Annotated in this window: 34 protein-coding genes, 8 tRNA genes, 1 other RNA gene and 2 pseudogenes; 26 read left to right on the top strand and 19 right to left on the bottom strand. The window is 69.6% G+C overall.

What is annotated here, in order from left to right; genetic code table 11:
• The first annotated feature begins 496 nt into the window (after window positions 1–496).
• Window positions 497–1,891 carry a hypothetical protein gene (locus ACWDA7_RS17590; protein WP_450605184.1) on the top strand — a complete coding sequence of 465 codons (1,395 nt, stop codon included), beginning with the start codon at window positions 497–499 and terminating at the stop codon, window positions 1,889–1,891.
• A 619-nt stretch (window positions 1,892–2,510) separates the two neighbouring features.
• Window positions 2,511–3,339, top strand: a pseudogene (locus ACWDA7_RS17585) (tyrosine-type recombinase/integrase); the annotation flags it as partial.
• Window positions 3,340–3,431: 92 nt separating this feature from the next.
• Here the strand turns inward: ACWDA7_RS17585 and ACWDA7_RS17580 are convergent.
• Window positions 3,432–3,516: transfer RNA gene (locus ACWDA7_RS17580), tRNA-Ser, on the bottom strand.
• A gap of 73 nt (window positions 3,517–3,589) precedes the next feature.
• On the opposite strand from ACWDA7_RS17580, the gene ffs reads away from it, so the two are divergent.
• The 6 genes from ffs to ACWDA7_RS17550 all read left to right on the top strand — a co-directional run bounded on the left by ffs (window position 3,590) and on the right by ACWDA7_RS17550 (window position 12,999).
• An RNA gene (gene ffs, locus ACWDA7_RS17575) (signal recognition particle sRNA small type) lies at window positions 3,590–3,686 on the top strand.
• A 97-nt stretch (window positions 3,687–3,783) separates the two neighbouring features.
• Window positions 3,784–6,039 (top strand): DNA polymerase III subunit gamma and tau, encoded by a 2,256-nt coding sequence (locus ACWDA7_RS17570; RefSeq protein ID WP_450605183.1) that lies wholly within the window; start codon window positions 3,784–3,786, stop codon window positions 6,037–6,039.
• 135 nt (window positions 6,040–6,174) lie between these two features.
• Window positions 6,175–7,431: a phosphoribosylamine--glycine ligase gene (gene purD / locus ACWDA7_RS17565; RefSeq protein WP_450605182.1), complete on the top strand. Its 1,257-nt coding sequence runs from the start codon at window positions 6,175–6,177 to the stop codon at window positions 7,429–7,431.
• A 431-nt stretch (window positions 7,432–7,862) separates the two neighbouring features.
• Complete coding sequence (locus ACWDA7_RS17560; protein ID WP_450605181.1) at window positions 7,863–10,046, top strand: hypothetical protein; 2,184 nt, start codon at window positions 7,863–7,865, stop codon at window positions 10,044–10,046.
• A 467-nt stretch (window positions 10,047–10,513) separates the two neighbouring features.
• Window positions 10,514–12,013: a N,N-dimethylformamidase beta subunit family domain-containing protein gene (locus tag ACWDA7_RS17555; RefSeq protein ID WP_450605180.1), complete on the top strand. Its 1,500-nt coding sequence runs from the start codon at window positions 10,514–10,516 to the stop codon at window positions 12,011–12,013.
• Window positions 12,014–12,099: 86 nt separating this feature from the next.
• Window positions 12,100–12,999, top strand: a complete 900-nt coding sequence (locus tag ACWDA7_RS17550) for a phosphoribosylaminoimidazolesuccinocarboxamide synthase (protein WP_450605179.1) — start codon at window positions 12,100–12,102, stop codon at window positions 12,997–12,999.
• A gap of 122 nt (window positions 13,000–13,121) precedes the next feature.
• On the opposite strand, the gene ACWDA7_RS17545 is transcribed toward ACWDA7_RS17550, so the two are convergent.
• From ACWDA7_RS17545 to ACWDA7_RS17525, 5 genes and pseudogenes are all read right to left on the bottom strand, one after another.
• Window positions 13,122–13,197 (bottom strand) — tRNA-Gly (locus ACWDA7_RS17545).
• A gap of 23 nt (window positions 13,198–13,220) precedes the next feature.
• Window positions 13,221–13,816: pseudogene (locus ACWDA7_RS17540) on the bottom strand (response regulator transcription factor).
• Between the two features lie 572 nt (window positions 13,817–14,388).
• A tRNA-Gly gene (locus ACWDA7_RS17535) sits at window positions 14,389–14,464 on the bottom strand.
• 80 nt (window positions 14,465–14,544) lie between these two features.
• Window positions 14,545–14,616: transfer RNA gene (locus tag ACWDA7_RS17530), tRNA-Gly, on the bottom strand.
• 218 nt (window positions 14,617–14,834) lie between these two features.
• Window positions 14,835–15,152 carry a histone-like nucleoid-structuring protein Lsr2 gene (locus ACWDA7_RS17525; protein ID WP_359397457.1) on the bottom strand — a complete coding sequence of 106 codons (318 nt, stop codon included), beginning with the start codon at window positions 15,150–15,152 and terminating at the stop codon, window positions 14,835–14,837.
• A 361-nt stretch (window positions 15,153–15,513) separates the two neighbouring features.
• Here ACWDA7_RS17525 and purS point away from each other — a divergent pair, with 361 nt between their 5' ends.
• The 8 genes from purS (at window position 15,514) to purM (ending at window position 23,888) form a co-directional block, all read left to right on the top strand.
• Window positions 15,514–15,777, top strand: coding sequence for a phosphoribosylformylglycinamidine synthase subunit PurS (purS, locus tag ACWDA7_RS17520; RefSeq protein WP_019982969.1), 264 nt, complete (start codon window positions 15,514–15,516; stop codon window positions 15,775–15,777).
• Window positions 15,774–16,454, top strand: coding sequence for a phosphoribosylformylglycinamidine synthase subunit PurQ (purQ, locus tag ACWDA7_RS17515; protein ID WP_361825631.1), 681 nt, complete (start codon window positions 15,774–15,776; stop codon window positions 16,452–16,454). Before purS ends, purQ begins: the two co-directional genes overlap by 4 nt.
• Window positions 16,451–18,709: a phosphoribosylformylglycinamidine synthase subunit PurL gene (gene purL, locus ACWDA7_RS17510; protein WP_450605178.1), complete on the top strand. Its 2,259-nt coding sequence runs from the start codon at window positions 16,451–16,453 to the stop codon at window positions 18,707–18,709. Before purQ ends, purL begins: the two co-directional genes overlap by 4 nt.
• A 537-nt stretch (window positions 18,710–19,246) precedes the next feature.
• Window positions 19,247–19,441: a hypothetical protein gene (locus tag ACWDA7_RS17505; RefSeq protein ID WP_450605177.1), complete on the top strand. Its 195-nt coding sequence runs from the start codon at window positions 19,247–19,249 to the stop codon at window positions 19,439–19,441.
• A 33-nt stretch (window positions 19,442–19,474) separates the two neighbouring features.
• Window positions 19,475–20,272, top strand: coding sequence for a sterol carrier family protein (locus ACWDA7_RS17500; protein WP_450605176.1), 798 nt, complete (start codon window positions 19,475–19,477; stop codon window positions 20,270–20,272).
• 26 nt (window positions 20,273–20,298) lie between these two features.
• Window positions 20,299–21,144, top strand: a complete 846-nt coding sequence (locus ACWDA7_RS17495) for an META domain-containing protein (RefSeq protein WP_450605175.1) — start codon at window positions 20,299–20,301, stop codon at window positions 21,142–21,144.
• An 85-nt stretch (window positions 21,145–21,229) separates the two neighbouring features.
• Window positions 21,230–22,756: an amidophosphoribosyltransferase gene (gene purF, locus ACWDA7_RS17490; protein ID WP_450605174.1), complete on the top strand. Its 1,527-nt coding sequence runs from the start codon at window positions 21,230–21,232 to the stop codon at window positions 22,754–22,756.
• Between the two features lie 31 nt (window positions 22,757–22,787).
• Complete coding sequence (purM, locus tag ACWDA7_RS17485; RefSeq protein WP_450605173.1) at window positions 22,788–23,888, top strand: phosphoribosylformylglycinamidine cyclo-ligase; 1,101 nt, start codon at window positions 22,788–22,790, stop codon at window positions 23,886–23,888.
• A gap of 68 nt (window positions 23,889–23,956) precedes the next feature.
• Here purM and ACWDA7_RS17480 read toward each other — a convergent pair whose 3' ends face one another.
• Together ACWDA7_RS17480 and ACWDA7_RS17475 are read right to left on the bottom strand one after the other, a co-directional pair.
• Window positions 23,957–24,205, bottom strand: a complete 249-nt coding sequence (locus tag ACWDA7_RS17480; RefSeq protein ID WP_450605172.1) for a DUF3073 domain-containing protein — start codon at window positions 24,203–24,205, stop codon at window positions 23,957–23,959.
• Window positions 24,206–24,479: 274 nt separating this feature from the next.
• Window positions 24,480–25,589, bottom strand: a complete 1,110-nt coding sequence (locus ACWDA7_RS17475; RefSeq protein ID WP_432929805.1) for a Glu/Leu/Phe/Val dehydrogenase dimerization domain-containing protein — start codon at window positions 25,587–25,589, stop codon at window positions 24,480–24,482.
• Window positions 25,590–25,821: 232 nt separating this feature from the next.
• On the opposite strand from ACWDA7_RS17475, the gene ACWDA7_RS17470 reads away from it, so the two are divergent.
• Window positions 25,822–26,664, top strand: a complete 843-nt coding sequence (locus ACWDA7_RS17470; RefSeq protein WP_450605171.1) for a hypothetical protein — start codon at window positions 25,822–25,824, stop codon at window positions 26,662–26,664.
• Window positions 26,665–27,218: 554 nt separating this feature from the next.
• Window positions 27,219–27,425 carry a developmental transcriptional regulator BldC gene (gene bldC, locus ACWDA7_RS17465; protein ID WP_003949541.1) on the top strand — a complete coding sequence of 69 codons (207 nt, stop codon included), beginning with the start codon at window positions 27,219–27,221 and terminating at the stop codon, window positions 27,423–27,425.
• A gap of 522 nt (window positions 27,426–27,947) precedes the next feature.
• Here bldC and ACWDA7_RS17460 read toward each other — a convergent pair.
• The 5 genes from ACWDA7_RS17460 to ACWDA7_RS17440 all read right to left on the bottom strand — a co-directional run bounded on the left by ACWDA7_RS17460 (window position 27,948) and on the right by ACWDA7_RS17440 (window position 33,707).
• Window positions 27,948–28,139, bottom strand: coding sequence for a DUF6274 family protein (locus ACWDA7_RS17460; RefSeq protein ID WP_359397490.1), 192 nt, complete (start codon window positions 28,137–28,139; stop codon window positions 27,948–27,950).
• 330 nt (window positions 28,140–28,469) lie between these two features.
• Window positions 28,470–28,544, bottom strand: a tRNA-Asp gene (locus tag ACWDA7_RS17455).
• A 94-nt stretch (window positions 28,545–28,638) separates the two neighbouring features.
• Window positions 28,639–32,637, bottom strand: a complete 3,999-nt coding sequence (gene hrpA / locus ACWDA7_RS17450) for an ATP-dependent RNA helicase HrpA (protein WP_450605170.1) — start codon at window positions 32,635–32,637, stop codon at window positions 28,639–28,641.
• Window positions 32,638–32,775: 138 nt separating this feature from the next.
• Complete coding sequence (locus ACWDA7_RS17445) at window positions 32,776–33,117, bottom strand: hypothetical protein (RefSeq protein WP_450605169.1); 342 nt, start codon at window positions 33,115–33,117, stop codon at window positions 32,776–32,778.
• 287 nt (window positions 33,118–33,404) lie between these two features.
• Window positions 33,405–33,707 carry a hypothetical protein gene (locus ACWDA7_RS17440; protein WP_450605168.1) on the bottom strand — a complete coding sequence of 101 codons (303 nt, stop codon included), beginning with the start codon at window positions 33,705–33,707 and terminating at the stop codon, window positions 33,405–33,407.
• Window positions 33,708–34,007: 300 nt separating this feature from the next.
• On the opposite strand from ACWDA7_RS17440, the gene ACWDA7_RS17435 reads away from it, so the two are divergent.
• The 4 genes from ACWDA7_RS17435 to ACWDA7_RS17420 all read left to right on the top strand — a co-directional run bounded on the left by ACWDA7_RS17435 (window position 34,008) and on the right by ACWDA7_RS17420 (window position 37,982).
• A complete protein-coding gene (locus tag ACWDA7_RS17435) occupies window positions 34,008–34,661 on the top strand; it encodes a TOPRIM nucleotidyl transferase/hydrolase domain-containing protein (RefSeq protein WP_450605167.1) in 654 nt (217 codons plus the stop codon).
• A 249-nt stretch (window positions 34,662–34,910) separates the two neighbouring features.
• Window positions 34,911–35,897: an asparaginase gene (locus ACWDA7_RS17430; protein WP_450605166.1), complete on the top strand. Its 987-nt coding sequence runs from the start codon at window positions 34,911–34,913 to the stop codon at window positions 35,895–35,897.
• Window positions 35,898–36,044: 147 nt separating this feature from the next.
• Complete coding sequence (locus tag ACWDA7_RS17425) at window positions 36,045–37,040, top strand: hypothetical protein (protein ID WP_450605165.1); 996 nt, start codon at window positions 36,045–36,047, stop codon at window positions 37,038–37,040.
• A gap of 282 nt (window positions 37,041–37,322) precedes the next feature.
• The gene (locus tag ACWDA7_RS17420) at window positions 37,323–37,982 is read left to right on the top strand and encodes an NADPH-dependent FMN reductase (RefSeq protein ID WP_450605164.1); all 660 of its coding nucleotides are present in this window, start codon (window positions 37,323–37,325) and stop codon (window positions 37,980–37,982) included.
• A gap of 178 nt (window positions 37,983–38,160) precedes the next feature.
• Here ACWDA7_RS17420 and ACWDA7_RS17415 read toward each other — a convergent pair whose 3' ends face one another.
• Window positions 38,161–39,123, bottom strand: coding sequence for a GAF domain-containing protein (locus tag ACWDA7_RS17415; RefSeq protein ID WP_450605163.1), 963 nt, complete (start codon window positions 39,121–39,123; stop codon window positions 38,161–38,163).
• A 516-nt stretch (window positions 39,124–39,639) separates the two neighbouring features.
• A complete protein-coding gene (locus tag ACWDA7_RS17410; RefSeq protein ID WP_450605162.1) occupies window positions 39,640–39,822 on the bottom strand; it encodes a hypothetical protein in 183 nt (60 codons plus the stop codon).
• A 65-nt stretch (window positions 39,823–39,887) separates the two neighbouring features.
• Between ACWDA7_RS17410 and ACWDA7_RS17405 the strand changes: the two genes are divergently transcribed.
• Window positions 39,888–40,109, top strand: coding sequence for a hypothetical protein (locus ACWDA7_RS17405; RefSeq protein WP_450605161.1), 222 nt, complete (start codon window positions 39,888–39,890; stop codon window positions 40,107–40,109).
• Window positions 40,110–40,550: 441 nt separating this feature from the next.
• Here ACWDA7_RS17405 and ACWDA7_RS17400 read toward each other — a convergent pair.
• From ACWDA7_RS17400 to ACWDA7_RS17385, 4 genes are all read right to left on the bottom strand, one after another.
• Window positions 40,551–40,624 (bottom strand) — tRNA-Phe (locus tag ACWDA7_RS17400).
• A 24-nt stretch (window positions 40,625–40,648) separates the two neighbouring features.
• Window positions 40,649–40,723: transfer RNA gene (locus ACWDA7_RS17395), tRNA-Asp, on the bottom strand.
• A gap of 36 nt (window positions 40,724–40,759) precedes the next feature.
• Window positions 40,760–40,832, bottom strand: a tRNA-Glu gene (locus tag ACWDA7_RS17390).
• An 80-nt stretch (window positions 40,833–40,912) separates the two neighbouring features.
• On the bottom strand, window positions 40,913–42,529 hold the full coding sequence (locus ACWDA7_RS17385) for a metallophosphoesterase family protein (protein ID WP_450605160.1): 1,617 nt from the start codon (window positions 42,527–42,529) through the stop codon (window positions 40,913–40,915).
• 85 nt (window positions 42,530–42,614) lie between these two features.
• Here ACWDA7_RS17385 and ACWDA7_RS17380 point away from each other — a divergent pair, with 85 nt between their 5' ends.
• The 3 genes from ACWDA7_RS17380 to ACWDA7_RS17370 all read left to right on the top strand — a co-directional run.
• Window positions 42,615–42,965: a metallopeptidase family protein gene (locus tag ACWDA7_RS17380; protein WP_359397560.1), complete on the top strand. Its 351-nt coding sequence runs from the start codon at window positions 42,615–42,617 to the stop codon at window positions 42,963–42,965.
• A 139-nt stretch (window positions 42,966–43,104) separates the two neighbouring features.
• Complete coding sequence (locus ACWDA7_RS17375; RefSeq protein ID WP_450605159.1) at window positions 43,105–43,638, top strand: hypothetical protein; 534 nt, start codon at window positions 43,105–43,107, stop codon at window positions 43,636–43,638.
• Between the two features lie 250 nt (window positions 43,639–43,888).
• Window positions 43,889–45,767: DEAD/DEAH box helicase (locus ACWDA7_RS17370; protein WP_450605158.1), on the top strand; the 1,879-nt coding region annotated here is incomplete at its 3' end.

Genomic DNA, 45,767 nt, shown 5'->3' with positions numbered 1-45,767 from the left:
ACCTGGTGCTGCGGCGTCGCAAGGCCTCCCGGGGCTGACATCAGCAGGGCATGACGGTGCCCCCGTGCTCGTCCGGGCGACGCGTACGGGGGCACACGGTTGCCGGCCTCGGTTGGCGTCTTCTTACCCTTGGTCTGGCGGGCCCGTTCTTCGTCCCTGGTCGGAGGACCGCGCACCTCAACTGACGTGCGGCCGGAGGTTCGTTGTTGGTCGTCGTCTGTCGTCGTTGGTACTGCTCGGAGGGCCCAGAGAGGGCCCGGCCAATGGCCCCCGTTTGGTCCCCGGCGGCCGGTAGTTCGCTGGTCCGGAGGGGGTGCGCGAGTTCAGCCGTCCTCGCCGAGGACAAGCAGGCGTAACACCGCCGCGTACCGGGAGCTCGAGGCTACGAACTCAACCCATGCGCAGCCCGGTTGGAACACGCTCTATGATCCGCTTCGCGCCCGTAAACCCGTGCTCATCAGGCACCGTACTCGGGCATCTTTCGGGAGGGATTCACTTGAGCAAGCCCTTGGGGGCACGATTGAGTGCTGCCCTTGCTTCTCTAGGAGTTTTTGCTCTGGCGCTGGTCGCCGCATCGCCCGCCGTCGCGGCGAGCGGGACGCCCACGACGCCCACCGAGCTATTCAACGAGTACCAGAGCTGCTCGACCGACGCGAGCAAGCCCACATATCTCTGGGCCAGCAGCGGCTTGGACGTCGAGGGCATACCTGGGGACACCGACGCCGCTGACAACGCCTTCGTCACCGAGGAGTTCCGGGTCTGGCCGGTCAGCGACCCGACCCAGACAACAGTGGTCTCCCGCAACTACGCCACCCTCGGATTCGAGGCGACGGCCACCCTGCCGGCCGCTGCCTTCGCCGACGGGCAGACCTACGCCTGGCAGGCCCAGACGGCGGCTGGAGGCACGGCCTCGGACTGGTCGGCTCCGTGCTACGTCACCGTCGACAACACCCGTCCGTCGAACACGCCGACCGTCTCCTCGCCGAACTACCCGCAGGGCGAGTTCAACCAGGGTGGAGCGCCGGTTCAGTTCACCTTCGGTGCCAACGGTGTCAGCGACGTCGCTGGCTTCGAGTACTCCTGGCAGCCAGACCTCCCCGTCGCCGGCATCGCGAACATCGGCAGTTACGGGATTCCGCAGTTCGTGGACCCGTACTCAGACCCGAAACACTTCGCGCGAGCCGACACCCTCGGCGGTTCCGCCACGGTGAGCCTGGTCCCACCGACCGGCTCGGGCCCGATGACCCTGTGGGTGGCGACCCTGGACCGGGCCTACAACAGGTCCGCGGTGACAAGCTACACGTTCTTCGTCAAGTCGACGGCGCCCACGGTCACCTCGCTCGTCCCATCGCCGCAATTCGACAAACCGACGCCGTTCAAGCTCAAGCCCAACCCCGGCGTGCAAGCGGTGAGCCCCGTCGTCAGCTACTCCGTGGAGACCTTCGGTGACCAGGGCCAGCAGACCACCGAGGTCAAGGCGTCGTCGAACGGCACCGCTGAGGTGACGCTCCCGTTGAACAACCCGTATGGAACGTTCTTCCTCGTGTCCAGTAAGAGCGCGGATGGCTGGTCCAGCGACGCGTACTGGTGGAGCACCGGGTACGTCGACACCACGCCCACCGTGAGCTCGAACGTCTACGCCGAGAACGGGACGAGTGGTGGTGTGGGCGTCCCCGGCACCTTCACCCTCACGCCGAAGGTGAAGGGCGTCGCGAGCTACACCTACTCCTTCAACTGGGGCCCGAGCGCCACGGTCAAGGCCGGCGGCCAGGGCGCGGCCCAGATCGACTGGACGCCGCGCGAGAGTGGCTTCTGCGACCTGGAGGTCTACGCAACCACCAAGGACGGGATCCAACTAGCGCCCTACGACTACTACTTCTTCGTCGATTGACGACTAGGTCAAACGAGATGGCCTCTGATCAATGCACCTGGTCAGGGGCCTTCATCTGCGGTCGGCGTGGGATTTGAACCCACGGTGGCTCGCTCCAGGACGGTTTTCAAGAGCTCGTGGCCATCGGAATCGATTCAGCCTATGACCTGCGTCAACGCCTGGCAGAAGACAGATTGTCCTTGTCCTGGCCCACACATGGCCCACACCACGTCGCCAGGGCGATGGCTGGACCGCAGCGACCGTCCAATTTTCAGGCCGTGTCCTGGCGGCGAGCGGGCCGATCACACGGGTCGCGCGACAGCGGGGTTGGCCATGGATGTGCGCTGCTGTTGGCGCACGAGTTGGCGTACGCCAACGGCTCACGAGACGGTAAGGCAGCCAGCCCTTGTCGCACCCCGACTCGCGGCCTTTATCGTGCGGATGACCTCACCGTCGGCCCAGGTTACGACCCTCTGATCCGTAGGCGCACGCAGCACCATCACAAACCGCTCGCTGCTCGGATCTGTCGGCTCGTCCACCGATTACGGGCGAGCCACCGTGCGCGGTTGTACGCCTCTGTTGATGTCACCTACTGATGTCACGCAACCGGTCCTGAAAATACGGCTTCGCTCATGAAGCCAAGATGCAGCGCGAGGGCAGCAAGGCCGGGACGGCCCATCATGCGCACCGCACCGTGCGTGTGGCGCTCGCCGAAGCCAGGCGGCGCGGGCATGTCTCCCGGAACGTCGCCGAGATCGCCCGGGCTCCTCGACTCGAGGAGGAAGAGCTGCACTCCATCGAGGAGGTGCAGAGCCTGCTCCTGGAGGCATCCAAGCTCCGTAACAGCGCGCGGTGGGTTGTGGCCCTCGCACTCGAGCTCCGTCAGAGGGAAGCACTTGCGCTCCAGTGCGAGGACGTGGACCTGGACGCCGGGTACCTCCGCATCCGGGGAATCGGCTCCGGCCCAGGTACCAGCACGGTTGTGGCGACGAGTCGTGCGGCAGGAAACCTGGCTACTGCCCGAAGCGCGAGCAGATCCGGCGCGAGCACAAGAGCACGAAGTCACGCTCCGGCCGCCGCACGATCGGCCTGCCTGAACCCGCTGATCAAGCTGCTCCGCAAGCATCAGAGAGCAGGACCAACAGCGAGCGGAGGCCGGAGCCGACTGGGAGAACAAGGGCTATGTCTTCGCCTTACCCACCGGCGGACCTCTGAGCCCGAACACCGACTACCACGTGTGGAAGCGGCTGCTTCACGACGCGGGCGTGGGGGACGGGCGCCTTCATGACGCTCGCCACACGGCGGCCACCGTGCTCCTCCTGCTCGGTGTCCCGGATGTGATCGTGGACGCGATCATGGGCTGGGAGCCGGGCGGCGCCGCGCGGATGCGGGCTCGCTGTACGCACGTGACCGGTCCCATGCTCCGGAAGGTCGCGGACCAGGTTGCCGAGAAGCTGTGGGGCTCGCCCGGGTCGAATGTGAGACCAAAAATGAGACCACGACATGACGAAGGCCCCGACCGGTCAGGTCGGGGCCTTTCGTTCGCCCTGGTGGGCGGCTGCGGAGGATACGAGATTCGAACTCGTGAGGGGTTGCCCCCAACACGCTTTCCAAGCGTGCGCCCTAGGCCTCTAGGCGAATCCTCCGCCGGAAACATTACATGACGCCGGGGAGTGCTAGCGAACTCGTTCGGGCCCCCTGCGATCAGGTAGGCTTGGGCTCAGCCCCTCACGCGGCGCTATCTGACTGAACTCCCCCAGGGCCGGAAGGCAGCAAGGGTAGGTTGGCTCTGGCGGGTGCGTGGGGGGTCCTCTGCGTCATGGGGAAGTACGCCGGCGCGGGCCCCCGGCGGAGCGGTCGGAGGAGCGGCGCGGGCAGCCGCTTTGTCACTGGGCGCCTATAACCTCGTATGCGTGTCGTCTCTCGCGCTGTACCGCCGCTATCGCCCGGAGTCCTTCGCCGAGGTCATCGGGCAGGAGCATGTCACCGACCCGTTGCAGCAGGCGCTTCGGAACAACCGGGTCAATCACGCGTACCTGTTCAGCGGGCCGCGAGGCTGCGGGAAGACGACCAGCGCCCGGATCCTGGCCCGATGCCTGAACTGCGAGAAGGGTCCGACCCCGACGCCGTGCGGCGAGTGCCAGTCCTGCCGCGACCTGGCAAGGAACGGTCCGGGGTCGATCGACGTCATCGAGATCGACGCCGCGTCGCACGGTGGTGTGGACGACGCCCGTGACCTTCGCGAGAAGGCCTTCTTCGGGCCTGCGAGCAGTCGTTACAAGATCTACATCATCGACGAGGCCCACATGGTCACGTCGGCCGGCTTCAACGCGCTCCTCAAGGTCGTCGAGGAGCCGCCCGAGCACCTCAAGTTCATCTTCGCGACCACCGAACCCGAGAAGGTCATCGGGACCATCCGGTCGCGCACCCATCACTATCCCTTCCGGCTCGTTCCGCCGGGGACGCTGCGGGACTACCTCGCCGAGGTGTGCCGGAAGGAGGACATCCCCGTCGAGGACGGGGTCCTGCCGCTCGTCGTGCGCGCGGGTGCCGGGTCCGTGCGTGACTCCATGTCCGTCATGGACCAGCTGCTGGCAGGTGCGGGCGCCGACGGTGTGACGTATGCCATGGCCACCTCGCTGCTCGGATACACCGAGGGGTCGCTCCTCGACTCCGTCGTGGAGGCCTTCGCGTCCGGGGACGGGGCCGCCGCCTTCGAGGTCGTGGACCGGGTCATCGAGGGGGGCAACGACCCACGGCGGTTCGTCGCCGATCTGCTGGAGCGGCTGCGGGACCTGGTGATCCTGGCCGCCGTGCCCGACGCCACCGAGAAGGGGCTCATCGACGCCCCGGCCGACGTACTGGAGCGCATGCAGGCCCAGGCGGGCGTCTTCGGCCCGGCGGAGCTCAGCCGCGCCGCCGACCTCGTCAATGAGGGACTGACCGAGATGCGCGGGGCTACCTCGCCCCGGCTGCAGCTCGAGTTGATCTGCGCCCGGGTACTGCTGCCCGCCGCGTACGGCGACGATCGGTCCGTCATGGCGCGACTGGACCGTCTGGAGCGGGGCGTCAACTTCTCCGGCTTTGGCGGGGCGCCCGCCATGGGATACGTGCCTGGGCCCGAGGTGCACGGTGGGATGGCCGGGGGGCCGGTGCCGCAGGGTGCGGCACCCGCTACGCCCGGCGGCCCGGCGGCCGCCCGTGCCGCGGTACGAGCCGGTGGGACCGGGCCTGCCCCGACTCCAGGTGTACAGAACGCCGGAGGGCCGGGCTCTCAGGACGGCGGCGCGATGCCGGTGTCCGGACCGCCGCCCGCGCCCCAGGAGACCGCGTCCTCCGCGCCACCCGCCCCCGTGGCCGCTCAGCCGCAGCCTTCCGCCCCTTCCGCCCCCTCTGCACCCAACGCTCCCGGTGCGTGGCCGACCGCCGCGCCCGCAGGTGGCGGGCGACGACCCGGCGGCTGGCCCACGGCGGCCTCCGCGGGCGGGGGGCAGCCCGCCGCCGCGTCCGCGCTGCCGGCCGCCTCCGCCGCAGGTGCTCCGGCAGCCGCCGCGGCGTCGGCTGCCGCACCGGCGTCCGGCGGGCTCGACCCGCGCATGCTCTGGCCGAACGTTCTGGAGGCGGTGAAGAACCGCCGACGCTTCACCTGGATCCTGCTGAGCCAGAACGCCCAGGTGGCCGGCTTCGACGGGACGACACTGCAACTCGGCTTCGTGAACGCGGGCGCCCGGGACAACTTCCTCAGCAGCGGCAGCGAGGACGTTCTGAGGCAGTGTCTGGCCGAGCAGTTCAACGTGCAGTGGAAGATCGAGGCGATCGTCGACCCCTCGGGCGGTTCGGCACCGCCGGCCGTCGCGAGCGGCGGCGGTTTCCAGGCCGGGGGAGGCGGTGGCTACGGCGGTGGCGCCCCCGCCGCAGTGCGTCCCGCGCCTCACCAGTCCGCTCCGGCGGCGCGTCCGGCGGCACCGGCTACCCCCGCCGCGCCTCCCTCGCCGGCCCCCGCCCCGGCTCCGTCCGCGCCGGCCGCCCCCGAGCGGCGCGTGGTGGCCCCCGAGGACGACATGCCGGAGGACGACGACCCCGACCTCGAGGAGTCGGCCCTCTCGGGCCACGAACTGATCGTCCGGGAACTGGGGGCCACGGTGATGGAGGAGTTCTCGAACGAGTAATGCCCGGAACGGGTATGTGGTGACGGATGGACCCGTCGGGCCGCGTGACGCCTTGGAGGAAACGACAACCCCGTGCCCCGTCCTCCTTCGGCGGCCCCCACAAAGCCACCCGTCCCCGCCGGTTAGGCTGACCCCGTGAAGGTCCTCGTCATCGGTAGCGGCGCCCGCGAACACGCCCTGTGCCGTTCCCTCTCCCTCGACCCCGACGTCACCGGGCTGCACTGCGCCCCGGGCAACGCCGGCATCGCCGAGGTGGCCCAGTTGCACCAGGTCGATGCCCTCGACGGAGGCGCCGTGGTGGCGCTGGCCGCCGAGCTCGGCGTCGGGCTGGTCGTCATCGGTCCGGAGGCGCCGCTCGTGGCGGGTGTCGCCGACGCGGTGCGCGAGGCGGGCATCCCCGTCTTCGGCCCCTCCAAGGAGGCGGCGCAGCTGGAGGGCTCCAAGGCCTTCGCCAAGGACGTGATGGCGGCCGCAGGCGTACCCACCGCGCGGTCCTACGTCTGTACGGACGCCGACGAGGTCGAGGAGGCGCTCGACGCCTTCGGTGCCCCGTACGTCGTGAAGGACGACGGCCTCGCGGCCGGTAAGGGCGTCGTCGTCACCGCCGACCTGGACGCCGCGAAGGAGCACGCGGCCCACTGCGAGCGGGTCGTCATCGAGGAGTTCCTCGACGGCCCCGAGGTGTCCCTGTTCGCCGTCACCGACGGTGAGACGGTCGTCCCGCTCCAGCCCGCCCAGGACTTCAAGCGCGCCCTGGACAACGACGAGGGACCCAACACCGGCGGCATGGGCGCGTACTCGCCGCTCCCCTGGGCCGACCCGAAGCTGGTCGAAGAGGTCGTGCAGACCGTTCTGCAGCCGACCGTCGACGAGATGCGCCACCGCGGCACTCCCTTCTCCGGCCTGCTGTACGCGGGTCTTGCGATCACCTCGCGCGGAGTGCGGGTCATCGAGTTCAACGCCCGTTTCGGCGACCCGGAGACTCAGGTCGTGCTCGCCCGGCTGAAGACACCGCTCGCGGGCGTGCTGCTGGCCGCGGCGAACGGCAGGCTCGCCGACATCGAGCCCCTGCGCTGGAGCGAGGACGCGGCTGTCACCGTGGTCGTGGCCTCTCAGAACTACCCGGCCACCCCGCGCACCGGCGACCCGATCACCGGGCTCGCGGAGGTCGCGGCCCAGGACGCCCCGCACGCGTACGTCCTGCACGCCGGCACCAGGCTCGAGGAGGACGCGGTGGTGAGCGCGGGCGGCCGCGTGCTGTCGGTCACGGCGACCGGCGCCGACCTCGCCGAGGCGCGCCGCCGGGCCTACACGGCGGTGGACCGTATTGGACTCGAGGGCTCCCAGCACCGCACGGACATCGCGGCGAAGGCAGCGGAGCAGCAGAGCTGACGCCGGGCCCTGATTCGGCCCGGCGATGAACCCTGAGGGCCCCGAATCCGTCTGAGGATGCGGGGCCCTCGGCGTGCAGGGGAAGGGATCCGGACCTGTGTCGGGCCCGATGCCCAGTGCTGCGCGACGGTGTGCAATTCGGGGCCTGGTCCTTGCCCTGCGTCATCCAGCTTTCCCCAAAGCCATTCCATCGAGTGAGCGGTGACCCATCCGGCTGACGAGGGACGGAGCCCCAACTAGGGTGCGGCGCAAGCGTTCCGGCACTTGGCCCACCGGCATTGCGATGTCAGTGACGGGTGCCACAGTGGGGGAGTGAGCAACGCACGGGCATCCGGCGACGGTCTCTGTGACGGGGACCCTCGCGGCGCATGGCGCGTGGATCAGAGGCGGGACGCGGCACAGAGGTGGGACAGAGGGGGTGACGTCCGGTCGTGACCGGGATGGGTGTGGAGGTGGGCGCGCAGGCTGCGCGCTCTCGGGCCCTTGCCGTGCTGCGGATCCGCAGCAGGGCGCTGGCCGTCGCTCTGCTGCCCGCCGCCGTGGCCGTCGTGCTCCTGGCCGGTCGCTCCACCGGCCACATCACCGGTGCGCACTGGGGGATCGTGCGCTGGATCGTCATCGGCATCGCCGTGGCGACCCTACTCGCTGCCGCGGGTATCGCCCTGGTCGTCGCCCGCGCCCGCCCGGCCGTGAGCCCGACGGTCCCGATCACGGAGGCCGCGGCCCCCGACCTGTACCGGATGGTTCGCGACCTGGCCGACCGCCTCGACGTCCCCGCCCCGTCCGCGATAGCGCTCACTCCGGACTGCGACAGCTGGCTCGAGGACCGCACCCACCCCGCCCATGGCCCTCCGGCGCGGCCGGGGGACGACATATCCGGCGTCCGAGGCATACGTGGTCTGGCGGCCCCTCGACACCAGCGGGTCCCGACCGCGCCCGTGCTCGTCATCGGCTCACCGTTCCTGTGGTGGATGCGGGTCGGCGAACTGCGCGCGGTGCTCGCCCCGGTCGTCGCCGGTACGGGGCCGTCGGCGCACCCGGACATAGCTGCGGCGCGACGCTTCGTCCGAGGGCTGGACGCCGCCGTGGCCGTGACCTCCACCCCGGAGCGCGGCCGGCTCGTCCGCGTGGTGCTCGGCGGGGTCGGCTGGGTGGCCCGGCTGTTGCTGCGGAGCTGCCGGGGACATGCGGAGGAGATGGAGCGGGGGGTGGCGGCGGCCGCGGCAGAGCGTGCACAGGCCGTGGACTACGGTCTGCGGATCGTCGCCCAGGAGCAGGTGGGTCTCGCCTACGCCGGCTGGGACCGGCTGCTGACCCGGGTCGCGCTGCCGGCCTGGCGGATGGGCCGCTGGCCGTCCCGTCTGGACGCGGGGGTGGTGGCGGCGCTCACGGAGCTCTCACGCCGGGACCGGCTGGCCGAGGGGTTCGCCTCCCGGCTGGGCGAGAGGCCGGCCTGCGACCTGCTGGAGGAGCCCGGAGCGGTGGACGAGGCCGCGTCGCTGCTGGCGGCCCGCCTCTTCCACGGAGGCCCGGCGGCGCCGGGCCCTGGCTGGGCCCCCGTGGGCTGGCAGGAGTACCCGGACGAGGTCGTGGACCGCAAGTGGCGCACGGACGCGGCCCGCCTTCACCGCGTTCTCGACGCCCTGGGCGTCCGCCACACCGTGCACCCGGCCGCGCCCCGCGCGGACGGCCCCACGCTGGAGCGGGTGCTGGAGTACCTGACGGTCCAGGACGGCGCATGTCGTGCAGCCGCGGCGACGGACGAGAGCGGAAGCGCCGAGAGCGAAAGCGCTGTCATGGACGCCGCGCCCACCGGCGGTGCCCCCGCCGGAGAGTCCCTCCGGGACGGCGGGGAGCCACCCGCCGACGAGGGCGGCGGCACGCGTCGGGAGGCCGCCATCGGCTCCGGTGCGCCCCGTGTCGAGGGTGCCCCGGCCGAAGAGATCCTCCGGGACGGCGACGAGCAGGTTGCCGACGGCGGCAGGGGTCCGCGCCGGGCGGCGGCCTCCGCCGACTCCGCTGTCCACGCGCCCCGCGTTGAGAGCGCCACCGGCGAGAATGTCCTCGACGACGGCGAAGGGCCGGTTCCGCACGATCAGAGCGGGCCGAGCGCAGAGGCCACTGCCGACTGTGTCGCGGAAGCCTCAGTCAACGCACCCCTCACCGGCACACCCGTCACCGACGAGGAGGACGGTGTGGTCGGCAGCGTGCGGACCGCCGCCCTCGTCGCCGGGCTCAGCGCCGCGATGGCACGGGAGGAGGCGGTCCCCGAGGCGGCACCGGGCGGTGGTGGCACTGGGCAGCCCACAGGGCCGGACCGTACGTTGTGGGACGACGCGTTGCTCCCGCTGTTCCCGCTCCAGCCACCCCGCACCGGTCGCGAACTCCTTGTCGACCACGTCACCGCGATGGTCTGCTGCGCCGCGATGGACACCGCCGGCGCGGCACCGGGGCTCGACTGGCTGGACGGCCCGTCCCTGCTGGTCAGGGGTGAGCGGGCGGCCGATCTGACCCCCCGGGTCCTCACTCTCGTCCGGGAGGGCGACCCGGTTCCTCTCCGTGCCTGGCTCCTTCACCTGGGCATACGCCCCGAGAAGCCGGTCCGGTTGGTCTGAGGGCCCGGACGGCCCGGACCCCGCGATACCCGACGGGGGGCAGCACCGGGGCCCACAGCCCGCCACTCGCCACCCGCCACCCCAGGCCTCGTACGACCGCTCGTCCTGTGGCGCTCAACCCGCCACCACCACGTCGCGGCAAGCGCCGGCGCAGCGACCATTCCCCCGCAATCAGCCCTCCCTCCCCCTTCCCTCAGCCCCTGCAAACCCCGCCGTCCCATGCCCCACGAGGCCGCTCCCCACCTTCGTCCCACCTACCGCCGCCCGTCCCTCACCCCTTCCCACCTGCGGAGACACCTCCCGTCACGTACCGGCAACCCCGACCCATGGCCGGAGAATCCCATTCCGTTCACGTCAATTCGCGACGAACGGTGACGGAGTGCGTGCGTAATGTGATGTGCTGGGACCGATCGGGTACTACGCAAGGGCTTACGACGGCTCACGGGGGACGAGGGAGGGGACATCGCATGGGGTCGGAGCACATCCGCCGCTGGGAGTCGGGCGCTCTCGCACATGCCGTGACGGATCCTTTCGGCCAGGGCCCCGTCCCCTGGCTCCGGGGAAGTGAGACGTACTTCGACGACACGGGCCACGTGGTCCCCTGGTACGTGGAAGCGGCCCCCGCCCAGGTCCCGTCCCAGGGCCACAAAGGGGCGCGGATTCCGGCGCCCCGCACCGGCGGCCCGCGCTCCGCCGACGACGTACACCGCCAGATCAAGGGCTTCACCTCCAGCGGCGCGGTGGCGCCGGGCGAAGCCATCGACTTCCACATCACGGTGGACCCACCCCAGGAGTTCGCCGTCGACGTGTACCGGATCGGGCACTACGGCGGTGACGGGGCGTCCAAGATCACCACCAGCCCCAGGCTCTCCGGCATCGTCCAGCCGCCCCCGCTGACCGCCGACCGCACGGTCTCCTGCCACCACTGGTGGCTGTCCTGGCGGATGCAGATCCCGTCCTACTGGAGCATCGGCGCGTACGTCGCCGTCCTCACCACCGTCGACGGCTACCGCTCCCACGTGCCCTTCACCGTGCGCGACAGCCGCCCGGCGGACCTTCTCCTGCTGCTCCCGGACATCACCTGGCAGGCGTACAACCTCTACCCGGAGGACGGCCGCACCGGTGCCAGCCTCTACCACGCCTGGGACGAGAACGGCCGGTTGCTGGGCGAGGCCGAAGCCGCCACCACGGTCTCCTTCGACCGCCCCTACGCGGGCGCGGGTCTCCCGCTGCACGTGGGTCACGCGTACGACTTCATCCGCTGGGCCGAGCGCTACCACTACGACCTCTCCTACGCCGACGCGCGCGATCTGCACGCCGGACGCATCGACCCCACCCGTTACCGCGGCCTCGTCTTCCCCGGCCATGACGAGTACTGGTCGCCGCAGATGCGCCGCACCGTGGAACTCGCCCGGGAGACCGGCACCTCGGTCGTTTTCCTCTCCGCCAACACCATGTACTGGCAAGTGGAGTTGGGTCCGTCCCCGTCCGGCGTCGCCGACCGCCTGCTCACCTGCCGCAAGCGCCGAGGTCCCGGAAAGCCCGCTCTGTGGCGGGAGATCGACCGCCCCGAGCAGGAGATGATCGGCATCCAGTACGCGGGCCGGGTGCCCGAGCCGCACCCCCTCGTCGTGCGCAACGCCGACCACTGGCTGTGGGAGGCGACCGGCGCGGAGGAGGGGGCCGAACTGTCGGGGATGGTGGCCGGGGAGGCCGACCGCTACTTCCCGCGCGCGCCGCTGCCCGACCACCAGGGCCGCATCCTGCTCGCCCACTCCCCCTACCCGGACAGCGACGGTGCGCTGCGCCACCAGGAGACCTCTCTGTACCGCGCCCCCTCCGGCTCCCTGGTCTTCGCGTCCGGAACGTTCGCCTGGTCCCCGGCGCTGGACCGCCCCGGCCACGTGGACGCCCGCATCCAGCAGGCGACGGCGAACCTCCTCGACCGCATCTGCAAACGGGACTGACTGCACCCCATACCGGCCCCCGGCACCGGTTCGCCATCCGCATACGGGAGAATCGAGCCAATTGGAGAGAACCACGGGGAGGAACCGTGTCCGGATTCGTCGAAAAGCCCGAGCCCGTCCAGGTGCCGGGTCTGGTGCATCTGCACACCGGCAAGGTGCGCGATCTGTACCAGAACGAGGCGGGCGACCTCGTGATGGTCGCCAGTGACCGTACGTCCGCATACGACTGGGTGCTGCCGACCGTGATCCCGGACAAGGGCAGGATCCTCACCCAGCTCTCGCTCTGGTGGTTCGACAAACTCGCCGATCTGGCCCCGAGCCATGTCCTGAGCACCGAACTGCCGCACGGCGCTCCCGCCGACTGGGCCGGCCGCACCCTCGTCTGCAAGTCCCTGCAGATGATCCCGGTGGAGTGCGTGGCCCGGGGCTACCTCACCGGTTCGGGCCTCGCCGAGTACAACGAGTCCCGTACCGTCTGCGGCCTCGCCCTCCCGGAGGGCCTCGTCGACGGCTCGGAGCTGCCCGCGCCGATCTTCACGCCCGCGACCAAGGCAGCGGTCGGCGACCACGACGAGAACGTCTCCTACGAGGAGGTCGCCCGCCAGGTCGGTGCCGAGACCGCCGCCAACCTGCGGCAGACGACCCTCGCCGTCTATGGCCGCGCCCGCGGCATCGCCCGTGACCGCGGGATCATCCTCGCGGACACCAAGTTCGAGTTCGGTTATGACGGGGACACGCTCGTCCTGGCCGACGAGGTCCTCACTCCGGACTCCTCGCGCTTCTGGCCGGCCGACCGGTGGGAGCCGGGCCGGTCCCAGCTCTCCTTCGACAAGCAGTTCGTACGGGACTGGCTCACGTCCCCCGCCTCCGGCTGGGACCGCACGAGCGAGGAGCCTCCGCCGCCGCTGCCGCAGGAGATCGTGGAGGCGACCCGGGCGAAGTACACGGAGGCGTACGAGCGCCTGACGGGCGTCGCCTGGTCCTGACCGAGCGGGGCCCGGCGACCCGCCGGGCCCCCGGAGCACGTCTGTTCCCGGCCCCGGAGCGCCTGTCTCCCGGATCCGGACGCCCACGAAAAAGCCCCCGGCCTGGGCCGGGGGCTTTTTTCTGGAGCGGACGACGAGGCTCGAACTCGCGACCTCAACCTTGGCAAGGTTGCGCTCTACCAACTGAGCTACGTCCGCACTGCGCGCTTGCGCGAGAGCAACTATACCCAACCTCGTTCGCCTGCGAGACGCACCGCCGCATGACGGTTCTCGACGCCGAGCTTCGAGACGGCCGACGACAGATGGTTCCGCACGTCCCCGGCCGCAGGGCGGCCCGTTCCACGATCTCTGCCACCGACGTGCTGTCGGCGGCGAATTCGAGCACCTCGGACTCCCACGCGGACAGCGGCGAGCCCCGGACCGAGATCGCGTCGGCGGCCAACTCGGGGTCCACGCAGCGGTTTCCCGCGTGCACCGTACGGATGATCTCCGCGAGCCGCTGGGCGCGAACGGTCTTCGGGACGAGTCCGCGCACACCCGCCCGCAGCGCCCGTTTCAGCTGCCCGGGCCGTCCGTGGCCGTGGACGATCAGTGCCTGGCCCCCGGGACCTCGGCCCGCAGCGATGTGGCGACCCTCACACCGTCCGTCCCGGGCATCCGAAGATCCAGGACGGCCACGTGGGGGCAGTGTGCCCGTGCTGTCGCGCGCCTCGGGCCTGGGCGCGGCTTGTGCGACGACCACGAGATCGTCCTCCAGGGCGAGCGGCGTGCTGCCCGTACGAGGCGTTCGCCGCCGGACCGCTCGTGGGGATGTCATGAAGTGACCTCACTCACAGTGCGGCAAGCGGACGACGACGAGGGAGCCGAAGGCAGGCGCACCTCGGTGGTGGGCCGGAGCATGCTCCGCACCCTGGGTCCGCCCACAGCCGTCAGCGCGCCCCGGGCCCCCGCGAGTTCGGCGTTCGAGGTCGGCCTCGCGGTAGCCGCGCACCGCTCAGCCTCTCGCTGCGACTCGTGGGCGAACCGCTGCACCTCACCAATTCCAGGTGTACCGGCGGCTTTCGGTCGGCGACCGCCGGCTCGGAGGAGAAGTCGTCCTCCTCGAGCAGCACGCCGGTCCCGGGGCGGACGGCCGCCTCTCCTCGTATGGATCGCGTCCCAGAATCCGCACCGCGCGGCCGGTGTGGGGTGCGAGGCCCTCCAGCAGTTCGGCCGTGGATGGCTGGATGTCTTGCCCGTGCCGTCGGCCCCGAGGAATGCGAAGAGCTCGGCGCCGGCCACCGAGAAGGTGATCCCGCTCATCACTCCGCACGACGCATGTCAGAGGCCGACGGACCCGGCGGGCGCATACGAGAAAGGCCCCGGTCGATCGACCGGAGCCTTTCTTTTTGGAGCGGACGACGAGGCTCGAACTCGCGACCTCAACCTTGGCAAGGTTGCGCTCTACCAACTGAGCTACGTCCGCATTGCTCCCGACCGGCTTTCACCGATCGGTGCGAGCACCAGCCTACCTGATCCACAAGGATGCTCGGACCGATGCCGTAGAGCGGGTGACAGGGATTGCACACTGCGCCTCCCCCTTGGAAAGGGGGTGTTCTGCTACTGAACTACACCCGCATGGCTCCTCGGGGCCCTGCTTTCCGGCCTTGCCCCTCGGCGTGTCCCAGACTCTAGCTGATCACCAGGGGTGAAACGCAAGTCGATTGGACGCCGGGTCCGATGGGGCCTTCGCACGGTGGGTGCGGGAGGCAGGCGCGTGCGGGACGCAGGGGTGAGCGGCTCCGGCGAACGCGCGGGGCCGCTCCGGCCCGTGCCCGGCCGGAGCGGCGAGTGCGTCAGTGCGCCTCTGCGAACGCCTCGTAGACCTTCTTCGGGATGCGGCCGCGCGGCGGGACCTCCATCTTGTTGGAGCGCGCCCAGGCGCGGACGGCGGCCGGGTCCGGCGTCAACGCCGTGTGCGTGTAGGCCTTCCCGGACTTCGCCTTCTTGCGACCGGCCTCGACGTAGGGTGCCAGCACCTTACGCAGTTTCTTGGCATTGGCTTGATTGAGGTCGATCTCGTACGACTTGCCGTCCAGTCCGAAGACGATCGTTTCCGCCGCTTCTGAGCCGTCGATGTCGTCAAAGAGAGTGACCACGACACGCTGCGCCACGAATATCGGTCCCTTCGTGCGGCACCTCCGCGATCACAGACCATGACGTGCACAGACGTCCGGCAGATGTCGGGGAGATGTCGACTGTCCGGCAGTAATTGGGCAAAGTATCGGCTATTGCCAATTCCTTTGTACAGTGCCCGGCATTGCATTGTGAAGACCGACTGAATACCTCCGCGTGTCCGCGTGCAATGTCTGTCACCGCTCTTCTGCGGGTTTTCCGAGGATTTTCCGTGCAGGGGCCCCATGCCGATGCGGGATCGTGATGAGGGTCACGTAGGATGCTACGAATCTACGCGAGTAGAAATTTTGTGCAGGTAGTCTGAAGGAACCTGCTCAGCACCACACACCGGGAGTGCCAGTGGCACGCGTCGTAGTCGACGTCATGCTCAAGCCGGAGATCCTCGACCCCCAGGGCCAGGCGGTGCAGCGCGCACTGCCGCGGCTCGGTTTCGAAGGCATCTCCGACGTACGTCAGGGAAAGCGATTCGAACTCGAAGTGGACGGTCCGGTCGACGACGCCGCGCTGGCCCGCATCCATGATCTTGCGGAATCCTTCCTCGCCAACACCGTGATCGAGGACTTCACCGTCAAGGTGGAGGAAGTCGCGGAGGCTGCGAAGTGACCGCTCGTATTGGCGTCGTCACTTTCCCGGGCAGCCTGGACGACCGGGACACGCAACGCGCGATCCGTCTCGCGGGCGCGGAACCCGTCGCCCTCTGGCACAAGGACAAGGACCTCAAGCAGGTCGACGCGGTGGTCCTTCCGGGCGGTTTCTCGTACGGCGACTATCTGCGCGCCGGTGCCATCTCCCGCTTCTCCCCGGTGATGGAGACCGTCATCGAGCAGGCGAAGGACGGGCTCCCGGTCCTCGGCATCTGCAACGGTTTCCAGATCCTCACTGAAGCCCATCTCCTTCCGGGCGCGATGCTCGGCAACGACCACCTCCACTTCATCTGCCGCGACCAGAAGATGCGGGTGGAGAACGCGGAGACCTCCTGGACGAGTGACTTCGCGTCCGGCCAGGAGATCCACATCCCGCTGAAGAACATGGACGGCCGGTACGTCGCCGACGAGTACACGCTGGACAAGCTGGAGGCCGAGGGCCGGGTCGTCTTCCGGTACCTCGACTTCAACCCCAACGGCTCCCTGCGGGACATCGCCGGCATCACCAACGAGGCCGGAAACGTCGTCGGCCTCATGCCGCACCCGGAGCACGCCGTCGAGTCCTTGATCGGTACTGGTCGTACCGACGGGCTCCCGTTCTTCACCTCGATCCTCAAGAAGCTGGTGGGCGCATGAGCCGGACGCCTCTGGACACGGTCGAGCATGCGACCGAGACCCCCGACGTCGAGCTGCCCTGGGCCGAACTCGGCCTGAAGAAGGACGAGTACGAGCGGATCGTCGAGATCCTGGGCCGTCGCCCCACCGGCGCCGAGCTCGCCATGTACTCGGTCATGTGGTCCGAGCACTGCTCGTACAAGTCCTCGAAGGTCCACCTCCGCCAGTTCGGCGAGAAGGCCCCCGAGTCCGACGCCCTGCTCGTCGGCATCGGCGAGAACGCCGGCGTCGTGGACGTCGGCCAGGGCTACGCGGTCACCTTCAAGGTCGAGTCGCACAACCACCCCTCGTACGTCGAGCCCTACCAGGGCGCGGCCACGGGTGTCGGCGGCATCGTGCGCGACATCATCGCGATGGGCGCGCGGCCGGTGGCCGTCGTCGACCCGCTGCGCTTCGGTGCGGCAGACCATCCGGACACCAAGCGTGTGCTGCCGGGTGTCGTCGCCGGCATCGGCGGCTACGGCAACTGCCTGGGCCTGCCCAACATCGGCGGCGAGGTCGTCTTCGACTCCTGCTACCAGGGCAACCCGCTGGTCAACGCCGGTGCCATCGGCGTGATGCGGCACGAGGACATCCACCTCGCGAAGGCGTCCGGCACGGGCAACAAGGTCGTCCTGTACGGCGCCCGCACGGGCGGAGACGGCATCGGCGGCGCCTCGATCCTCGCCTCGGAGACCTTCGACGACGCCAAGCCCTCCAAGCGCCCCGCCGTGCAGGTCGGCGACCCCTTCCAGGAGAAGCTGCTCATCGAGTGCACCCTGGAGGCCTTCAAGGAGAAGCTGGTCGTCGGCATCCAGGACCTGGGTGCGGCAGGCCTGTCCTGCGCCACCTCCGAGCTGGCCTCGAACGGCTCCGGCGGCATGCACGTCACCCTGGACGACGTACCGCTGCGCGACTCGACGCTCTCGCCGGAGGAGATCCTCATGAGCGAGTCGCAGGAACGCATGTGCGCGGTCGTCGAGCCCGGGAAGGTCGACCGCTTCCTGGAGATCTGCGCCAAGTGGGACGTCATCGCCACCGTCATCGGTGAGGTGACCGACGGGGACCGCCTCGAGATCTACTGGCACGGCGAGAAGATCGTCGACGTGGACCCGCGGACGGTGGCGCACGAGGGCCCGGTGTACGAGCGCCCCTACGCCCGTCCGGAGTGGCAGGACGCCCTCCAGGCCGACGACGCGAACAAGCTGCCGCGGCCGGAGACCTCCGAGGAGCTGAAGGACCAGGTCCTGAGGCTGGTGTCGTCGCCCAACCAGGCCTCCAAGAAGTGGATCACCTCGCAGTACGACCACTTCGTGCAGGGCAACACGGTCCTCGCCCAGCCCGAGGACTCCGGCATGATCCGCGTCGACGAGGCGTCCGGGCTCGGCGTCGCCATCGCCACCGACGGAAACGGCCGGTACGCGAAGCTCGACCCGTACGCGGGCGCGCAACTCGCGCTCGCGGAGGCGTACCGCAATGTGGCGACCACCGGGGCCAAGCCGCTGGCCGTCTCCGACTGCCTGAACTTCGGCTCGCCCGAGGACCCGGCCGTGATGTGGCAGTTCGCGGAGGCCGTGCGCGGGCTCGCGGACGCCTGTCAGCAGCTGGGCACCCCGGTGACCGGCGGCAATGTCTCCCTGTACAACCAGACCGGCGAGGTGGCCATCCACCCGACGCCGGTGGTGGCCGTGCTGGGTGTCATCGACGACGTCGCACGCCGTACGCCCGTCGCCTTCCAGGAGGAGGGGCAGCTGCTCTACCTCCTCGGCGACACCCGTGAGGAGTTCGGCGGTTCGGCCTGGTCGCAGGTCGTCCACGACCACCTCGGTGGTCTGCCCCCGCAGGTCGACCTGGAGCGCGAGCGGCTGCTCGGCGAGATCCTCATCTCGGCCTCCCGCGACGGCATGATCGACTCCGCGCACGACCTGTCCGACGGCGGCCTCGTTCAGGCCGTGGTCGAGTCGGCGCTGCTCGGCGGCAAGGGTGCGCGGCTGATCGTGCCGGACGGACTCGACGCGTTCACCTTCCTCTTCTCCGAGTCGGCCGGCCGTGCGATCGTCGCGGTGCCGCGCTCCGAGGAGGTCCGCTTCAACGACATGTGCGGCGCGCGCGGCCTGCCCGCGACCCGTGTCGGTGTCGTGGACGGGGACACGGTCGAGCTCCAGGGCGAGTTCGAGCTGTCCCTGGCGGAGCTGCGCGAGGCGCACGAGGGAACCATCCCGGCACTCCTCAAGTAGCCCCCGTTCGTACGACGGTGAAGGCCCCGCCCGGCCGCCGGGCGGGGCCTTCGGCCTACCGCGGCCGGCTCGGCCTCCCGGACGGGGACCGGATCGCCGTCGGGGCGGGGGCCTTCGGGAGCCGTCGGGGCGGGGGCCTTCGGGAGCCGTAGGGGCGGCGGGGTGACGAGGTCCAGCAACCGGGCACCGCGCCAGAAGGCGGCCTGCGTCGCGTCGGCGGAAGAGAGGCACGTATCCCGTCGGCATGGGCCGCTGCCGTCGGCCGCGCCGGTGCGCCGATGGCGTCCCCGGGCCTGTGCCCAGCGTGCAGCCAGACAACGGCGGTGCCGGGACCTGGTCTTCTCTCCTTTGACGGAGCATGTCGGCGACACGGCCCGCGCTGTGCGCGAGCGCGAGCCGGGGAGGCCGCGGTGGACGGACGTCCGCCGGCAGTTCCTGGGAATGGCCGAAGCCGGCGACCCGCCGGTCGGCTGCACGGTGAGCCGTTCGCCCGTCCGGTGCGCGGAATCGTCATCGAGACACCGGTCCTGAGGGAGCGTGCGTTCCTCGCGCTCGGAAGGGGCAACCGAGACCTCGCTGCCCACTCTGGCCGCCGCCGACATGCCGAGCGCCATCCGCAACGCGCTGGTCGAGGAGCACCACAGCCGTATCGTCGTCGGGGACGGCCCAGCCGAGTCGCCGATGCCGTCGGCCGCCACCCGTCAGCCCGTCGACCTGGTCGAAAGGGCCTGATGGGCTACGCGGTGAAGGCATAGGCTCGCCCCTATGCCCCCGGCCAAGAAGCGCACCCGGACGTACGACCCCGCCAAGACCCGCACCGCCGTCCTCGCCCAGTTCGGGAACGTACGACAGGCCGTCGGGGCGTTGACGTCCGAGCAGTTGGCGCTTCCCACCCGGCTAGGGGACTGGACCGTGCGGGAACTGGTCGCGCACATCGGAACGGCACTGGCCCGGGTCGGCGGGCTCCTCGACGGGCCCGAGCCGGTGCGGCAGGACGCCACGGCACTGGACTGGCCGTTCGCGACCGCGGCGAACTCGGCCGCCATCGCCGCGGATGCCCGTCGGCTCGCCGAGCAGCGCCCCGACCTGGACGCCTTCCTTGCCGACGTGGAGCAGCACTTCACCGCCGGCCTCGACGCCTACCCCGGCACCCGGCTGCTGGCCACCAGCGCGGGCGCCATGCCGCTGGCCGACTGCGTCGTCACCCGTACCGTCGAACTCGTCGTCCACACCGACGACCTGAACGCAGCGGTCCCGGGTCTCGACATCCCGTACGACCGTCAGGCCCTCGCCGCCGCGACCCGACTGCTCGCCGACGCGCTCGCCGTCAAGGCGCCCGGCGCCTCGACCGAGGTGCGCGTTCCGCCGTACGCCGTCGTGCAGTGCATCGAAGGACCGCGCCACACTCGCGGCACCCCGCCCAACGTCGTCGAGACCGACCCGCTGACCTGGGTCAGGCTGGCGACCGGCCGCACGGACTGGGCCGCCGCCCGCGCCGACGCGCGGGTCGCGGCCAGCGGTGAACGGGCCGACCTCAGCGACCTGCTGCCCCTCATGGCGTGAGGGGACGTCCTGGGAGGGGGTCGGCCGTGGAACCGCCCCTGCACCCCGGCCGTCCCATCGCCATGGACAAGCACCGGCTGACCCTCACCGTCCTGACCCTGCTCCCGCTCGCGGTGGCCTGCGGTACCGACACCGGTTCGGGCAGCGGCAGCGGCTCCGTGGCGCCGGACGGCAAACCGCCCGTCACCGGCATCCACTGGCGCGTCGACAGCCTCACCACGGGCGACGCCACCCAGAAGGCCCCGGTCGGCGCGTACCTGCAGATCGACGACTCCGGACAGGCGCACGGGAACTACGGGTGCAACAGCTTCGGCGCCTCCGCCACCGTCCGGGGCGACCGCGTCGACTTCGGCTCGGCCCGGTCCACCGACATGGCCTGTGACAAGGCCCCGATGGCCTTCGAGGCGGCCTTCTCCCACACGCTCGCGGGCGGTGCGCTGACCGCCGCGGTAGACGAGGGACGGCTGACGCTCACCGCCGAGAACGGCGACCGCGTGCGCCTCACCAAGGAGAGCGACGCGTCCCTGTCCGGCACCAGGTGGCAGGTCACGTCCCTGGTGGACGGCGACACCGCCTCCTCGCTGCCCGCGGCGGCGACGGGCAAGGCCTGGTTCACCCTCGACGAGAAGGCCGGCACGGCGTCGGGCAGCCTCGGCTGCAACCGGTTCACGGCGAAGGCGACCGTACGCGACGGTCACCTCACGCTGGGCGTCCCCAGGACCACCCGCAGGATGTGCGACGCCTCACTCATGGACACCGAGAGCACGCTGACCAAGATCTTCGACCGACCGCTCACCTATCGAATCGATCACCGCAGCATCACGCTGACCAGCGAAAACGGCAAGGGGGTCAGCGCGCTCGCCCAGTCGTGAGGCGGCCCCTCCGACCGGGCCCGTGACGGAGAGGCACGGATGCCTGGATTCGGACCAGTGCACGATCTCGCCTACACTCGGACCCGTGCCACGTGGTGACGGTCGACTCAATCACGATCTGCTCCCCGGTGAGAAGGGCCCCCAGGACGCGTGTGGCGTCTTCGGTGTCTGGGCTCCGGGTGAAGAGGTCGCAAAACTGACGTACTTCGGGCTCTACGCCCTCCAGCACCGAGGTCAGGAATCCGCGGGTATCGCGGTCAGCAACGGCTCCCAAATTCTCGTCTTCAAGGACATGGGCCTGGTCTCCCAGGTCTTCGACGAGACCTCCCTCGGATCGCTCCAGGGCCACATCGCGGTCGGACACGCCCGGTACTCGACCACCGGTGCCTCCGTCTGGGAGAACGCCCAGCCGACGTTCCGGGCCACGGCGAACGGTTCGATCGCCCTCGGCCACAACGGCAACCTCGTCAACACGGCGCAGCTGGCCAAGATGGTGGCGGCCCTCCCCAAGGAGAACGGCCGCGCCACCCAGGTCGCCGCCACGAACGACACCGACCTCGTCACGGCCCTGCTGGCCGGCCAGGTGGACGACGACGGCAAGCCGCTGACCGTCGAGGACGCGGCCGCCAAGGTCCTGCCCCAGGTCAGGGGCGCCTTCTCGCTGGTCTTCATGGACGAGCAGACGCTATACGCGGCCCGTGACCCGCAAGGTATCCGGCCACTGGTCCTCGGCCGTCTGGAGCGCGGCTGGGTCGTCGCCTCCGAGACCGCCGCGCTCGACATCACGGGTGCGAGCTTCGTCCGCGAGATCGAGCCGGGCGAGTTCGTCGCGATAGACGAGAACGGTCTGCGGACGTCGCGATTCGCGGAAGCGAAGCCTCGCGGTTGCGTCTTCGAGTACGTGTACCTGGCCCGCCCGGACACCGATATCGCCGGCCGGAACGTCTACCTGTCCCGCGTCGAGATGGGCCGCCGCCTCGCCAAGGAGGCCCCCGCCGAGGCCGATCTGGTCATAGCGACGCCCGAGTCCGGCACGCCTGCCGCGATCGGTTACGCGGAGGCGTCCGGCATCCCGTTCGGCTCCGGTCTGGTGAAGAACGCGTACGTCGGCCGTACCTTCATCCAGCCCTCGCAGACGATCCGCCAGCTCGGCATCCGTCTGAAGCTGAACCCCCTGAAGGAAGTCATCAGCGGCAAGCGCCTGGTCGTCGTCGACGACTCGATCGTGCGCGGCAACACCCAGCGGGCGCTGGTGCGGATGCTGCGCGAGGCCGGCGCCGCCGAGGTCCACATCCGGATCTCCTCCCCGCCCGTGAAGTGGCCGTGCTTCTTCGGCATCGACTTCGCCACCCGCGCCGAGCTGATCGCCAACGGCATGTCGGTCGACGAGATCGGCCGGTCTCTCGGCGCGGACTCGCTGGCGTACATCTCGCTCGAGGCCATGATCGAGGCGACCACCATCGCCAAGCCGAACCTGTGCCGAGCCTGCTTCGACGGCGAGTACCCGATGGAGCTGCCCGACCCGGAGCTGCTGGGCAAGCAGCTGCTGGAGACGGAGCTGGCGGCCGGTCCCGCCGCCACGGCCGCGGCCGACGCCATCCGTCGCCCCTGAGCACTTCCACCGACCCCGAAAGATCCAGGCAATGTCTGCTGTGTCCGATCAGTCGACCCCGTCGACGGGAACCTCCGAGGGTGCTTCCTACGCCGCCGCGGGCGTCGACATCGAAGCGGGCGACCGCGCGGTGGAGCTCATGAAGGAGTGGGTGAAGAAGACGCGACGGCCCGAGGTCCTCGGCGGCCTCGGCGGCTTCGCCGGCCTCTTCGACGCCTCCGCCCTCAAGCACTACGAGCGCCCGCTGCTGGCCTCCGCCACCGACGGCGTCGGCACCAAGGTCGACATCGCGCGCCGGATGGGTGTCTACGACACCATCGGGCACGACCTGGTCGCCATGGTCATGGACGACATCGTGGTGTGCGGCGCCGAGCCGCTGTTCATGACCGACTACATCTGCGTCGGCAAGGTGCACCCCGAGCGCGTCGCAGCGATCGTGAAGGGCATCGCCGAAGGCTGCGTGCTGGCAGGCTGCGCCCTGGTCGGCGGTGAGACGGCCGAACACCCGGGTCTGCTCGGTCCGGACGACTTCGACGTCGCGGGCGCCGGTACGGGCGTTGTGGAGGCCGACCGGCTGCTCGGCGCCGAGCGCATCCGCGAGGGTGACGCCGTGATTGCCATGGCCGCCTCCGGACTTCACTCCAACGGGTACTCCCTCGTGCGGCACGTGCTCCTCGACCGGACGAAGCTTGGCCTTGACCAGCACATCGAGGAGTTCGGCCGCACCCTCGGCGAGGAGCTGCTCGAGCCCACGAAGATCTACTCGCTGGACTGCCTGGCGCTCACCCGTACCGCCGAGGTGCATGCGTTCAGTCACATCACCGGCGGCGGACTCGCCGCCAACCTGGCCCGTGTGATCCCGGACGGCCTGCACGCCGTGGTCGACCGTTCCACCTGGACCCCTGCACCCGTGTTCGACCTCGTCGGGAAGAGCGGCGATGTCGAACGGCTGGAGCTGGAGAAGACCCTGAACATGGGCGTGGGCATGATCGCGATCGTCCCCGAGCAGTCGGTGGACGTCGCGCTCTCCGCATTGGCGGACCGCGGCGTGGACGCATGGGTCGCTGGCGAGATCACCGACCGGGGTGACCACGCGACGGGCGCGGCCCTGGTAGGTGACTACGCGGGCTGAGTCCTCACGGACAGCACAGAACCCGGTCCGTGGCTGGGCCACGGACCGGGTGGGAACTCAGTGCAGGGTCAAGCGCCGCGACGGTGTTGCGAGGACTCGTCGTCCTCGTCCTCGTCATCGTCCGCGTAAAGGTCCGCGTACCGTGCGTACAGTTCGTCGTCGTGCTCATCTTCCTCGAATCGGTCGCCGTTCGGCGACGTGTTCGACGTCGATGCGCCCAGCTCCTCAGCCAGGCGTGAGAGGTCCGTCCCACCGCTGTTGTACTTCAGCTGGCGGGCGACCTTCGTCTGCTTGGCCTTGGCCCGGCCGCGCCCCATGGCTCGACCCCCTCAACGACGGGGCTCGACGGCCCCAGAGTCTTGACACGCGTTCATGAACCGGAACGGGCTCTCCGTGGAGAGACCGGTCCGTAGGGCTTCCACGGTACCTGAGCCCACGCCCATACGGTACGTCGCCCGCAGGACGGGCGTGTGCACAGAACCTGCGAGGCGCCCCGTCCTCGCTGGTCACGGCCGATTTTAACCACTTATTGGCGGACGACCCGCCGATAAGAGTGAGAGTTCTCTCCAACCTCCCATCGGCGGGTACCGCTCAAACCTGCGTGGCCTCCCCGCCGAGGCCCGGCCTGCGCGCCTCCGCCATCCGCTGCTCCGCGATCCGGTCGGCCGCCGCGGCCGGCGGAATACCGTCTTCCTTCGCGCGTGCGAATATGGCGAGCGTGGTGTCGAAGATCTTCGACGCCTTGGCCTTGCACCGGTCGAAGTCGAAGCCGTGCAGTTCGTCGGCGACCTGGATGACACCGCCGGCGTTGACGACGTAGTCCGGCGCGTAGAGGATCCCGCGGTCGGCGAGGTCCTTCTCCACGCCCGGGTGCGCGAGCTGGTTGTTGGCCGCGCCGCACACCACCTTCGCCGTCAGTACCGGCACGGAGTCGTCGTTCAGCGCCCCGCCGAGGGCGCAGGGTGCGTAGATGTCGAGGCCCTCGGTGCGGATGAGGGCATCGGTGTCGGCCGCGACGGAGACCTCGGGGTGCGCGTCGGTGACCCGGCGCACGGCGTCCGGCCGCACGTCCGTGATCACGACCTCGGCACCGTCCTCCAGCAGGTGCTGGACCAGGTAGTGCCCGACCTTGCCGACGCCCGCGACGCCGACCTTGCGGCCGCGCAGGGTGGGGTCGCCCCACTGGTGCTGGGCGGAGGCCCGCATGCCCTGGAACACGCCATAGGCGGTCAGCACGGACGAGTCACCCGCACCGCCGTTCTCCGGGGAGCGACCGGTGGTCCACGGGCACACCCGCGCGACCACATCCATGTCGGCGACATAGGTGCCGACATCACAGGCGGTGACGTACCGCCCACCGAGCGAGGCCACGAAGCGGCCGTACGCCAGCAGCAGCTCCTCGGTCTTGATCCGCTCGGGGTCACCGATGATCACGGCCTTGCCGCCGCCGTGGTCGAGACCGGCCATGGCGTTCTTGTACGACATCCCGCGCGCGAGGTTCAGCGCGTCGGCGACGGCTGCCTCCTCCGTCGCGTACGGGTAGAAGCGGGTGCCGCCGAGGGCGGGGCCCAGGGCGGTGGAGTGGATCGCGATGACGGCTTTGAGGCCGGTGGCCCGGTCCTGGCAGAGCACGACCTGCTCATGACCCCCTTGATCCGAGTGGAACAGGGTGTGCAGGACGCCGTCGGTTACGTCGGTCACGGTGGTGACTCCCGAGTGGGTAGCGGCGGTTGAGGAGTGGGTCCCGTGCGGGTGGCGGGGCCCGTGGCATGAGCGTAGAGCGTGGAGGCGCCCGCGAACCTCGCAGTGCTCTGGATCACCTCCCTCGGAGTACGCCCGGACGGGTTCGTGGGACGATTTGCAATGGTTTTCCACACCCGCCGGGTGCCGCCCGGCCGGGTTTCGGGTCAGGTCCGATGGGGAGGGAGCAGGCGTGCCCAAGGTGTCCTCGGTGATCGTCCCGTACGCGTCCTACTTGCGCGTGTACGAACCGCTGGCCGCCTTCCCGGAGCCGGAGCGCGGTCAGTGGGAGCGCTACGCCCGGCGCCCCGACCGCCCCTCGTACCAGGACGAACTGCGGCGCTCCCTGGCCGATTTGCTGCCCACCCCGCCGGTGCCGGTGCCGGTGCACGAGAGCGGCGACGCCTTCGTGACCGAGGTCGACGGGGCGCCGTACATCTGCCCGTGGCGCACCCGGCTGCGCGGCTGGCAGGCGCTCGGGGAGCTGGCGGAGGAGCTGCCCGGCCCGGTCCTGGACGCGGTCCTGCCGCCCGTCGTGCGCCGTCAGGCCACGCAGGACTACGAGCGCTGGCTGGAGGACAACCCGGACGCCCGCCCCTGGATCCGTACCGCAACCTGGCAGGTGCCGCTGAACTGGTTCGTCCTGGTCTCGGACGACGAGCGCAGATACGAGAAGGGGACCGGCGAGGTCCCGCCGATGCTGCGCTACCGCACGCCGATGGTGCAGGCCCGGCGGCGCACCGCACGGGCACTGCGGACCCTCAAGGAGGCCATCGACGAGGGGCCGCTGATCGACGGCCTGGTCGATGTGGGCCGGTGGCTGGAGGAGTTCCACCCGCGTTCGCTGGTCGAGCTGGACTACGGCGGGCTCGTCCATGTCCTGCCGGCCGCCGAGCTGGACGGGGACCATTCGGCGGCGGACGTCGCCGAGGGGATCGAGGCCCTGCGACTGGGGGACGGGCCCACGGCCGGGGAGGCCTACGGGCGGCTGGTGGAACGCTGGCGGGCCGTACGGGACCGCCGCTCGGCGAACTGAGGGGCGGCGTTCCGGCCGGAACCTCGGCGAACCGGTGCGCGAATTGTGACTCGCAAGACATGGTGAAGTGCCAACCCTTGGCCCATGGTTGACGTACCGCACGTCAGCAGCGGGGGCGTAGGTCTCGATCCGGGCTTTTGCCGTCAAGCGTGACGGACGGCACTTACAAGGACCTTGCGCCTTACGGCCCTCCTCATGCCAAAATAGGACAAGGAGCCCGGGGGAGGTTCCCTCTGTCCACTTATGGGCGGAAGTTCAGCATTGCACTCTTTGGGGGGTCTGGTGACTCCTGATCGTCCTGTGACTGATCGTCACAGTGGCGTGACTGTCCGCTATGGCATGGTCCATCGGCTTCCGTCGCTGATGAACACCTGGGAGGGCAATTCCATCGGTTTGGCCGACGCGGCTGGACGGATGGTGTAGTTGTAGTGCCGAGGACAAGCCGTTCGTCCTATAACCGACTCGACTCGCGTCCGCCATTTCGGGCAACGCGGGTCAAGGTGCAGAATTTAGAGGAAAGAACCGAAGGTTCGGTTCTCCCGAGGAGGCCGCTCATGACCGCTCGCACCCCTGATGCCGAGCCGCTGCTGACCCCGGCTGAGGTCGCCACGATGTTCCGCGTCGACCCCAAGACGGTCACGCGGTGGGCGAAGGCCGGCAAGCTCACTTCGATCCGTACGCTCGGCGGGCACCGCCGCTACCGCGAGGCCGAGGTCCGCGCGCTGCTCGCGGGCATCCCGCAGCAGCGCAGCGAGGCCTGAACAGCCGAATAGCCGGACATATCGGCAGGTCCCCCAATCTGCCGCGACGTCCGAACCGCAGCTCCAAGCGACGCGGGTGCTGCCCCAACAGCGCCCTCGCCCAAGGTCAGTAGAGGCACGCCAAGGGTGCGTCGTCTATCGCGCTGGACTCCGCCGAGTCCAGCGCGATCTTTTTTGTGCCCTTGTCAGGGCGCCCGGGACCCCTCTGTGGGCGCCCTTGTCGGCGTCCGGGGAGGGGTGTCGGATCCGCTGTGGAGGACCTCCGAGAGCAGTGCAATTGCACATATTAAATTGACTCATTGTAGGAGGGGAGTAAGTACCGCACCTCACAAAACTCATGCGGTGACTCCCGTCACATGCCCGGGTCCTTGTTGCGATCACGGTCTCTTTGCTAATGGAACACAGCAGTCCGGAAGGTGCGTTGAGCGGACCGTACGTCCAGAAGTGCCCACCCGCAGCTGCTTCGAACCTTCCGCTCGGCAGTCGCGTCACCGTGTCCCGCGGGTGCCCGGCGGGCGCGGCTCACACTGTGGAGGGTGTGTCGTCCTCGGCGGTCGCCTCAGGGTCTTCCTCGCCGCGCTGGGCGGGTTCCATCGCCAGGCGCAGGAGCTGATGGCAGACCGGGCAGTGCCGCGTCAGATGGCGATAGCCGGCCGCGGCGGACAGATGGGCACGGAGTAAGGCACGCGTCTCGTGCCGAGCGGACGCCGCCATACGCCACCTCCCCCTGGGCCCGGGCAACCGGGGTCCCTGTTTTCTGGGTACCGGTGGAATGTGACGCCGTCAAGACACTCTGGAACACGCGCAGGCCCGCAGGCGCTCGGCAACGGCGGCTCTGACGAGGGCTCAGAGCCGCGTGCCGCCCGTCCGTGCCACCGCCGCGGAGCCCTCTCCGGGCCGGGCCGGAGTCGGGCACCGGCGGGCGTTCCCGGCCGAGCGCTTGAGGCCCATGCCATCGTGCCCGGCCCCTCCCCGCGAAGGCGGCCGGCCGACGGCGGGCATGCGAAAGGCCCCGTATCTGACGACACGAGGCCTTTCATCGGGCGGTCCTGACGGGATTTGAACCCGCGGCCTCCACCTTGACAGGGTGGCGAGCACTCCAAACTGCTCCACAGGACCAGGTTTCGCGGCGCTCTTCCTTGCGGTGCGCTGCGAAAAAGAACTGTACAGGAGGGTGAGCCCCTGGTCGAACTCACCCCGCGTCACCGCGCCGTCACGGCGCCGCGGCGTCGATCGCCTTCACGATGCGCTTGTCGGAGACCGGGTACGCAGTGCCCAGCGCGTGCGCGAAGTAGCTGACCCGGAGCTCCTCGATCATCCAGCGGATCTCCAGCACCGAGGAGGGGACGGGCCGGCCCTGCGGCAGCTGCTCGAGCAGCCACGCGTACTCGTCCCGCATCTCCTGCACCTTCGCCATACGCGTCGTGTCCCGCTGGACGTTGGTCGGCATCTGCTGCAACCGGCGGTCCGCGGCGACCAGGTAGCGCATCAGGTCGGGCTGCCGCCGGATGCCCACCTCGGTGACGAAGCCGGGCTTCACGAGGGCGTCCAGCTGCGCCCGCACATCCGCCAGGTTCGGCAGCAGCGCAGGGCTGCGTACGGCCTTCAGGCGGCGTTCACAGGCCTGCCAGGCGGCCAGCACCTGCTGCACCTGCCCGACCGTACGGACCGTGGTGTCGACGATCTCCGCGCGCACCTTGTCGTACAGCTTCCGGTACGACTCCTCGTCCCACGCCGGCCCCCCGAAGTCCCCGATCAGCTTGTCGGCGGCCGCCATCGCGCAGTCGTCGAAGAGGGCCTGGATCGAGCCGTGCGGGTTGGCGGACAGTCCGAGCTTCTGCTGGTTGGTCAGCTTCTCGGACGCGAACTTCGCCGGGTTCACCGGGATGTTCCGCAGGATCAGGCGCCGCGTGCCCTTCCACATCGCCTGCGCCTGCTCGTCCTCCGTGTCGAAGAGGCGTACGGAGACCGTGTCGCCGTCGTCGACCAGCGCGGGGTACGCCTTGACCGGCTGCCCGGCGCGACGGGTCTCGAAGACACGGGTGAGCGTGCCGATCGTCCAGTCCGTGAGGCCCGTACGCTCCAGGGACTCACCGCCCTGCCGCTCGGCCGTGGCCGCCGCGGCCTGCGAGAGGGCCTTGCGGGCCTTCGGCTTCAGCCGGAGCTTCAGCGCCTGAAGGTCCTTGTCCTCGTCGAGCTTGCGGCGCCGCTCGTCGACGATCCGGAAAGTTATCTTGAGGTGGTCGGGCACCTTGGACCAGTCGAAGTCCTCGGCCTCGAAGGGCACACCGACCATGCGCTTCAGCTCACGCGCCATGGTCACGGTCAGCGGCTCCTGCGGCTGCGTCCGGCCGGCCCCGTCCGGGGACGCCTTCTCCAGGAACGCCTTCGCATAGTTCGGCGCGGGGACGTAGTTGCGGCGGATGGGCTTCGGAAGGGACCGGATCAGCTCGGTGACCACGTCCTCGCGCAGGCCGGGGATCTGCCAGTCGAAGCCATCGTCCGTCACCTGGTTGAGAACCTGCAACGGGATGTGGACGGTCACGCCGTCGGCGTCCGCACCCGGTTCGAACTGGTAGGTGACCCTGAACTTCAGCCGGCCCTGGAGCCAGGAGTCGGGGTAGTCGTCCTTGGTGACCGCGCCCGCCTTCTCGTTGATGAGCATCTCGCGCTCGAAGTCGAGGAAGTCGGGCTGCTCCTGCCGTTTGCGCTTCCACCAGGAGTCAAAGTGCGCGCCGGAGACGACGTGTTCGGGCACCCGCTGGTCGTAGAAGTCGAAGAGCGTCTCGTCGTCGACCAGGATGTCCCGGCGCCGCGCGCGGTGCTCCAGGTCCTCGACCTCGGTGAGGAGCCTGCGGTTGTCGGCGAAGAACTTGTGGTGCGTGCGCCAGTCGCCCTCCACCAGCGCGTTGCGGATGAACAGCTCGCGGCTGGCCTCGGGATCGACGCGGCCGTAGTTCACCTTGCGCTGGGCGACGATCGGTACGCCGTACAGCGTGACCTTCTCGTACGCCATCACCGCCGCCTGGTCCTTCTCCCAGTGCGGTTCGCTGTAGGTCCGCTTGAGGAGGTGACCGGCCAGCGGCTCCACCCACTCCGGCTCGATCTTCGCGTTGACCCGCGCCCACAGACGCGACGTCTCGACGAGCTCGGCGGACATCACGAAGCGCGGGGGCTTCTTGAACAGGGACGAGCCCGGGAAGATCGCGAACTTGGCGTTGCGGGCGCCGATGTACTCGTTCCGTCCGCCGTCCCTGCGGACGCCGGGCGCGGAGTCCTTGGACTCCTTCACGTCCTTCATCCCGATATGGGAGAGGAGGCCGGCGAGCAGCGAGACATGGACACGGTCGCCGGGGGCCTCCTCCTCGTTGAGATGGATGTCCATCTGCTTGGCGACCGTGCGCAGCTGTGTGTAGATGTCCTGCCATTCGCGGATGCGCAGGAAGTTCAGGTACTCCTGCTTGCACATCCGGCGGAACGACGACGAGCCCCGCTCCTTCTGCTGCTCGCGGATGTAGCGCCACAGATTGAGGTAGGCGAGGAAGTCGCTCGTCTCGTCCCGGAAGCGGGCGTGCTGCTGGTCGGCCTGGGCCTGCTTGTCGGCGGGCCGCTCACGCGGGTCCTGGATGGACAGGGCCGCGGCGATGACCATGACCTCGCGGACACAGCCGTTCTTGTCCGCCTCCAGGACCATGCGGGCGAGGCGCGGGTCGACGGGCAGCTGGGCGAGCTTGCGGCCGGTGTCGGTGAGGCGCTTGCGCGGGTCCTTCTGGGCCGGGTCCAGCGCGCTCAGTTCCTGTAGGAGCTGGACGCCGTCGCGGATGTTGCGATGGTCCGGCGGGTCGATGAAGGGGAACTTCTCGATGTCGCCGAGACCGGCCGCGGTCATCTGGAGGATGACGGAAGCGAGGTTCGTCCGCAGGATCTCGGCGTCGGTGAACTCCGGCCGGGCCTCGAAGTCCTCCTCGCCGTACAGCCGGATGCAGATGCCGTCCGACGTACGGCCGCAGCGGCCCTTGCGCTGGTTGGCGCTCGCCTGCGAGATCGGCTCGATGGGCAGGCGCTGGACCTTGGTGCGGTGGCTGTAGCGGGAGATGCGCGCGAAGCCCGGATCGATGACGTACTTGATGCCCGGGACGGTGAGGGAGGTCTCGGCCACGTTCGTGGCGAGGACGATCCTGCGGCCCGTGTGCGGCTGGAACACACGGTGCTGCTCGGCGTGGGAGAGCCGGGCGTACAGGGGCAGGATCTCGGTGAACCTGTACTGCTTCTTGGTCAGCGCGTCCGCCGTGTCGCGGATCTCGCGTTCACCGGAGAGGAAGACCAGGATGTCGCCCTGGCCCTCGGCCATCAGCTCCTCCACAGCGTCCGTGATCGCGGTGATCTGATCGCGGTCGGCGTCGTCGGACTCCTCTTCGAGGAGCGGCCGGTAGCGCACCTCGACGGGATAGGTCCGCCCGCTGACCTCGATGATCGGCGCGTCGCCGAAGTGCCGGGAGAAGCGCTCGGGGTCGATCGTGGCCGAGGTGATGACGACCTTGAGGTCCGGGCGCCTGGGCAGGAGCTGGGCGAGGTAGCCCAGCAGGAAGTCGATGTTGAGAGACCGTTCGTGGGCCTCGTCGATGATGATCGTGTCGTAGGCGCGCAGCTCGCGGTCCGTCTGGATCTCGGCGAGCAGGATGCCGTCCGTCATCAGCTTGATGAAGGTGGCGTCCGGGTTCACCTGGTCGGTGAACCGGACCTTCCAGCCGACGGCCTCGCCGAGCGGCGTGTCCATCTCCTCCGCCACTCGCTCCGCGACGGTACGGGCGGCGATCCGGCGGGGCTGGGTATGGCCGATCATGCCGCGCACGCCCCGGCCGAGCTCCAGACAGATCTTCGGGATCTGGGTCGTCTTGCCGGACCCCGTCTCACCGGCCACGATCACGACCTGGTGGTCGCGGATGGCGGCGGCGATGTCGTCCTTCTTCTGGCTGACCGGGAGCTGCTCGGGGTAGCTGACGGCGGGGACACGGGCGGTGCGCTCGGTCATCCGGCCCTCGGCCTTGGCGACCTCCGCCTCGATCTCGGCGAGTACGGCGGCCCTGGCCTCGGGCTTGCGGATCTTGCGCGCGCCTTCGAGCCTGCGGCCGAGCCGGTGCGCGTCGCGCAGGGACAGCTCGGTCAGGCGGGGGGCAAGGGTGCCGAGGGCGGGGGCGGGATGCGTAGACATACGCGATCCAGGATCTCACCTCGGCGAAATTCGTGGCTAACGATTTGTCTCCGGCGGTTCGGCGCCGCGTTTCGCCCGACCGTGCGTGCGATTTCTACGGGGACGGGGACGGGGCGTGGCCGTCGTGCCCCCGTCGGCTCAGTGGTCGCCCGACTGCTGAGGCACCGAGGCCGGCTGCTGGGGTGCCGGGGGCGTCGGGGGCGTCGGGTGGGGCTGGGCGGTCCGCTCCTGGACCATCGACTTCGCGGTGTTGGAGACGGCCTTGATGCCCAGATACGCCGTGGTCATGCTGCTGACGGCGGTGAAGGCCGCAGTGAGGACGCCGACGATGACGGACGTGTCGCCGTTCAGGCGCCACACCCCGAAGATCGCGACACCGGCGATCGCGAGATTGCTGACGATCACCGCGAGGAGCCCGAAGCGAGCCCGGTCCTTCTCGAGCTCGACGTCCCCCATGACCTTCGTCCGGTCCCCGCCCATGTTCTCCCCACCCGCACGGCTGACTCTGCCCCGACGCGCCAGAACGTAGCGTCAGAGCCGGGACATGCCAAGCACATTCGCCGAGGCGGTCAGCCGACTCGATCACGTGATCGGCATGACGCGCGGGGATCTCATATGCCTTGGGGGCGGGATCTGTTGAGGGTGCGGTCTGCTGGTCGTCGGAACCGCCGGCGCCCTTGCGCACGCTGCACGGAGTCATGTGGCCGGTGTGGCGGGCCTGGCCACGCGCACCGTACTCCGAGGTCGGTGGAGTCTTGATGGCCCAGTCAATGCGCCGCCGTCCGCCGGTGCTGGCAGGTGTCGTCGGCGGCCCTGGAGAGCAGGTCCAGGAAGTCGTTCTGGAACCGGAGTTCGGCGTCGCGGCACGGGGCGCTGAAGAAGGCCCGTTGGGCTTCGGCAAGATCGCAGTTCAACAGGCCCATGGTGACGAACACCGCTTCCACTCCATGGCACCCGTTGTCCTTGAGGAACTGCTGCAGGACGTCTGTGTCGCCACTTGCCTCCCAGACGGGCCGGGCGGTTTCCCGCATCGCAGCGATGCGCGCCGATCGTTCTGCGTCGAAGCCCATCGGGTCCGCCTCTCTGGGTTGGCCCGCAGGCTACTGCCAGGTGGGCGGGGCCGCGCCAGCCCTTTTGTTCGTCTCGCTGCTTCTGGATCTTGGAGTTGCGCCGCATGGAGGTAGTCCGGGTGGCCGCCGGACACAGTGATCATGCCGACGTGCGAGTGCGTCCCCCTCGACCAGCCCGCCCGAGCCTGACCGCTCACGCGCAGCCGCACTTCCCTCGATTTCTCGGATCCTCGCCCCGGAAAAACGTGCATGCGTACGGGATCTCGGCCGTGTCAGGATCGCGTCGGGAGGCGAGGTCTCGTGGACGAGTTGAGGCGATTCCGCCGGGCGCTGGTCGCGTGGGCGGCCGGCGGAGCGAGGGCGGAGGCGGCCGCCACGGTGGCGCGGGAACTGGCCGGCCGCGTGCGGACGATCGTGCTCGTCGAGGGGAGCAGCGACCAGGTCGCGCTCGAAGCGCTGGCCACGCGCCACGGCCGCGACCTCGGTGCGGAGGGCGTCGCGGTGGTACCGCTCGGAGGTGCGACGAGCATCGGGCGTTTCCTCGACGTGTGCGGTCCTCCGGGACTCGGCCTCCCGCTGGCCGGTCTCTGCGACATCGGCGAAGAGCGGCATTTCCGGCGTCATCTGGAGCGGGTCGGGCTCGGGTCCGGTCTCACGCACGCCGGACTGGAGACACTCGGGTTCCATGTGTGCGTCGCCGACCTGGAGGACGAGCTGATCCGCGCTCTCGGGGCCGAGGGGGTGCAGCAGGTGATCGAGGCTCAGGGCGAGATGCGCCCCTTCCACACCTTCCAGGGCCAGCCCGCACAGCGGGAACGACCCGTGGAGCACCAGTTGCGGCGCTTCATGGGCACCCACAGCGGGCGCAAGGCGCTCTACGCACAGGCGCTGGTCGCGCACCTGGACCTCGAGCGCGTTCCCCGGCCGCTGGAGCGCCTCCTCGCGCACGTCTGACACGGCCCGGCGTCGCTGTCGCTGTCGCCGCCGTCGTGCCGGAGTGTGGTCCTGGCCAGAGGATCGGAGGACCGGTGCCACATCGTTCTGGAGTGTGGCGGGCTACGAGGTGTCCGGCCCTTGCCCACCCGACCTGCGCAAGCAATCGAGAAGGCGCCTTGGCAGAGGATCGGCAGACGTGATCCACTCCCGAGGGCAACCGAGGGCAGCGTTCCGTCGTTGCCTGCATACGAGCGAGAGGCACAGGGGATGGGCGTTGCACTGTTCACGCTCGGCGGCACGATCTCGATGGCGGGCCACACCCCGGGCGTCGAAGGTGTCGTCAGCCGGTTGAACGGAGCGGACCTCACCGCGGCCGTGCCCGGACTCGCCCGACTCGGAATGCCCCTGGACATCCATGACATCGAAGCCGTCCCCAGCGCGAATCTGACCTTCGCGCACATCCTGGACCTGGTGGATTCCGCGTCACAGGCGGTGAAGGCCGGGGCCTGCGGGGTGGTGGTCACCCAGGGAACCGACACTCTGGAGGAGACCGCCTTCCTTGCCGACCTGGTCTGGCCGCACGCCGAGCCGTTCGTGCTGACCGGAGCCATGCGCAACCCGACACTCGCGGGACCCGACGGCCCTGCGAACCTGCTCGCCGCCGCCCGCACCGCTGTCTCGCCCGCCGCCCGCGGCCTGGGGGCACTGGTCGTCTTCAACGACGAGATCCACGCAGCCCGCTGGGTGCGCAAGACCCACAGCACGAGCACCGCCACATTCGCCTCCCCCAACACCGGCCCGATCGGCCACGTCATCGAAGGCCACACCCGAATACTCACTGCTCCCGTACGCCTCCGCGCCCCGTACCCGCGGCCTGACGCGCTGGACAACACTCGAGTCGCGCTGCACACCGTCACCCTCGACGACGACACGGACACCCTCGCCGCCGTCGCCGCGGCGAGTCACGGACTGGTCATCGGCGGCTTCGGCGTCGGGCACGTCCCGAGCAAACTCGCCGATCTTCTGGGAACTCTGGCCGAACGCATGCCCGTGGTGCTCACCTCCCGCACCGGCGGCGGGTCCGTTCTGCGGCACACCTATGGAGCCATCGGCTCGGAGGCCGACCTGCAACGCCGCGGCCTCATCAACGGCGGCCTCCTCGATCCTTACAAGGCCCGGATCCTCCTTCGGCTCCTGCTGGCCGGCGGTGCCGATCGCGAGGCCGTCACCGCGGCCTTCGCCGAGCACGGCTGACCCGAGGCCGCGGACGGGAGCCGGGTCGGCGCCGGCGTCCGGCCCCAACCCGCGGTCTGCGGGCCGTTCCGCCCGCCGCGCGCGGGATCTGGGACCGCCGATTGCAGAAGGAACGGCGATGTCGGACCCGGCCGCTAGCCTCACGTCATGTCCCGTACCACACCGCCCCGTCCCGTTGATGTCGCCGCGGTTTTCCCGGAGTTGGCGCCGCTTGCGCGTACCGCCGTCCGTCTGCATCCGCGGCCTGGTGCCCCGACGCCGGCCGACAGCTCGGTCGGCGGACCGCTGCTGTGGCCTGTCGGAGAACCATGGCCGACGTGCCCGGAACACACGGGCCCCTGGCTGGTCGGCCACACCCCGGACGACCTTCGGAAACGGCGCCGCATTCTGACCGAGGGCTGGGCACGCCCTCGGACACCGAACACCGATTTCCTCACCCCGGACGAGCGTGCCTTTGTGAACGGCATGGGCTTCACAGGTGTGCGGTTGCCTGTCGACGGTCCTGTCCCCTTGCTGCCCGTGCTGCAGCTGTATGCCCGCGACGTTCCGTCGCTGCCCCGCCCGCCCGGCACCGACCTGCTCCAGGTGCTTTGGTGCTCCTTCGACCACGGCGAGGACTGCATGCCCGGGGTGCAGCTGCGCTGGCGCCTGGCCGACACGGTGAGCGCGGTGCGGGACGCCCCTCCGCCGGCCGTGGTCAGCGGCGACGAGGCCCTGCCGGAACCGTGTCTCCTCCACCCCGAGCCGGTCCGCGAGTACCCGGCCCCGCACGAGCTCGAGGCGGACCTTCGCAAACGAATCCATTCCTGGGAGGAGGGCCGCCCGTACGGCTACCAGTTCGACCTCGCTGTCGCTCCCGGATGGAAGCTCGGCGGGTGGGGCAACTGGAGTTTCTGCGACCCCTGGCCGATGCTCTGCGAAGAATGCGGCAGCACGATGCAGCCCCTCCTGACGGTGGACAGCTCCGAATGGGACGGGGGCACGGGAAGCTGGTGCCCCCAGGAAGAACCACCCCAGAGCGAACGACCGCTCTACCCGCACTCCCACGAACCCACGATGATCAACATCGGCCGCGGCTACACGATGCAGATCTACCTGTGCCCGGAGTCCTTCGACCACCCCCACCTGCAAGTGATGCAGTAGGCGGGGACGAGGCGGACCCTGGACCGGCCGAGCGCGGCACGTCCGCGACGCGTTGATGCCACCGGGTGATGCCACGGACACGAAAGAGTCCCCTCCGAAAATCTTCGGAGGGGACTTTGCCTTGCCCTGGTGCCCCGCCGACCCCGAGCGGGCGCCGAATCATCGACCCGGCCGGCTCCGGGCTGTCGGTTCCGGCCCTGTCGCACCGCGGCTCTCCCGGAATCACACTGGTCAGTGTGGCGCCCCACTGGAGGCGCGTGCCCACGACGGAAGGACCGCCCCATGCCCACGGACACATCTCCCGGCCCGCTCCGGGTCCTGGTCTTCGGCGCGGCACTGCGAGCCGATTCGGCCAACGCCCGCCTCGCCGCCCTCGTGGCCCGGCTCGTCTCCGACACCGGTGCCACCGTCGACCTCGCCGCCATGCGCGACTTCGACATGCCCTTGTACGACGGCGACGTGGAGGCCACCGAAGGGCTGCCGCCCGGCGCCCTGGCCCTGCGCGACCGGCTGGAGCAGAGCGACGCCTTCGTCATCTCCTCGCCGGAGTACAACGCCTCCGTGCCGGGAGTGCTGAAGAACGCGATCGACTGGGTTTCCCGTGTCCGGCCCCAGCCGTTCAAGACCAAGCACGCGATGCTCGTCTCCGCCTCGCCGTCCCTGGTCGGCGGCAACCGCGGGCTGTGGACCCTGAGGATTCCCCTGGAACACCTGGGCACCCGGGTCTACCCGGACATGTTCAGCCTCGCTGACAGCTACCAGGCCTTCGCCGAAGACGGAACCCTGGCCGACCCGGGGCTACAGCAACGTCTCTCCGAGACTGTGTCGGGTTTCCTCAGCCTCGTCGAAGCGGATGTGCGCTACGTCTGCCTGGAACGCCGGTGGTACGAGTTCCTGGGAGACCGCACCGAGGCAGCCATCACCCAACGGGCCGAGGCGTGATGCCGGGGCGCCATGAGACGTCGCGCACCCGAACCAGCGACACCACCGCACGTGTGGCACCCGCTATGCGTTTGCGTCGCTCGGCCCAGTGTGCAGTGCGGCGCCGGCGATCCCGCTCAGCCCCTTCGTCTGCTGCGTTGAAGTGCCTTACCGACAGGCCCTGGGGCTACGGGTTGGCTCAAAAATTCAAGAAGTAGTGACCGCGCCGCGCGATGATCAGGCCGACGCTGGAGGCCGCAGGGCGAGGACGGCGAGGTCGTCGTGTCCGTCGCTGGGATGGCGATCGGACAAGGCCTGTACGAATGTGCGCAGTGGCATCTGCGCACATTCCGCAGCGAGGGCGAGAAGACGTTGCAACCCGGTGTCGATGGATTGCTGCGTGCGACATGGCGGCAGCTGCAGGGACGTCATGCCCGAGAACGTCACCAATGACGGCCACGCAGGTGTCTTCGCACACCAGGAGCGCGTCGTACCAGTCACCGCCGAGAAGGCCCGGCGAAGGGGCGGGACGATAGACCGCAGCAGCCTCAAAGGGGCTCAGGTCCGGCAGACGCGGGACCAGCAGCCGCTGGAACTCCTCCGCATCATCCCGGAGTTGGCGGAACAGGCGAGCGTCGTCGATGGCCAGGCCGGCTGCGCCCGCAAGAGCAACGACCATGGTTTCGTCCTGGGCGTTGAAGGGGCATCCGTCGAGACGATCAGCGATGTACAAGCTGCCGTAGATCTGACCGCGAATGTGGATCGGCACTCCGAGCAGCGTGCGCATCTCCGGGTGGCCGGGAGGAAAGCCGGCCGAGTCCGGGTGCTCCGAGATGTTGTCCACGCGCAGCGGCACAGAGGCGTGGATCAGATGCCCCAGCAACCCGCGCCCTTCGGGGGAATGAAGCCCTTCGATATCCGCGCGCTGTTTCTCGCTCAGCCCGACCCCGATGAGCTCGGGAAGTCCGCCGTTTCCCTCCCCGTCCGTGTCCAGCACACCCAACGCGCCGTACCGCGCGCCGACGAGATCCATGGCGGTCGTCACGATCGTCCGCAACACAGCCCGCAGATCCACGTCGCGGCTGAGAGCTACTTCGTACAAACTGTGCAGCCGCTCCTGCACACGGGCGAGCGAGACCAGCTGATCAGCGATCTGCTCCAACTGGCCGCCCAGGTCAGGCTGGGGTGTCGGAGGCTGTCCGCTCCCGTGAGCTGTCACCCGTCTCTCACCGTCTGCGCCCCGCAAGGAAAGATCGATAAACGTCGAGGGCCGTATGCTCGCCTCTTCTTCCATCGCAGCGCAGGCAACCAGGCCATGCAAGTCAGAACTCCAGCAGCGTCACGGTGCGTGAGCACGTCGCGCCAGCAGGCCGTACGGGGGCGCCGACCTACTGAAAAACCAGGAGCGACCCCCTGAGCGAGGTGAGGATGGACCCCCGTCACTCGACGAAAAGCGCCGGGCCCTGGACCGACTGGACGAGGCACTCACGTAATGCGTTGATATCACTGGGTGATGTCACGGACACGAAAAAGTCCCCTCCGAAGATCTTCGGAGGGGACTTTGCCCTGATGGGCGCTATCGCGAACCAGGGCCCGCTAGGCGCTGTGATGCGGGAGATGACGAGCCCCCGGCCCTCTGGCTCGTTCCGGAGGACGGGGGCTTCGGGTGCTCGTACGATCAGGTGTTCTCCATCCTCGAGCCGGTTCCTCCCGGCGCCTTCGGCGCCCAGTTGGGAGCCTGGGTGGCGTCCTTGAAGTCGGTCGACTTCATCAGAACTCGCCAATCCTCGTTGCCCGCATCGCCATCGAGCCGAACGGTGAACTCTTTGACCTGGCGAGTGCCATGGAAGTACAGGACCACGACTCAAGGCCACCCACAACGAGCACCACCACCACGCCGGGCCCATCGCGCAGGAGAACACCACCTTGAACATCCGCAAGGCCGTGACCAAGCGCAACCAATTCCACGGCCAGGGCGTGCCGCTGGCCTGTCGATTACCAGCCGCGCTCTGGCTTATTCCCATCAGGATGACGCCGGTCAGCAGAAGCCCGCTGCCGAACAGAGTCCCCAACGGCCGGATGCCGGGATTGCTGATCACCCACCCGAAGACCCCCTGCAAGCACAGGCCGAAGGCAGCCACCAACTGACCCCAGCCGTAGAGGCGAACCCTGCGAACTCGACCCCGGTTCATAGGTAGCACCCAGCCTCGCCTGATCCCCGCTACGCCGGAGGCGGCGAAGAGCAACGCCAGCAGAACAGTTGCTATGGCGAAGAGAAGCCTCATGGTCCCTCCCGGCACGTCGGACCGCGCCCGACGTGCACCGTGATCATGACACCCGCCGCATGCCGCGTCCACGCGTTCCCGTAGCCCACGACCCTCCTGATCAACCGGACAGTCCCAGCTACGCCAAGGACGGCCCCCCTCTCGCCAAAGACCGTCACGCTTCGCTCGAGGAGAAGCGGCGGGCCCTGGAGCGGCTGGACGAGGCACTCGCGTGACGCATTGATGTCAGCGGGTGATGTCACTGGTACGAAAACACCCCCTCCGGAAGATCTCGAAGGGGGTGTTTGCCCTGGTAGGGCGGCGGTGGCTGGGGCCGGGGTCGAACCGGCGACCTTCCGCTTTTCAGGCGGACGCTCGTACCAACTGAGCTACCCAGCCAAGGGGTTTCACGTGAAACCCCAGCGGTCCTGACGGGATTTGAACCCGCGGCCTCCACCTTGACAGGGTGGCGAGCACTCCAAACTGCTCCACAGGACCAAGCATGCGTACGACAGTGTCGCACACCGTGGTGCGTGCCCCCAACGGGATTCGAACCCGTGCTACCGCCTTGAAAGGGCGGCGTCCTAGGCCGCTAGACGATGAGGGCTATCGGCCCGCCTGGGCGCTTCACAGCGCGTCGGGGACGTGAGAAGCATATGGGATGGGGGGAGGGTTCGCCAAAACGGTTTACGGGGCAGCGGGCGTGCGGCTCGCACCGGTACGGGTCGGGCTCGCAGCGGGACTGCCTCCGGGCGTGGCGGACGGGGGCGTGGCGCCCGGCGTGGGGCTTGTCCCCGGCTGATTCTCCTCGGCCAGGTGGCGGGCCACTTCCGCTGTCGTCTGCCCGAGGCCGCCCAGCCTGATCTCGTCCCAGGCCTGGAGGCGGCGGGTGTCCTTGTCCATGTAGAGGACCGAGGCCTCGATGGGCGCCGGGTACTCGTGCTCGACCGCACGCAGCCCGCTACCGCCCGTCGAACCCTCGATACGCAGCCGGGTGCCGTACTGCATGATCTCCGTCCCCTCGTGGTGCAGATGCCCGGCCAGGACCAGGGGTACCGCGCCGTCCGTCTGGCGCGCCGCCGTGGGCTCGTGGGCGATCGCGATGTCGACGGGGGTGCCGGCGGCCTTCTGATCGCTCAGGGCGGCGGCCAGACGAGCGCCCGCCAGTTCCTCGGATCGGTCGCCGCCTGGCACGACCGAACGGTCGGGGGTGAACTGCGGATCACCGATCCCGGCGAAGCGCAGCCCAGCGACCGTGACGGCCTTGCCGTCGTCCAGGACGTGGACGTTCCTCATGTGCTCCAGGTAGCGCTGGGTGGTGCGGGAGTCGTGGTTTCCGCGGACCCAGATGTACGGGGCGCCCAGGTCGGCGATCGGGTCGAGGAAGCCGTTCTCCGCCGCCGTGCCGTGATCCATGGTGTCGCCCGAGTCCACGATCACGTCGATCTTGTACTGCGCCACCAGCGACGCGATGATCTTCCAGCTCGCCGGGTTGAGATGGATGTCGGAGACGTGCAGGACCCGGATGGTCGTGGGATCGGGTTCGTATGCCGGGAGGGTGGAGGTGACGTCGTACAGCTTGGTCACGTTCGTCACCAGGCGGGCCAACTCCTCTTGGTAGACGTTGAATTCGGTGACGATGCTGCGCGCGTTGCCGACCAGGGACGGGGCGGAGGAGAGCAGGCCGGAGAACTTCGGCTCCAGCACCGACTTGGGGTTCCAGGTGGCGTAGGCCGTCGCCCCGGAGGCGGCGAGGAGGACGAGCGCCAGACCGCCGGCGGCGAGGGCGCGGCCCGGGCGGCGATAGACGGTCAGCCCGAGGGCGGTCGCTCCGGCGACCACGGCTATGCAGGACCGTACGGCGAGGTCGAGCGTGCCGTGTTCGACGTCGTGGGTGATCTCCTCCTGGAGCCCCGAGATCCGCTCCGGGTGGTCGACCAGGGCCTGGGCGCGGACCGGGTCGAGCTGGTCGACGTTGACGTCGAGGCGGAGGGGGGCCTTGTGGCTGTTCAGCTCCAGGGCCCCGAGCGGAGAGATATTGATCTTGGTGCCGCCGGTGAGCGAGGGGCGCAGGGTCATGGTGGTGTTCATGGGACCCACCGGGACACGCACGTTGCCCACGACGAGCAGGCCGAGCCAGGTGCCCAGCAGGACGACGGCGATCATGCCGAGGGCCCGGAGCCAGGGGTTTGATGGCGGGACGAGTTCGGCGGAGGGGCGGGGACGGAGCGAGCGGTAGTACCGGGCGAGCGTGCCTGACGCCCTTCGAATGCGGTGTACTACTGCGGCGGGGACGCGGGCCATTGGTCGCGTATGCCCAAGTTTCCCGGCCGGTATGCAGCACGGTTCTCGGCTCTCCTACGGCTGTGTCGTACCGGACAATGGCCTTGTGCTGGAGATGACGCGCGAGGAGTTCGAGGAACTGGTCGCCGAGGCGCTCGACCGGATTCCGCCGGAGTTGACGCGGCTGATGGACAACGTGGCGGTGTTCGTGGAGGACGAGCCGTCCGCGGACGACCCCGAGCTGCTCGGGGTGTACGAGGGGACTCCGCTGACCGAGCGCGGCGAGTGGTACGCGGGGGTGCTGCCGGACCGGATCACGATCTATCGGGGGCCGACTCTGCGTATCTGCGACACACGCGAGGACGTGGTGGCCGAGACCGAAGTGACCGTGGTCCATGAGATCGCGCACCACTTCGGAATCGACGACGCCCGGTTGCACGCACTCGGGTACGGGTGACGGCGGCTGGGTCCGCGGTGCCAAGGGGGCGTGACGTTGTCCTCGCGGGGCGCGTGTCCTCCCGCGGGCGAAGGGAGTTGGGTAGGGGGACTCCTCGCCCCTTCCCGGCAGGGAGACCCCTACCGGAGGGTGGCTGCCCGTGCGCGCCTGTTACGTACCCGTCCGTCTGGTCGCCACGGCGCTGGCCGTCGCCGCGGCCGCCGGCTGTATGAGCGTGGGGGACGACGCCGGCAGCCCCTCGCCGTCGCACTCCACAGGACGGCACGGCGGGGGCGCGCTGGACGGCGGGACGGTGGTGGGCGAGGGCGTCGGCGGAGGCCGGGGCGGGGCGGCGGTCAAGGGCGGCAAGCACGAGCAGGACGAATCGGCGTCCGGCACCTCCGCCTCGCCTTCCGCGTCGGAATCCAAGAAGGGCGCCAAGGGCAAGGGCGACCAGCCGACCGCCAAGGGGACGTCGAAGAACGGCGACGGGGGTGACGGGGGCGTGCCGCCCGCACCGACGAACGAGGAGCCGAGCTCCACGGACACGCCGCCGGATCCCTCGCCGCCGAGCCAGCCGGATCCGCCCTCGCCGACGCCGACCACCGCCGAGCCGTCGTCCTCGGCGCACGAGCAGACCACGCAGCTGATGCAGCGCGAACCGGCGCCCCGGCCGGGGGCTCCGGCCGTTTAGCCGCCGAACAGGTGAGGCGGACCAGCCGTGTGGTGAGTGTCACCCGGGATGCGCGATGCTTGGTTTGCGTTCGGCGGGTGCGAGTGCGTATGGTGGTAGATCGTTTGATCCCATTTGCCCGGCGCCGACAGGACGCGCCGCGTGTGGCGCGTACTCTCCCTTGCCGTGGCCGGACCGCATAGAGGCGGTCGATTGCGACTTCACGGATGTTTGGGCGCGTGCCGTGAACTCCGGAAGGTTCGCATTTCGCATGTCTTTTGCCAGTACTGAGCACGTTGTCGTGTCCGAGGACACCCAGGACCAGGACACCGCTCCCGAGGTCACCTTCGGGGACCTCGGTCTCCCCGAGGGCATCGTCCGCAAGCTCGCCCAGAACGGCGTCACCGTCCCCTTCCCGATCCAGGCCGCGACCATCCCGGACGCCCTGGCCGGCAAGGACATCCTCGGCCGTGGCCGGACCGGCTCCGGCAAGACCCTCTCCTTCGGTCTGCCGACCCTGGCCACGCTGGCCGGCGGCCGCACCGAGAAGAAGAGGCCGCGGGCGGTCATCCTCACCCCGACGCGTGAGCTCGCCATGCAGGTGGCGGACGCCCTTCAGCCCTACGGTGACGTCCTCGGGCTGAAGATGAAGGTCGTCTGCGGCGGTACCTCCATGGGCAACCAGATCTACGCCCTCGAGCGCGGCGTCGACATCCTCGTCGCCACTCCGGGCCGACTGCGCGACATCATCAACCGCGGTGCCTGCTCCCTCGAGGACGTGCAGATCGCGGTGCTCGACGAGGCCGACCAGATGTCTGACCTGGGCTTCCTGCCCGAGGTCACCGAGCTGCTCGACCAGGTGCCGACCGACGGCCAGCGCATGCTGTTCTCCGCGACCATGGAGAACGAGATCCAGACTCTCGTGGAGCGCTACCTCCACGAGCCGGTGAGCCACGAGGTCGACGCCGCCCAGGGCGCCGTGACGACCATGTCGCACCACATCCTCATCGTGAAGCCCAAGGACAAGGCCCCGGTCACTGCCGCCATCGCCTCCCGCAAGGGGCGGACCATCATCTTCGTGCGCACGCAGCTCGGCGCCGACCGGGTCGCCGAACAGCTGCGTGACGCCGGTGCCAAGGCGGACGCGCTGCACGGCGGCATGACCCAGGGCGCGCGCACCCGGACGCTGGCGGACTTCAAGGACGGGTACGTGAACGTCCTCGTCGCCACGGACGTCGCGGCCCGCGGCATCCACGTCGACGGCATCGACCTCGTCCTCAACGTGGACCCCGCCGGCGACCACAAGGACTATTTGCACCGTGCCGGGCGTACGGCCCGCGCCGGCCGTACGGGCACGGTGGTCTCCCTCGCCCTGCCGCACCAGCGGCGCACGATCTTCCGGCTGATGGAGGACGCGGGCGTCGACGCCTCGCGCCACATCATCCAGGGCGGCGCCGTGTTCGACCCCGAGGTCGCCGAGATCACCGGTGCCCGGTCCATGACCGAGCTCCAGGCCGAGTCCGCCGGGACCGCCGCGCAGCAGGCCGAGCGTGAGGTGACCCAGCTGGCCAAGCAGCTGGAGCGGGCCACGCGGCGCGCGGCCGAACTGCGCGAGGAGGCCGACCGGCTGCTCGCCCGCGCGGCGCGCGAGCGGGGCGAGGACCCGGAGGCGGCGATCGCGGCGGCCGCGGAGAACCCGGCGGCTTCCGAGGCCGGCGAGGCGCCGGTGGCGGAGATCTTCGTTCCGGAGCAGCCGACGGCTCAGGACGCCGAGCGGGTCGAGCGCACCGACGTGACCGAGCGCGGGGAGCGTACGTCCGGTTCGTCGTCGTACGAGCGTCGCGACCGCCGGGACGACCGGGGCGGCTTCAACCGCGACCGGGACCGTGGGTTCGACCGCCGGGACGGGGACCGTGGTGGCCGTTCGTTCGAGCGGCGTGACGACCGTGGTGGTTTCCGCCGGGACAACGACCGTGACCGTCGCCCCTTCGACCGCGACCGCCGGGACGACCGGGGTGGCTTCAACCGCGACCGGGACCGTGGCTTCGACCGTCGGGACGGGGACCGTGGTGGCCGTTCGTTCGAGCGGCGTGACGACCGTGGTGGTTTCCGCCGGGACAACGACCGTGACCGTCGCCCCTTCGACCGCG

The organism is Streptomyces sp. NPDC001156 (genome assembly GCF_053598275.1).
Note: the sequence above shows the minus strand (reverse complement) of the source record. Positions and strands in the feature narration are given on the sequence as shown.

Coding starts and splice junctions, on each gene's coding strand:
- bldC (WP_003949541.1), top strand. CDS start 27,219: ATGACCGCTCGCACCCCTGATGCCGAGCCGCTGCTGACCCCGGCTGAG.
- ACWDA7_RS17445 (WP_450605169.1), bottom strand. CDS start 33,117: ATGGGCGGGGACCGGACGAAGGTCATGGGGGACGTCGAGCTCGAGAAG.
- ACWDA7_RS17430 (WP_450605166.1), top strand. CDS start 34,911: ATGGGCGTTGCACTGTTCACGCTCGGCGGCACGATCTCGATGGCGGGC.
- ACWDA7_RS17555 (WP_450605180.1), top strand. CDS start 10,514: ATGGGGTCGGAGCACATCCGCCGCTGGGAGTCGGGCGCTCTCGCACAT.
- purL (WP_450605178.1), top strand. CDS start 16,451: ATGAGCCGGACGCCTCTGGACACGGTCGAGCATGCGACCGAGACCCCC.
- purM (WP_450605173.1), top strand. CDS start 22,788: ATGTCTGCTGTGTCCGATCAGTCGACCCCGTCGACGGGAACCTCCGAG.
- ACWDA7_RS17385 (WP_450605160.1), bottom strand. CDS start 42,529: ATGGCCCGCGTCCCCGCCGCAGTAGTACACCGCATTCGAAGGGCGTCA.
- ACWDA7_RS17480 (WP_450605172.1), bottom strand. CDS start 24,205: ATGGGGCGCGGCCGGGCCAAGGCCAAGCAGACGAAGGTCGCCCGCCAG.
- ACWDA7_RS17440 (WP_450605168.1), bottom strand. CDS start 33,707: ATGGGCTTCGACGCAGAACGATCGGCGCGCATCGCTGCGATGCGGGAA.
- ACWDA7_RS17420 (WP_450605164.1), top strand. CDS start 37,323: ATGCCCACGGACACATCTCCCGGCCCGCTCCGGGTCCTGGTCTTCGGC.
- ACWDA7_RS17500 (WP_450605176.1), top strand. CDS start 19,475: ATGCCCCCGGCCAAGAAGCGCACCCGGACGTACGACCCCGCCAAGACC.
- ACWDA7_RS17425 (WP_450605165.1), top strand. CDS start 36,045: ATGTCCCGTACCACACCGCCCCGTCCCGTTGATGTCGCCGCGGTTTTC.
- ACWDA7_RS17460 (WP_359397490.1), bottom strand. CDS start 28,139: ATGGCGGCGTCCGCTCGGCACGAGACGCGTGCCTTACTCCGTGCCCAT.
- hrpA (WP_450605170.1), bottom strand. CDS start 32,637: ATGTCTACGCATCCCGCCCCCGCCCTCGGCACCCTTGCCCCCCGCCTG.